The organism is Pseudoalteromonas sp. McH1-7, assembly GCF_013366255.1.
Taxonomy (GTDB): Bacteria; Pseudomonadota; Gammaproteobacteria; order Enterobacterales; family Alteromonadaceae; genus Pseudoalteromonas; species Pseudoalteromonas peptidolytica.
In genome coordinates this window covers 115,343-173,013 of record NZ_JABWPQ010000006.1, presented here as the reverse complement: position 1 = coordinate 173,013, position 57,671 = coordinate 115,343, and the positions used below count along the sequence as shown (strand labels likewise).

Annotated in this window: 44 protein-coding genes (2 of these 44 running past the window's edge); 13 read left to right on the top strand and 31 right to left on the bottom strand. The window is 41.3% G+C overall.

What is annotated here, in order from left to right; all coding sequences use genetic code 11:
• Positions 1-577, top strand: partial view of a hypothetical protein gene (locus HUZ36_RS06410; RefSeq protein ID WP_254879495.1) — the 3' portion only. Its footprint begins 2 nt before the window's first position; 577 of the gene's 579 nt are visible here — the last part of the coding sequence; only part of the start codon is in view: it crosses the left edge, with 1 base visible at position 1; it ends in the stop codon at positions 575-577.
• Positions 578-582: 5 nt separating this feature from the next.
• Here HUZ36_RS06410 and HUZ36_RS06405 read toward each other — a convergent pair whose 3' ends face one another.
• The 5 genes from HUZ36_RS06405 to HUZ36_RS06385 form a co-directional block, all read right to left on the bottom strand.
• Complete coding sequence (locus HUZ36_RS06405; protein WP_444428304.1) at positions 583-3,276, bottom strand: 7TM diverse intracellular signaling domain-containing protein; 2,694 nt, start codon at positions 3,274-3,276, stop codon at positions 583-585.
• An 88-nt stretch (positions 3,277-3,364) separates the two neighbouring features.
• The gene (locus tag HUZ36_RS06400) at positions 3,365-5,602 is read right to left on the bottom strand and encodes a TonB-dependent receptor (protein WP_176032389.1); all 2,238 of its coding nucleotides are present in this window, start codon (positions 5,600-5,602) and stop codon (positions 3,365-3,367) included.
• Positions 5,603-5,893: 291 nt separating this feature from the next.
• A complete protein-coding gene (locus HUZ36_RS06395) occupies positions 5,894-8,134 on the bottom strand; it encodes an NAD(P)-binding protein (protein ID WP_176032388.1) in 2,241 nt (746 codons plus the stop codon).
• Between the two features lie 100 nt (positions 8,135-8,234).
• On the bottom strand, positions 8,235-9,212 hold the full coding sequence (locus HUZ36_RS06390; RefSeq protein ID WP_125252694.1) for an acetoacetate decarboxylase: 978 nt from the start codon (positions 9,210-9,212) through the stop codon (positions 8,235-8,237).
• Between the two features lie 134 nt (positions 9,213-9,346).
• A complete protein-coding gene (locus HUZ36_RS06385) occupies positions 9,347-9,934 on the bottom strand; it encodes a dienelactone hydrolase family protein (protein ID WP_147389901.1) in 588 nt (195 codons plus the stop codon).
• Between the two features lie 510 nt (positions 9,935-10,444).
• Between HUZ36_RS06385 and HUZ36_RS06380 the strand changes: the two genes are divergently transcribed.
• Positions 10,445-11,230 (top strand): transporter substrate-binding domain-containing protein, encoded by a 786-nt coding sequence (locus HUZ36_RS06380; protein WP_147389902.1) that lies wholly within the window; start codon positions 10,445-10,447, stop codon positions 11,228-11,230.
• Between the two features lie 78 nt (positions 11,231-11,308).
• On the opposite strand, the gene HUZ36_RS06375 is transcribed toward HUZ36_RS06380, so the two are convergent.
• From HUZ36_RS06375 to HUZ36_RS06360, 4 genes are all read right to left on the bottom strand, one after another.
• Positions 11,309-11,881: a YceI family protein gene (locus tag HUZ36_RS06375; protein WP_125252691.1), complete on the bottom strand. Its 573-nt coding sequence runs from the start codon at positions 11,879-11,881 to the stop codon at positions 11,309-11,311.
• A gap of 3 nt (positions 11,882-11,884) precedes the next feature.
• Positions 11,885-12,460 carry a cytochrome b gene (locus HUZ36_RS06370; protein ID WP_125252690.1) on the bottom strand — a complete coding sequence of 192 codons (576 nt, stop codon included), beginning with the start codon at positions 12,458-12,460 and terminating at the stop codon, positions 11,885-11,887.
• A 402-nt stretch (positions 12,461-12,862) separates the two neighbouring features.
• Entirely contained in the window at positions 12,863-14,245 is a 1,383-nt protein-coding gene (gene ccoG, locus HUZ36_RS06365) for a cytochrome c oxidase accessory protein CcoG (protein ID WP_176032387.1), read from the bottom strand.
• 141 nt (positions 14,246-14,386) lie between these two features.
• The gene (locus HUZ36_RS06360) at positions 14,387-15,814 is read right to left on the bottom strand and encodes a sigma-54 interaction domain-containing protein (protein ID WP_147389904.1); all 1,428 of its coding nucleotides are present in this window, start codon (positions 15,812-15,814) and stop codon (positions 14,387-14,389) included.
• Positions 15,815-15,964: 150 nt separating this feature from the next.
• Here HUZ36_RS06360 and rsmF point away from each other — a divergent pair, with 150 nt between their 5' ends.
• Positions 15,965-17,404: a 16S rRNA (cytosine(1407)-C(5))-methyltransferase RsmF gene (rsmF, locus tag HUZ36_RS06355; protein WP_176032386.1), complete on the top strand. Its 1,440-nt coding sequence runs from the start codon at positions 15,965-15,967 to the stop codon at positions 17,402-17,404.
• 454 nt (positions 17,405-17,858) lie between these two features.
• Here rsmF and HUZ36_RS06350 read toward each other — a convergent pair whose 3' ends face one another.
• From HUZ36_RS06350 to HUZ36_RS06325, 6 genes are all read right to left on the bottom strand, one after another.
• Complete coding sequence (locus tag HUZ36_RS06350) at positions 17,859-19,193, bottom strand: sensor histidine kinase (RefSeq protein ID WP_176032385.1); 1,335 nt, start codon at positions 19,191-19,193, stop codon at positions 17,859-17,861.
• Positions 19,194-19,322: 129 nt separating this feature from the next.
• On the bottom strand, positions 19,323-20,012 hold the full coding sequence (locus tag HUZ36_RS06345) for a response regulator transcription factor (protein WP_045989012.1): 690 nt from the start codon (positions 20,010-20,012) through the stop codon (positions 19,323-19,325).
• 212 nt (positions 20,013-20,224) lie between these two features.
• On the bottom strand, positions 20,225-20,713 hold the full coding sequence (locus HUZ36_RS06340; protein ID WP_176032384.1) for a hypothetical protein: 489 nt from the start codon (positions 20,711-20,713) through the stop codon (positions 20,225-20,227).
• Between the two features lie 203 nt (positions 20,714-20,916).
• Entirely contained in the window at positions 20,917-21,729 is an 813-nt protein-coding gene (locus tag HUZ36_RS06335) for a hypothetical protein (protein WP_176032383.1), read from the bottom strand.
• Between the two features lie 581 nt (positions 21,730-22,310).
• On the bottom strand, positions 22,311-23,933 hold the full coding sequence (locus HUZ36_RS06330; RefSeq protein WP_176032382.1) for a hypothetical protein: 1,623 nt from the start codon (positions 23,931-23,933) through the stop codon (positions 22,311-22,313).
• 45 nt (positions 23,934-23,978) lie between these two features.
• A complete protein-coding gene (locus HUZ36_RS06325) occupies positions 23,979-25,028 on the bottom strand; it encodes a peptidase inhibitor family I36 protein (protein WP_176032381.1) in 1,050 nt (349 codons plus the stop codon).
• Between the two features lie 275 nt (positions 25,029-25,303).
• Between HUZ36_RS06325 and HUZ36_RS06320 the strand changes: the two genes are divergently transcribed.
• Positions 25,304-27,541 carry a ricin-type beta-trefoil lectin domain protein gene (locus HUZ36_RS06320; protein ID WP_176032380.1) on the top strand — a complete coding sequence of 746 codons (2,238 nt, stop codon included), beginning with the start codon at positions 25,304-25,306 and terminating at the stop codon, positions 27,539-27,541.
• Between the two features lie 188 nt (positions 27,542-27,729).
• On the opposite strand, the gene HUZ36_RS06315 is transcribed toward HUZ36_RS06320, so the two are convergent.
• Entirely contained in the window at positions 27,730-28,026 is a 297-nt protein-coding gene (locus HUZ36_RS06315; protein WP_125252769.1) for a YkgJ family cysteine cluster protein, read from the bottom strand.
• A 405-nt stretch (positions 28,027-28,431) separates the two neighbouring features.
• Between HUZ36_RS06315 and HUZ36_RS06310 the strand changes: the two genes are divergently transcribed.
• Together HUZ36_RS06310 and HUZ36_RS06305 are read left to right on the top strand one after the other, a co-directional pair.
• Positions 28,432-29,607 carry an efflux RND transporter periplasmic adaptor subunit gene (locus HUZ36_RS06310; RefSeq protein WP_176032379.1) on the top strand — a complete coding sequence of 392 codons (1,176 nt, stop codon included), beginning with the start codon at positions 28,432-28,434 and terminating at the stop codon, positions 29,605-29,607.
• A 6-nt stretch (positions 29,608-29,613) separates the two neighbouring features.
• Positions 29,614-32,775 (top strand): efflux RND transporter permease subunit, encoded by a 3,162-nt coding sequence (locus HUZ36_RS06305; protein ID WP_176032378.1) that lies wholly within the window; start codon positions 29,614-29,616, stop codon positions 32,773-32,775.
• 320 nt (positions 32,776-33,095) lie between these two features.
• Here the strand turns inward: HUZ36_RS06305 and HUZ36_RS06300 are convergent, their stop codons facing one another.
• Both HUZ36_RS06300 and HUZ36_RS06295 read right to left on the bottom strand, forming a co-directional pair.
• Positions 33,096-34,310, bottom strand: coding sequence for a pyridoxal phosphate-dependent aminotransferase (locus HUZ36_RS06300; protein ID WP_125252679.1), 1,215 nt, complete (start codon positions 34,308-34,310; stop codon positions 33,096-33,098).
• A gap of 351 nt (positions 34,311-34,661) precedes the next feature.
• Positions 34,662-35,006, bottom strand: a complete 345-nt coding sequence (locus HUZ36_RS06295) for an Hpt domain-containing protein (RefSeq protein ID WP_125252678.1) — start codon at positions 35,004-35,006, stop codon at positions 34,662-34,664.
• Positions 35,007-35,094: 88 nt separating this feature from the next.
• Here HUZ36_RS06295 and HUZ36_RS06290 point away from each other — a divergent pair, with 88 nt between their 5' ends.
• Both HUZ36_RS06290 and HUZ36_RS06285 read left to right on the top strand, forming a co-directional pair.
• On the top strand, positions 35,095-35,715 hold the full coding sequence (locus tag HUZ36_RS06290; RefSeq protein ID WP_247652029.1) for a tRNA-uridine aminocarboxypropyltransferase: 621 nt from the start codon (positions 35,095-35,097) through the stop codon (positions 35,713-35,715).
• A gap of 7 nt (positions 35,716-35,722) precedes the next feature.
• Positions 35,723-36,523 (top strand): CLCA_X family protein, encoded by an 801-nt coding sequence (locus tag HUZ36_RS06285; protein ID WP_176032377.1) that lies wholly within the window; start codon positions 35,723-35,725, stop codon positions 36,521-36,523.
• Here the strand turns inward: HUZ36_RS06285 and HUZ36_RS06280 are convergent.
• From HUZ36_RS06280 to apbC, 3 genes are all read right to left on the bottom strand, one after another.
• A complete protein-coding gene (locus HUZ36_RS06280) occupies positions 36,483-38,948 on the bottom strand; it encodes an EAL domain-containing protein (protein WP_176032376.1) in 2,466 nt (821 codons plus the stop codon). The genes HUZ36_RS06285 and HUZ36_RS06280 overlap by 41 nt on opposite strands.
• A 697-nt stretch (positions 38,949-39,645) precedes the next feature.
• The gene (dcd, locus tag HUZ36_RS06275) at positions 39,646-40,230 is read right to left on the bottom strand and encodes a dCTP deaminase (protein ID WP_147390691.1); all 585 of its coding nucleotides are present in this window, start codon (positions 40,228-40,230) and stop codon (positions 39,646-39,648) included.
• Between the two features lie 2 nt (positions 40,231-40,232).
• A complete protein-coding gene (apbC, locus tag HUZ36_RS06270) occupies positions 40,233-41,336 on the bottom strand; it encodes an iron-sulfur cluster carrier protein ApbC (protein WP_176032375.1) in 1,104 nt (367 codons plus the stop codon).
• A 202-nt stretch (positions 41,337-41,538) separates the two neighbouring features.
• On the opposite strand from apbC, the gene metG reads away from it, so the two are divergent.
• Positions 41,539-43,575, top strand: coding sequence for a methionine--tRNA ligase (gene metG / locus HUZ36_RS06265; protein ID WP_176032374.1), 2,037 nt, complete (start codon positions 41,539-41,541; stop codon positions 43,573-43,575).
• Between the two features lie 68 nt (positions 43,576-43,643).
• Here metG and HUZ36_RS06260 read toward each other — a convergent pair whose 3' ends face one another.
• The 3 genes from HUZ36_RS06260 to HUZ36_RS06250 form a co-directional block, all read right to left on the bottom strand.
• The gene (locus HUZ36_RS06260) at positions 43,644-44,255 is read right to left on the bottom strand and encodes a LysE family translocator (protein ID WP_176032373.1); all 612 of its coding nucleotides are present in this window, start codon (positions 44,253-44,255) and stop codon (positions 43,644-43,646) included.
• 93 nt (positions 44,256-44,348) lie between these two features.
• The gene (locus tag HUZ36_RS21940; protein WP_128732195.1) at positions 44,349-45,149 is read right to left on the bottom strand and encodes a helix-turn-helix transcriptional regulator; all 801 of its coding nucleotides are present in this window, start codon (positions 45,147-45,149) and stop codon (positions 44,349-44,351) included.
• Positions 45,150-45,192: 43 nt separating this feature from the next.
• Complete coding sequence (locus HUZ36_RS06250) at positions 45,193-45,819, bottom strand: LysE family translocator (RefSeq protein ID WP_176032372.1); 627 nt, start codon at positions 45,817-45,819, stop codon at positions 45,193-45,195.
• Between the two features lie 359 nt (positions 45,820-46,178).
• On the opposite strand from HUZ36_RS06250, the gene HUZ36_RS06245 reads away from it, so the two are divergent.
• The 3 genes from HUZ36_RS06245 to HUZ36_RS06235 all read left to right on the top strand — a co-directional run bounded on the left by HUZ36_RS06245 (position 46,179) and on the right by HUZ36_RS06235 (position 49,742).
• Positions 46,179-47,540: a phosphatidylserine decarboxylase family protein gene (locus HUZ36_RS06245; protein ID WP_128732197.1), complete on the top strand. Its 1,362-nt coding sequence runs from the start codon at positions 46,179-46,181 to the stop codon at positions 47,538-47,540.
• 228 nt (positions 47,541-47,768) lie between these two features.
• Complete coding sequence (locus tag HUZ36_RS06240; RefSeq protein WP_176032371.1) at positions 47,769-48,794, top strand: hypothetical protein; 1,026 nt, start codon at positions 47,769-47,771, stop codon at positions 48,792-48,794.
• Between the two features lie 105 nt (positions 48,795-48,899).
• Positions 48,900-49,742, top strand: coding sequence for a glycosyl hydrolase family 18 protein (locus HUZ36_RS06235; protein WP_176032370.1), 843 nt, complete (start codon positions 48,900-48,902; stop codon positions 49,740-49,742).
• Positions 49,743-49,853: 111 nt separating this feature from the next.
• Here the strand turns inward: HUZ36_RS06235 and HUZ36_RS06230 are convergent, their stop codons facing one another.
• Together HUZ36_RS06230 and HUZ36_RS06225 are read right to left on the bottom strand one after the other, a co-directional pair.
• On the bottom strand, positions 49,854-51,119 hold the full coding sequence (locus tag HUZ36_RS06230; RefSeq protein WP_125253907.1) for a Xaa-Pro dipeptidase: 1,266 nt from the start codon (positions 51,117-51,119) through the stop codon (positions 49,854-49,856).
• A 90-nt stretch (positions 51,120-51,209) separates the two neighbouring features.
• Entirely contained in the window at positions 51,210-52,955 is a 1,746-nt protein-coding gene (locus HUZ36_RS06225) for an MFS transporter (RefSeq protein WP_176032401.1), read from the bottom strand.
• Positions 52,956-53,029: 74 nt separating this feature from the next.
• On the opposite strand from HUZ36_RS06225, the gene HUZ36_RS06220 reads away from it, so the two are divergent.
• On the top strand, positions 53,030-55,450 hold the full coding sequence (locus HUZ36_RS06220) for a hypothetical protein (protein ID WP_176032369.1): 2,421 nt from the start codon (positions 53,030-53,032) through the stop codon (positions 55,448-55,450).
• Positions 55,451-55,534: 84 nt separating this feature from the next.
• Here the strand turns inward: HUZ36_RS06220 and HUZ36_RS06215 are convergent, their stop codons facing one another.
• The 5 genes from HUZ36_RS06215 to HUZ36_RS06195 form a co-directional block, all read right to left on the bottom strand.
• Positions 55,535-56,059: a GrpB family protein gene (locus tag HUZ36_RS06215; protein WP_128732203.1), complete on the bottom strand. Its 525-nt coding sequence runs from the start codon at positions 56,057-56,059 to the stop codon at positions 55,535-55,537.
• Between the two features lie 8 nt (positions 56,060-56,067).
• Positions 56,068-56,463, bottom strand: a complete 396-nt coding sequence (locus HUZ36_RS06210) for an ACT domain-containing protein (RefSeq protein WP_176032368.1) — start codon at positions 56,461-56,463, stop codon at positions 56,068-56,070.
• A 221-nt stretch (positions 56,464-56,684) separates the two neighbouring features.
• On the bottom strand, positions 56,685-57,107 hold the full coding sequence (locus tag HUZ36_RS06205; RefSeq protein ID WP_128732205.1) for a GFA family protein: 423 nt from the start codon (positions 57,105-57,107) through the stop codon (positions 56,685-56,687).
• A 2-nt stretch (positions 57,108-57,109) separates the two neighbouring features.
• Positions 57,110-57,568, bottom strand: a complete 459-nt coding sequence (locus HUZ36_RS06200) for a YaiI/YqxD family protein (RefSeq protein ID WP_128732206.1) — start codon at positions 57,566-57,568, stop codon at positions 57,110-57,112.
• Between the two features lie 100 nt (positions 57,569-57,668).
• Positions 57,669-57,671, bottom strand: the final stretch of a protein-coding gene (locus tag HUZ36_RS06195) for a PhzF family phenazine biosynthesis protein (protein ID WP_176032367.1). 795 nt of this gene lie beyond the right edge of the window; only the last 3 of its 798 coding nucleotides appear in the window; its start codon lies beyond the right edge, outside the window — the gene reads right to left on this strand; its stop codon occupies positions 57,669-57,671.

Here is a 57,671-nt window from a genome sequence, read left to right as displayed (position 1 = left end):
GGAGTTACATGTTAAACGTTTCACTTCTAGTGAGGTATTACTTAAAGATTGGACTATTTATCATGAAGTTGCCCACCTCTATCATCCATTACTAGATTATCCTGACTTTTGGCTAGCCGAAGGGTTAGCCACTTACTTACAAAATATCATCATGCTTGACAATGCTGTGTTTGACATCGATGAATTTAACTTACGACTACGCTCGGGATTAAAGCGTGGCAGAGACAATACCAAGGCGGCACCAGGCACTTTATCATCTGTCAGCGAAAACATGTGGTCTTTGAACGCGCAGCAGCGAGTATACTGGAGTGGAGTCGCCTTTTTTATAGAGGCAGATTTGGCTCTATCTACAAAGGGGAAATCAGAGTCTGTCAGAACGTTGATTGCACAATTTCAACGCTGCTGCAAAATGACACACCCTTCAGGACAAAGGCACAGTGCTCAACTATTTATTGCACACCTTGATCGGCTATCTAAAACGACTATTTTTTCTAACCTTTATGCCAGTTACAAACTTAGACGCGATTTTCCAATCATAAGTTCATCTCAGCTAAATGCGCTCCAGCCACTGCGCTAGCATGTTCACGCTTGTTCACTTTTTTGTTTCCCAGATTCAATTGCGCGAGTCATCGCACCTAGCAAATCATGTAACTGGGTATCTATATTTTGTAACTGTTTATTTTTCAACTTTTCATCAAGTTGATGGGCAATTTTATGTATATCAATACAGTCAAACATGGCAGCCGTGCCTTTGATTGCATGTACCGTCTTCGCTAAGGCCTCGTAATCTTGATACTTAGCTTGGTTCTTAATTTGTATGATTTGTTCGTGTAATCCCGATACATATTGTTGTTTCAGCTGATTAAACTCAGCTTCTGGCAGGTCAAGCTCTTCTTCTACTTTAATATCCAGATAGTGCGCTATTTTTTGACTAAAGATAAGTCTATCAATTGGCTTTGCAAGGTGATCGCTAAAACCTAACTTCAAATAACGATCGATTTCATGCTGCATGGTGTTGGCGGTAAGTGCAATCACTGGTGTACTGCACCCTGTCGCTTGAATAAAGCTAAACGCTTGTTCACCATCCATAACCGGCATCTGAATATCAAGCAGAATAAGATCAAATTCATTGTCCAGCACCGCTTGTACTGCAAGTTGACCATTTTCCACAGCAGTAACTGATAATCCCATTCTTTCTAAGATCCGTTTGATTAACTTACTGTTATCGGTATTATCCTCCGCGAGTAACACCTCTCCTTTTAATGCCTGAGTAATTTCTTCTGGCACCTTGATATGCTCTCGTACATCCCCAATTTGTGCTAAGCTTTCTACCCACCTAGTTCTCTCCGTCGTATATAGCCCTAACGACAATGTAAATGCTGTGCCCGAGCCGACCTCACTTTCAACAAAAATATCTCCATCTAACTTATTCGCGAGACTCTTTGAAATGTTTAATCCAAGCCCAGTTCCTCCATACTTTCTTGAAGTAGAAGAATCAGCTTGGTAAAACGCACTAAATAACTCCTTTTGTTCATCTGCGGTCATTCCTATCCCAGTGTCACGCACCGTGATCAGTAACCTTTCATTTTGGCACGCAACATCGATTGAGATTTTCCCAACCGTGGTAAACTTCATGGCGTTAGAGGTTAAATTAAGCAAAATTTGGCGCAACCGCGTGGGGTCTATTACAACAAAATCAGGTAATGGGAAATGATAATTTAGTGCAAATTCCAACCCTTTATCTCTTATCTGCTTACCCAGTAGAGAGTCCACATGTGCAATCGCCTGAAAGAGATTAGATTCAACCAATTCAACTTCGAGTTTATTCGCTTCAATTTTAGACATGTCTAAAATATCATTTATCAAGCCTAAAACATGTCTCGAGTTTTGCAAAATAACTGATATTGCATGATTCCGCTCATGAGGTTTTATATCTCCAAGCATAATGCCATCGGCATAACCTATAATGGAAGTCATAGGAGTTCTAATTTCATGGCTCATATTTGCCAGAAAACGGCTTTTTGCCTCACTCGCATCTCTAAGTTCTGCAGCGACCTGTTCTAACTCATAAGTGCGCTTCAGAACTTTTGCTTCTAGGTTTTTGTTTAGCTCAATATTCTCCTCACTGGTGATCCTAAATTTATCAGCAACGGCAAAAGCCAATAAAAGTGCATCTAGTGCCGAGCCTATCAGCCCATACAAATACAAATTGCTTGATGACTCAGGAAGTAAACTGAGATTAGTAAAATTACCAATCATATTTGGCACAGCCATAGCAACATAAGCAAAAACAAAATAGCGTGCGGGTTGAAACCCTTCAGACCACCGCTTTACCCCAACAAATAAACCAAAACACATTGCAAGACCAGTCACTAAGGTTGCCCAAATAAAGCCAAACCCTGGAAAAAGAATGCAAAATGGTAAACCCAATGCAGCTATCACCCCTAACCAAATTGAAATTGAAACATAATTTGGATGGGCATCTTTAAGCTTTAATAGGTGTATGTAAAACAGTGCGTTAGTAAGCGGTGCAAGTGCAAAGCCCAACCAATGAAGATTAGCTGAATAAAACCCAAACAATTGGTCTGGTACGTGAAAAAAATGACTCCATGCAAACACCCAAACACAAGTAAATAGCGCGTAATAAAGGTGGGTAATATCTTTCGATCCGATATAAATAAGTAGATTATATAACCCCAGCACAATGCCAACCCCAAAGCAGAGTGTCATTATTAAGTTTTCATATACGATTTTGCGTTCAAAGTCCCTGAGCGGCTCAATAGTCAGCTTGACGGGTGTATAGAAGAAATCGCTCTCAAATAGAGTAATAATATAATATTCTTGGTTAGGCTCTAGATGAATTTGGTTTCCATAGTGAAATGCAAACTCGTTTTCGACCACACCGCCGGAAAATACACTGATAACAGATTGGGGCGTGTATATCCGAGACTCAATTTTGCTCAGCACGGTGTTGTAGGGGTATAACACAAACTCACTAAGTGGACTTTGATTCTTCACTTTAGTCACTAAAAAATACCGACCTGAAAATAAAGCTCTTTTCTCAAAGGGTTGTTGGGTGGATTCCCAAGTCTGTATCTCATCCCAATTCTGAGGAAACCGGGTGCTAGATGTTGCCTCATAGATGCGCCCAATATTGTGAAGGTTTTGATAATGCCAAGGTTGTGAAAGCGTCAACGATTTTTGATCAGCAAAACAGGCTCCCGAAAACCAAAAAATACAGAGCAAAATAGATAAAAAGCGCATGCTAACGGGCATCCCTTTTCTATGAGCAGCTTTCTTTTCACCTAATTTGCGCAATTTTATACCTCAAAAATCTAATTACTATTTTTCCACGAATTAAAACTTAAAAGTGGTAGGTAACATCAAGTCCAATTCTTCTTCCTTCCCCTTTAAAATCTTCAAGCATGCCTATAAAGCTACTTAAGTCGAAGATTAAATGACTATATTCTTTATCAAGAAGGTTTTTACCCCACACTCCCACTTGCCACTTATCATATTTGAACTGTAAATTAGCATTCCACAGAATATAACTCGGCTGAGAGGCGTATAGCGACTCATTTTGATCGAAATAGTATTCACTTTGATAATCAAAGCCAACTCTCGCTTTTACTCCGACAGAGTTCCAACTAAATTTATGCTCAGCATGGCCTGCAATATTCCATTTGGATGTGAAAGGGAGCCGATTGTCTGTTAAGGCAACTCCGAGTGGGTCCACAAATTCTTCAAAGTTAGCCTCTGGAATATAACCAACATCTAGTGAAACCTGAGTTTGTTTCGACACGCCCCAAGTGTTTTCTAGCTCAACTCCATAAATAGTCGACTTGCCCACGTTTTTTAATAGTTGATAAGGGGGCGCTCCAGGGATCTCTGAAGCTTGATTCATAAAAACCTGTTGATCTTTATAATCATAATAGAAAGCCGCAAAGTTAGTGCGTAGGTCAATCGGTTCGAACATTAACTTTGCGCCCAGCTCATGCGCAATCAGCTTTTCTGGTCCGTAGCTAGCTCGTAAAGCAGCCGAGCGAGACACCAAGAAACCACCATTGTATCCACCACTTTTAACCCCATTTGCAAGGCTATAATACAAGCTTTTAGTTGATTCGAGCTTATGGATCACGGAGAATTTACCTGATAGATTGGTATCCGATGTTTCACCTTGTATGTCGTATGAAGGAACTAAGATCCCAGCAGTGTTGTCGCCAAAAGGGATGTTCATGTAGGAGAAAGTATCGTAGTCGACTTTTTCATCACTATACCTCAAGCCCAATAATAGCGCGGTTTTCTCACTCAGCCTGTACTCATACTGACCAAAAATTGCATGCGAGGAGATCTCTATATCGTTATCATAGTAGAAAGTTGCTGCACTCGAGCCGTTTTCGGTTCCTCGTAAGTCGCGTAAAAGATCATTGTAGTTATCTTGGTAAATACGCTCTTCAAGTTGAAATAAACCCAGCGTTAAAAACCCACGTGAACTGCCTTGCTCATATCGCAGTTCATTAGTTAACTTTTCAGTTTTTAGCCCTAACTCTCCCTCGCATAGTGAAAAAATACTACCATCGCAATTAAACCCATGTATGCGATCCAACCGATTAAAAGCGCTCAAATATACAAGTTGCGACTGTTCAGCCAGTTGATAAGTTAACTCTCCGGTGACCCCTTTGCTCACGCTGTGATGTTGCTGATAGTTATTCACTCTTACAGCCCAAAAATCGTCGCTGCCGCTATTAAAGCCAAATAGATCGACACAATTACTGCTGCCAAGCTGTGAATAGGCACATCTCGTTCCATCAGCAGGGTTTGCGTAAATACCAATGTTACCAACTGGCTGTACCAAACCATTCCAATGACCATAATCAGCCTTTATGAAAAGGCTAAAATCGTCAAATTCACCAAAATAACTTAACCGAGCATCATTTTGTTCCATACCAGCTTCAGGAAAGCGATCATCAAGATTGTATGTGGTGTAATCGTACTTTTTGTGGCTTCCGGCAAACCTCATCGCACTATCGTTAGTAAGACTCAGATTGATTACTGTCGAGGCACTTGAAAGGGAGTCAGAGCCAATCCCGGCGGTAAGATAAGCATAATCGCCATCCTCAGGACGCTTAGTCCTTAGCAAAATAGCACCACCTGTCGTGTTGCGCCCAAACAGCGTCCCTTGTGGCCCTTTCAATACCTCTATTTGCTCCATATCAAATAGATTAATGATTTGATTATTTGCAGAGCCAACAGAAATTCCATCAAGATATAAACCAATGGGAGAAGTATTCGCGGTGTTATAATCAACCAGTCCCACCCCTCTTATGTTTATCGCAGGTGGTGTACCCTCTGCCGCGTTTTGGCTAATTTTTACATTAGATACGAGGCTTCCAAGCTCAGTTGTATCTTTCACCGCGGCATCTTTGATTAGACTGCCAAAAATAGGTTTGACGGCAATCGCAACATCATTAATGGATTGCTTTCTTTTCTGTGCATAGACTTCGATTATTTCGATATTTTCTGCTTTGGCACTTGCCTCTGAAGAGATAGCAAAAAGTAACGCAAGAGTAACCGTGTTCATCAGCACATTTGAATGTGGCATAGTTTTAATCCCTAGCTATATCATGCAATTGCACTTTCAGTATAGCTGAATTAAAACGACCCCCAAGTAATTACACTTAATTAACCAGAAGTCTCGGTGTGAAACAAGCTAAGTTATTGTTTTTTTTAAATAGCTCCTTCCAGCGCTGTCTCATCTAAAAGTTTTACAGCGACCCCAACATCTTGGTATCAAGTACGGTAGTTTCCGTACCCGATAACCAAAGTTAAAACCTCACACTAATACCGTTATTTGAAATATCGAGTGGTCATGGGTCTCATTTTCCACCGCATATCAGTCAAATGGTGCAAACCCTTGCTCACCACTGATTTGCTCTGGATAACCTGTAATTGCTCTACTCGTTTGCATACCCGCCATTACAGCGGCCTCTACACACCCAGCATTCACTCCTGTTTTTATCCAATCCCCCGTCAGATAAAGATTACTAAATACAGTCTCATTCGTTGCTAGGCGGAACTTACTACTGCCAACCACGCTTAATACATATCGCTCACTAGGATCTACATTAACCCGCCAATATTGTGCGTCAAACCTTGTCGCGCCAGAAGTATTACCTCTATCAAACAACACGTTCCAGTCGAAGTCATCTCCATGGTAAGCTTCTGGCCAAAGTGGCTGCATCTGACTGGTTAACTTCTTTAAACCGTTTTCTTTTACTTCAGCTTTCATACGCTCGGGAAAATAATGATCTGATGGTGGCGGATAATTGGCACAGGTAAATGCACTACAAAAGTAAGCTATATTCCTCGGCTTTTGGTCTTGCCAATCCTCAACTTCAAGTAAATTAGACATCGCAGCCCATGTATCAAAAGGCTTCGAGAAAGCACTCAAAATTGGCCTTTCATCGCTTTGTGAAGGGTCATGAAAACCCAATTCACTGTCTGTTTTAGTCAACCATAGCTGCATCGCTTGCGTGGCTACTGTTTTAACATTTGTTGCTTGTTGCTTTAACTTTTCATCTTGATCCAATAAATTTTCACAAAGTGGCGAAAGTCCAGCCACAGATATTCCAAAAATAACTAAATCAAAATCTACAACACGCTTTAGCGTTTTCCGCGGAAGTGGCTGTCCAAATGTGTGTTGGTATATCGACTCCCAATTGGACCAATAAGATTCCAAGTTCACCTCATGCTGTTGGATCAATTCAACTTGCTGTTGGTCAATTTGCCCCCAAATCGGTTCGCTTGGCCAACATGGCAAGTCTTTCACAGGCATTAATGGAGAATATGACTGCGCTGAATTTAATTTTACCTGTTCAATAATAGTGATTTCATCAACATAATTGCTTTCACCGCAAGTCACGCCTTTGAGCGCTTCAACTTGGTTGAAAAATTCGAATTTTACTCCTCTTGCTTTTAATAATTCGTATATGGGTGCAAAGATAATATCTCCCATACCAGCCTGCATTTTCCACATCACACCGCCGCGGTAACACAGCATAATTCTCAGCATAGCAAGAGAAGCGACTCCAGCTTCAACATTGGGCTTTTCAAAGTCACCATCCTCGTAGCCAAACACGAGGTCATAGAATCCCCTTACCGGAGCGGACTCTACAGACAGTGTTTCATTAGCACCATTACGCCTGAGCCATTGTTTAAAATCATATTTATCAATGTATCCAAAGCCTCTGGAATACACTTTATCGCGCAATAATCCGATAATCATAGCAATACCTAGGTCAAGACATATATATAAACGTCTTATGATCGGATTATCATCAATTAAGTCATTTACCTCTGATTTCAGCCAACGCCTAATTTTACGCACCATGTACCATACTACTAGGTGATCTTTCTTGTTTCCTAAACGATGGTCTGATCCTCTTACTGTTAAAAAAGCATCTAGTTGAGCAATCAATAATTTAGGAGTCGACAGCACTTCCTGAATTTGTTGCTCCGCGTCATCAAACAAACGCTTCGCTTTGTCCTCAATATCATCAAAGAAATTACTGACTTCCTGCCCTAAATGTGCCAATAAACTTTTATCTCTATTTTTTCTTGTTATGAGTTGTGTTGTTTTATGTGTCTTCACGACTTCATCTTCTATATCGTCAACCCATTTATGTAGCCACGCAGCAAGAAGTTTTAAAATCTGCCAAAAATGTAAATCCAATGTACCGTTTGCTGGATTGCCTGGGATAGTTGGAAAGTCAACAGACCAAGTCTGCCACTGCCTATCTATGTATTCTTGAAGTACAACCAAACTATGTGGTTTTAAGGCTTGCTCCCACGTGTGGATGGGCTTGTTACTTGGGCGAGCTAGTTTGTCATACACAGTCTCAATCATTCGAAACGAATTTACATAGGCACCAAACCACACATGTAGACCATGCTCTTCGATGCGCTCACCATGTTTTGGATTGCGTCCACTCGCACCTTTACCTCCTAACCGCCAGCCTTGCTGATATATTGTAATGTCATAGCGTTCTTGCCAGTTTTCTTGCTCTGTCATATATACAGCAGCTGTCATAGCAGAAACGCCGCCCCCAAGGATAGCCACTTTCTGTTTGTTCATAGTTATTCCATTCACGTAACATTAGTTTAATGCACTCAATAATGAGGCTTAGCAATACCGAGAGACCACTTAACAGACGTATATCGCTTTTGAGCTTCGATTATCTGCGTTGAGTTGTTATGCCTGAAGTCGTCGATACAATCTCCTCTACACCCGCTTGATCAAAATCCATTTTTACATAGTACGGAAGTTTTAATTCACTTTTACCGAGTGGGATGCCAAACATCTTGTTTAACGGAAATGAATCTAGGTGTTGAAGATCAAGATGCAGGTCATCCTTTATGAAGCCAATTTTATGAATTTTCTTTACTTCAGACGGTGAGTGTACCACAGCTGAATACACGGCTTTTTCACCATAACCATCAGGAATTTGTTTGAACAGGATTTGATCCATTTGTGGATGTGTGAACCCGGACAGAAACTGCTTCAAAAATTGGCTATCCACATCTAAATCACATACAGAAGCTTTAAAAAGGGTTGCTATTTCGTCACCAACTTCCAACACCTCTTTTAACCAAGATTCACCATCATCTTCTGGATAAATTGATAATAAGTCATGCCAATCCATCTTGGTGCTTGGGTTAAATGTTTTGAAGGTATCTAGAGAAAGAGAAAAGTGCAGTGGCTTGCCAAATTGCTCAGGCATTCGATAACGGCACAAGTATTTGTTGTAACCCCAAATCTCTCTGCCATTGATAAGTGCATTTATGTTATTCACCGCAATAAATGCTGGATACCAATAAAGGTGTTCAGCCTTTCGGGTCTCAAGACTGACCTTGAGTATCGGTAACCAAATAATAATATCCGTTTCCTGCATATATCCATAATCAGAAAACGGTGCCACTTTTGACGCAATATTTTCAATGTCAGTAAACGTTAGCAAACACCAATTAGTTAGTGCCTTGAATGTGAAATCACTACTTGGCACTGTATTTAATGTGCTATCGATATAAGCCTGAATTTTTGCTTTTTCACCTTCAACAAAAAAGCCATACATTTGCGCATTAAGCATTCGACAAGGAGGCTTTGCAATAGGATTACTATAAAAATGTCGATAGTCTGGTAACTCTGGATACATCTTACACTCCTTTAATATAATCAAGAAAAACATATAACTAGTGTCAGGTTTAGTTCCAAATCACCTATGCTTCAAGTCCAGGTAGCATAAAGTTGGCTACTGTGAGGGTGTTAACTCCCCAGTCTTCCAGCTGACTACAAAGTAACAGGTTCAGCCAACACTGGGGTTGAGCTAACCCGTCCTTCCCTTTGGCAAAAATATTGATAATGAGAATATGCGTAAGAATCAAAGTTAGTAGATAGCTTATTCATAAAACCATGTAAATATCTTGTCCTCACGCAACTTACTCCCTTTTTACACCGAAGCGTATCAATAACAGGCTCAACATCAAAATGTGGTTCAACTTGGGCAAAGAATATAGAAACATCACAATTAGGCTTATGCTGTAAGTGATTTCTCAGTTGACTTGGGTAAAAAGCAATCAGATGCTCGACCGAATTGACACTACTGAATTCAGATAAGGCAACCCAAGCAGCTGCGCCGCCTGCACTAAAGCCGATAATTAATTTTGGATTGAGAGCATCAATAGCTGCGACGACTTTTTCGGCAAAACGTTGATGGCCACATTGAGCTAAAAAAAATTGATAGCATTCAGCCTCTGTGACATTCGTTGGCTCCTCAACATAAGGTGAAAGTACCTTTACATCTCTACCAAGGCTATTAGCAAACCGATTAACATGCTCTGTGTGGCCAAATATGTCGGTTACAATCAGAATAGTCATAGATTTTCCTTATAATAATTTATCGTTATTGGTTTGACTGGCTTCCTTACCTTTTTGGTCTCATGATCGTCAAATTAGCTTGCAGTATGCAGAAATGGTTTACTTAAATAGCCCGTGTTGCGCCATAGTAGGCTCGCTACAAAAGCACACTCCCATTAGCTAACTAAAAAACGATTATAAAAACGAGATACTATCTTAGCTTGGTATAATATGCTTTATAAATCAGAACAGTAAAATAGGTCATGTACACAATAGGACATGTTAGCGCTAAACATTTTCAAAAGAGTTCGGCTACTTGCTACAACCATTCTAAAACGTCTATTTTCCCAAAACTAAGACTTTATTTAAAACTAGCACACCCCTCCCTACTGTAAACATTAAATACAAATTAAATATACATTAATTTAATCATCAATAACGCAGGTGATGCTAAGCTTAGTATATGCGCGTTAAGGGCTTTAAAGTTTGATTAAAATCATATTGTTTTTTCTCACAATAACATATGTCAGTATGAGTCATGCTAAGCAAATTACATGGATAGTCATCGACTTTGCGCCTTATTATATCCTTGCCGATCGATTAGAAGGCCAAGGAAGAGATGAATTACTAATTCAACTCATTCAACAATATATGCCTGACTATACCTTCAACTATAAGTTATATCCCGCTTCAAGAGCGATACACGAATTATCAAATGTTAATAACCAGTATTGTGTCATCTCTTTGTATAAAACCGCAGATCGTCAGCAGCACATCGCATTCAGTGACGAGTATTCGACCATCGGATTGTCAACATCAGTTGCGCTGCGCAAAGATGTCGCTCACGCTCTAGGTGTTAAAGATAAGGCCATCAACCTCGCTTCACTGGTGACAAAGCATAAGCTAAATGTAGGCATTGCGGCTAACCGCTCATTTGGTGATGAGCTCGACACATTGCTTACTAATTTACCCAATAAACAAGTGTCAATAAGACCAGGGCGTGATGCTCTGGCGAGCTTAACGGTCATGTTAATTAAAAAGCGCGTTGATGTGATATTGGGTTATCCAAGTGAGCATTACTATCATAAATTACATGTAGACAAACTTGATGAGTTAACTCAGGTTAGGCTTGACCTTACGTCTCAAATAACAACAGGATTTGCTGGGTGCAGTAAAAATGCGAAAGGTCAAGAAGATGCCGCGGCAATTAGTTTGGCTTTAGGGAATGTCCATAAAGACGAGCGCTACAGATTGACAATGTCTCGCTGGCTACCCGAGCAATTTAGACCTCAATTGGCAAGTGTTTTTAATAAGTGAAAACCGCTTAGCGTAGATAGCAAAGCGGTTTATGACATCATTACAAATGAATTAAATAAGACTAGCTCTTAGTTCGTATTATTTGCGGATCCCCTCCAAATGCAGTCCAATAGTCACGTGTGTGGAAGCTGGCCCCAAATCATAGTCAATGCCGTAATCTGCAAGTTTTAGCTGTGTTTCGCCTTCAAAACCAACTCGATAGCCTCCCCATGGATCTTGACCCTCTCCTACTTTTTTAACGTCAAAAGCTATCTCTTTGGTCACCCCATTTAATGTAAAAGTGCCAACAACGTTTGCGTGTGTTTGGTCACTAAACGTGATGGACTCACTTTTAAATATGGCCTTTGGATGTGCTTTCACGTTTAAAAAATCACTGCCTCGTAGGTGTTTATCACGCTCTGCATGATTTGAGTCAATAGAGGCTGTATCAATAACTACATTTATCTTTGAGGTATTTGGGTTTTTGGCATCATAACTAAACTCCCCCTCAAAGTTGTTAAAACGACCATGTAACCAACTATATCCCAAATGCTTAATCTTGAAATTAACAAACGCATGTGCGCCCTTGGTATCAATAGTATAATCAGCAGCACTGGCACTCACGGCCATTGTCAAAGCTGCAATACCAGCAGCTAAATATGGTGTTTTCATGTGTTATTCCTCATGTTTTTTTGGAGTCATAACCTTAATCATGCGCGCTAAGGTCTGATCTTTGTTTATAAAATGATGCTTTAAGGCGCCTAAGATGTGGATTAAAACGACAGCTATTAGCCCCCACGCAACGTATAAGTGAATAGTGCCCGCTATATCGCTTTGACGATCAAATAGCTCACCCGCACTTGCGACGGAAAACCAACCAAACACCTCTATACTTCTGCCATCAGAGGTCGAGATCAGGTATCCAGATAAAAATAAAGTAACTAAGCCTAAGTACAAAACTAGATGAACACATCCCGCCAGAATGTTTTGTAGCCTTTGTAGAGGTGTTGCTGCGCTTAAAGGTTTAACCGCGGGATTTAACAACTTCCAGACCAAGCGCAGTAGTATCAATATGGACAGTAATATGCCAACGCTTTTATGAATGTACAGCGCATCCCGATAAAATGGATCATAATAGCTTAGCTCTACCATATATATGCCAAGGCAAAACATGCCGAATACTACAAAAGCACTGAGCCAATGAAATATGATGGCTATTACCCCATATCTTTGACGTGTATTTTTAAACATAATTTAGCTAATAAAACTCATTCTCAATAACATACATAGTAAACGCTAATAGTACGAAGAGAAATAGCGATATTTAGCGATTGGATGTGCATTTATGCACATATAAAAAAGCGCCCTACTAGAGGGCGCATTACGTCGGGGGAGTGTAATACCAGTTCGGCGTAATACAGCATCAGTATAAGAGAGTAAACCTGACTTAACTGGCACTAAAGGCACTCGCTAAAGAAGGACATAGCAAGACTTTTATGTGGCGGTTATAGGATTACTCACCTCAACTAGATTTCTGATTAGTCAAATTGGTATAGGGAAAATCAACACCTTGAGTGATTGTATTAGCCACACTTCGCAAATCTATCTAGCTTGTGTAGCTCATACAATCAGTACTCAATTCATTAAATCGTGCTAGTTTTTATAAAAATAGCTATCTTTTGTAATACTAATCGTTGCATCTTGTTGCGACTCAATCGTAAATTGAATTGGGAGCCGCTTACCTTTTAAGTCATAACCATCAGCTGTCACTGTTACTGGGATCAATGCCATATCTCCACCAGCAATGTGGGTTGTCATCGGTGCGGTCAATTTGGCATTTGGCAATCCTTTTAAACTTACCGTATACGTCAAGTCATGCTGTGTTTTATTTATCACACTCAAGGTATAAGGGTTCTCGACTAACCCTTCATAATTAACACGGTACAGTGCATTACGGTCACGGATCACTGATGCTTCTATCGGTGTACGATTGAATGCCCAAATTACCATAGTAACCATGATCAATACCGTGATCGCACCATAACCAACAATTTTTAGCCTAAATGGATTTGATTTTTTACCTGCTTGCTGGTGTTCGCTTTGATATTTAATCAGATCTGGTTGATAACCAAATTTATTCATCGTTTCATTACACGCGTCAATACACAACCCACAGTTTATACATTCATATTGCAAGCCATTACGAATATCTATACCAGCGGGGCAAACTTCAACACACAGGTTACAATCAACACAGTCACCTAACCCCTTTTGCTTTGGATCATCCTTACGTTTACGACGACCTCTGTTTTCACCACGCCCGCTATCATAAGTTACAACGAGTGTATCTTTATCAAACATAACGGATTGAAAGCGCGAGTATGGACATGCGACGGTACACATTTTTTCACGCAGAAAGCCCGCATTACCATAAGTACAAAATGCAAATAAAAATACCCAAAAGCAGGTAAGGCCACTCCACTGTAATGTAAACATGTCCAGATATAGCTCTTTTGCAGGAATAAAGTAAGCCATAAAGGAGGTGGCAGTGAATACTGAAATGAACAGCCATATAGCATGCTTAGCCGTTTTTTTAGCGATTTTTTTGCTATCCCAATCTGATTTATCAAGTTTTATTCTTTGGTTGCGAGTCCCCTCAACTCGATGTTCAACCCAAGTAAACATGAGCATCCAAATTGTTTGTGGGCATGTATAGCCGCACCAAACGCGTCCAAGCCATGTTGTGACAAAAAATAGCGCAAACGCACCCACCATGAAAATCCATGCCAAAATCATAAAGTCTTGTGGTAGGAAAGTGGCTCCGAAGATCTTAAACTGCTGAGTACCAAAATCGAGCAATATGGCCTGTTGCCCGTTATATGGGATCCAAGGAATAAGAACGAAAGTTAACATTAAGAACCAACCTAGGTTTCTCCTTATTTTTTGAAAAAACCCTTTTTGCTCTCTGACGTAAATTGGCCCCTCTTGCTTGTAGGGCTTAATGATCATGTCTTCTTCTTTGATATCAAACTTCATGTTATTTGCTACATTGGTAATACACAAAGTTCATATTGCAACTTTCAGACCAATCTGAAAGTTTATAAACAATTGATTATTAACAATTTTTAAAATAGCAAAAATATTAAATCGCGAAATATCACGAACAACCGCGAAATATCACGGATCTTTGCTAATTTTCAGCTTTTTCATTTTAGACCTTAGCGTACTTTCCGGTAAACCCAGCTTCTCTGCTGCGCCATTTGTGCCTGATATTTTCCAATTGCACATATCAAGTACCCTTGTAATATGTTCGGCTTCGGCTTGCGCGAGTGTTAATACACCATGCTCTGCTCTTGTTTGCTCAGATAGGTTGAGTGATTGAGATAAATCAAGCAACCGCCCCTTAGATAAAATAGCCTCTCTCTCTAGTATATTTTGTAACTCGCGAATATTTCCCGGCCAATCATAGCCTTGTAACGCATAGAGTGCTTTTTTAGAAATACCTTTTAGTTGCTTACCGAGCTTTTTATTGAGTTGCATAATGAGATTGTTTGCCAATACAGGGATGTCTTCAATACGCTCACGTAGTGCAGGTACTCGAATAGGAAAAACATTTAAGCGATAATAGAGATCCATTCTAAAACTCCCCTCTTCAACCATCTGCCGCAGATCGCGGTTAGTCGCAGCAACAATACGGATATCAACTCGAATAGACTTACTCCCACCAACTCTTTCAAACTCGCGCTCTTGCAAAACTCTCAATAACTTACTTTGTGCTTCTAATGGTAATTCACCTATTTCATCTAAAAAGATTGTGCCCTTATCTGCCAGTTCAAACCGCCCTTTTCGTTTTTCATTGGCTCCAGTAAATGCCCCTTTTTCATGACCAAACAGCTCTGATTCTATTAATGTGGGAGAAAATGCAGCGCAATTCACTTTGACAAACGGCTGTGATGATCGCTCACTAAGGCGGTGTAAGTTTCTTGCAACTAGCTCCTTACCAGTACCATTTTCACCCAAAATCAATACTGTACTGTCGGTCTTACTCACTAACTCTAGCTGCGCTAACATAGCTTGAAATATATCGCTGTTACCGACTAATCCAGAGTCTTGCCAATTTTCATTTAAGGTTTCTAACAAGTAAGCATTTTCATCTTTGAGCTGCTCGGTAAGTACTTGAACTTTATTTAATGCCTCGCGTAATGCGTTTTCCGTATTGTGCTGCTGTGAAACATCGCGAAATATCGCGACTGCTCCTATAATTTGTTTATCTTTATATATAGGCGTAGACGTATACTCCACAGGAAAACAACTACCATCCTTTCGCCAAAACACCTCATGCTGTACTTGGCGTGTTTTACCATCAAACATCGTTTTATATATTTTACATTCATCTGCGGGATACTCACTGCCATCAGCGTGACTATGATGATGGTATTGATGGATCTTTTTGCCCAGCAATTCGGCACTTTGCCAGCCCGTCATCCGCTCCGCTGCGGGATTAACAAACACTGCGTTTCCAGATAAATCAAAACCATAGATCCCTTCCCCCACTGCATTCAACAGTAGTTTGGGATCAGCCAAAAAATGTTTAATAATAGACATACAAAACCTCGCGATATTTCGCGAACATTCTATCTCTATTTGCAAGTGATGTCAGCCAGTTGTTCAAAAACGCCTACATAGGTAACAAATCTGCATTTTTCCAAGCTAATTGGTATAAAATAGTGAAAAACTTACAACCTGAGTTTACTCGTGGACAAAACAACTTATATTCCTAACGACTTCATAGATGATGTAAAAACTTATCTTCCTGCGCACCTGAGTATTGATGATTTTATTGCTACCTGTCAGTCACCGCTGCGTCGAGCAATCAGAGTGAACACATTGAAAATGTCTATCACTGAATTTTTGCAATATTGTCGCGAGAACGACTGGCATGCTCAGCCTATCCCATGGTGTGAAGAAGGCTTTTGGATAACAAGAAGTGATATAGAAGAAGCGAAATTGGCGATTGGTAATACAGATATTCATTTGAGTGGTTGTATCTATGTTCAAGAAGCCAGCTCGATGTTACCGCCAACAGCGCTCAAAACCACGATTACTGACAATGATATCAATCTCGATATGGCCTCAGCACCAGGTTCAAAAACGTCACAACTTGCAGCATATATGGGCGGACATGGGGTGTTAGTCGCCAATGAACTATCTTCATCACGTTTAAAAGCGCTTGCGGCCAATATGAAACGCATGGGAATACACAATGTTGCCTTATCTCATTTTGATGGCTGTATTTTCGGTGACTATATGTACGAATGTTTCGACAATATTTTACTGGATGCACCATGCTCAGGTGAAGGGACTGTACGAAAAGACCCTAATGCACTAAAAAATTGGTCTATTGAGTCTAATGTTGAAATTGCGGCCGTACAAAAACAACTGATTGATAGTGCGTTTCAGGCATTAAAGCCAGGTGGTAGTCTTGTCTACTCGACATGCACATTAACGCCCTTAGAAAATCAACAAGTTTGTCAATATCTAGTAGACAGTTACCCCGACGCTGTATCAATAGAGAGTCTAGCAACGTTATTCGAAGGCGCTGAAGATGCTGTGACACCCGAGGGGTATCTGCACGTCTGGCCTCAAGTTTATGATAGCGAAGGTTTCTTTATTGCCAAATTTACGAAGATCATGAGTGTTCCTGCAAAGGATCCGAAACAAAAAAAAGGCGTATTTCCTTTTAACCCCGTTGATAAAAAAACCGCTCAAACCTTTTCCAGTGTTTTAAAGAAGCAATTTGGTATCAGCGAGCTTCAAGGTACATTAATGGCAAGAGACAAAGAAGTATGGCTCTTTCCCAATGGTTTTGATGCAATTCAAGCTCGGATAAAATATGCTCGTATCGGTATTTTAGTGGGTACGACTCACAAAAATGGGATAAGGCTAGAACACGAATTTGCCACCGCATTTGGCCATCTTGCAACGCAAAACATACTTGAACTAACAAAAACTCAAGCCAGAGATTATTTCAACGGCAAAGACATCCGTTTAGATACAACAACAACCCTGACCGGAGAAGTCGTACTAATGCTATGTGGCAGTGCCATTGGACTGGGTAAATGGCAAAAAAACAAAGTGAAAAATAGTTTACCGCGTGATTTGATTAAAGACGACCTGTTAATAACTTGGGTATAACCTGAATATACCCTTTTGATATTTTTAATATCGATTAAGAATATCACAGGTAACACTATGTTTTTTATAAATTTAATAAATAGTTCATTTATTTGTAAAAACGCTGAAAGGTTAACTAAACTTAACGTTACTTTCTACTTCTCCCTAAAGTCTTAGAAGGTGTTTTTAGTTAGCGCACGGCTCAACCTTGAGCCTTTCCCTAAGCCCAGAGCTTGCAGGTAAGTCTCTGGGCGTTTTTTCTAAAAATAAGGTTTCGCTTAGCATAAAACCTTTTCATACCGTGCTTCTTCGAGCTGTGATGGTAGATTTAATTACTACCAAAATAAAGACTATGGAAGGTATGATCCAAGTATAGGGCTTGTAAATTTGACGCTGTCTATATCACGGGATCTAAAGATTATCATAGGTACGTTTGTGAAAGTGACGAGCATAAAACAGCCTAAATAGTTTTGCCTTACTTGCCCGAACATTCAAACTCTAAATCAGATATAGTAACGGAGACTACCAGCCCTGAGTCATATCGTTTATTTTCTATATGAACTGTTCCACCTAAACGGTTTGAAACAGTATTTACTATCGCAAGACCCAATCCAAAGCCACCGCTTGATTTACTTCTGCTAGAATCTAGCCTTGAAAATGGCATTAAAATATGAGCAATTGAGTCTTCTGGGATCCCTGGGCCATCATCCTCGACTACAAAGCTAATCAGGCTGTCTACTTGAGCAAGCGTTACTTTTATCTGAGTCCTAGTGTATCTAATTGCATTGGATATTAGATTATCCACTATCAATTCAAAATAAAGCGGTATGCCCTTTAATTTGATTTCATCTGATATTTTACAGTCAAAGTGGATGTGCTGGTTATTTCCTATAAAAAATCTAATCCTCTCTTTAATGATATTAGAGAAATCACAAATTGAGAGCCGCTCATTACTCTGCGAGCTTGACACACGTGCTAGTGTAAGAATGTTGAGCGACAAACCTTCTAGCTCATTAGCGTAACGCTTTAGTTGAAAGAAAGCAGTATCATCTTCTAGAAAAGCATGTTTACGAGTAATCACCTCTATCGCAAGTGCAAGGCCATTGAGAGGATTTCTCAATTCATGAGACATGGCGTAGGACATTACCTGCTGCTCTTCCATCATCTGCTGAATATCCTCAGCCATTTTATTCATCGTCTGTGCAAGTGAGAAAAGCGGCTCTGGTACTTGAGCTTGAATGCGTGTTTGAAGCTTACCTGCACGCCAGTCATGACTGGCAAGCTCTATTGGCTTAAGTATCCGTTTCAACCATAGCAGTAACAACATAAGTATTAGTGCAAGTGCTGAGATCCCAGCAATCAGTACCGTAAGCTGGAATCTTGCGTAAAGCATTTCTTCTTGTTGATGAAATTCCTCTTCCTTTTTCTGAAACTCAGTAAGTAAATGAGGCTCTTGAGCCGTACTAATTTCTCTAATCACGAGCGAACGATTTGAAATTACTCGTGTTTGAATTGCTACAAGTACGTCCAGCTCATCGCTAGTATATACCTCTACCCCTTCTAGCGTTTCTAAATAGGTCAATTTACGCTTGTACTCTTGCAGATTGTCATCATCAAGAAAACAAACATAAAAACCATGACCATCAATGTCATAGTTCCATTTACTTTGAGAGAACGCGACCGGATCATGCTCTTGTAATACCTCAACTGATATCTTTTGTATGTCGATAACAAAAGCCTTTGTGGCATATTTTTCATCTACACTTGTAAAATAGCAGATGGTAATAAGTAAAATGCTGATCAGAGCCAATAAGATCCAAAAAAAGAAATGCCAGAATATATGTATGCGCCTATTCAACCTAATACACCTTCAATAACGCCAATTAAATTTATTACCCCATAAACTTGAAAGAGGCATATCTAACTTATGGTCTTAACGCTATGTCTTTGCGAGCATATAGCCTTTATTTCTCACTGTAACAATGATCGAATCGCCGATTAGCGCTGTGGAGAGTTTTTTTCTGAGACTTGATACCCGCATGTCTATTGAGCGGTCTTGAGCATCACATTCAATACCTCTTGCCAACATAGAACATTGATCACGAGATACTGTGCTACCAGCATTTTCTGCAAGGAGGTGTAATACATCAAACTCTGCGGAAGTTAAATCGAGTACTTGCCCTGAGCTTAAAGTCACTATTCTTTGATCCGGGAAAATATTCAACCCGCTTACTGAAAGGCACCGACCAACCTCTTTGTTCACCTCGTTTAGCCGCCTTAAAATAGAACTGATACGTGCAATTAAAACAAGAGGCTTTAATGGTTTTAGTATGTAGTCGTCTGCACCGGCTTTGAGTAGCGCAACCTCAGAAATATCATTATCCTGGCCCGTTAGCACTATCACTGCGCCTTGATAAAAGCACCGCAACTCTTTACATATCTCAAGACCTGATTTACCCGGTAACATCAAGTCTAATAAAATCACATTAGGAGTATGCACTCTAGCTTGTGCAATAGCCTCCTCACCATCAGTGCAAATTTTACACTGATATCCTTCTGACTCTAATAACATGGCGGTCAATTCAGCCATTTCAAAGTCATCTTCAACAATCAAGATAGAAGTATTCATAATGTTTCCCGTGTTCTAATTTTCTTGAGGGTCTGTGATGGGCAGCGTGAGCCTTTACCAGGTTGCCGCATAATTGAATTGTTGATAGCACGTTTAGAAATGAGTGAAATATTAGCTATGAGCAAATACAAAGCATTGCAACATTCAGCTAGCCCCTTAAAAATAAATCTCACATCATGCTCAAGACTAATAACCGCTCCCCCAAACATCACTCATTTAGTAGCAGACGACCTAAAAACGGTAATGAAAAGATTGGGTTTAAATATCATAGCAAAGCTAATCATTGACTGAAGTACACTTCCTGATATCCAAAAGCTGTCAGCTGCAGTACTCGAAATTGCACTAAAAAACGCAAAGTATATTTCACTTGGTAATGTACTAACACAATCAACTAAGAAATACAGCCCGACAAGCTGGATCAAAAATGCTTCTGCATTTTTATTAAACGGTTTTGCGTCTACATCATCAATATGCTGTGCTATCTTGCCTGAAATCTTAAAAATAAAATAAGCACAGATAAGGCCACTTAAGATAGAGGAAGAAACCACAGCTAAATACGCAAAGCCGTCGTTGCCGGTTACTTCGTCTACTCCACTGGTTAAAAAATAACTAATGATTCCGGGCATGTTCATGCATACCTGGATCAGCATCCATATTGCCACCACCCGCAGTGATAGCGCTGTCAGTTGTTTGGTATTCATATAGTTGTCCACTTTAAAGTGCTAAGTTGAATAGCTTTCTACGAAGGAGTATGACTTTTTATGCTTGAATGTAGGGATAAGATGAGTAACTTAGCGTCAGTGCTCGCGCTTAGCTACTCTTCAATCTCTATCATAGTAAAAGGCTAATCTTTGATTACATGTAAGTACAATCAACTAGCTCTTATCCTATTCAAATCTAAAACTTAGAATGAGTCTTTACTAATGAGTGTACTAATAATGCTGTTCTCGTGGTCTGTTGCCAATAGCAGTGTATAACGGTGATTAAGGATAAATTTATAATCTATCACAACACTATTTGAACCTGACTTTGCAGTTAGCGACACCAGTTCTGAATTATTTTTGCACGAAACAATATGGTGAATATCGGAGTCACCAGGCACTAAGTTTGCACTTTGGCCATCAGCACATTTACCCTCCAAATTCAATGTTGCATTTTCTGATAAATCGAACGCATCTATCACAATAGCGCTTTGTGAGGATGGCTCAAAATTGGTATGAATAAGCGACTGAGATAGCTCGGTTTCACCGTTGTGATACGTGACCAAAAGAGTAGATGTATCATCGATTTGTTCGTTAAAGGCTGTGCTAAAGCCCGACGTGAGTTGCTCTTTATTGTTTGCGTTGTTTGCTGTCACGCTGACTTTATTTTGGCCAGGAAAGCCTAAGGTGAACTTTACTGTTTCATTTACTTTAGGTAAAAACACACCACCTGATGTAACGTATGGCATGATACTATACGTAGTCCGCTTAACTTCAGTATGAGAGCCGCCCACTGACTTCACATAGTGGTAGTTATGGTCTAATTCAATGTTCGTCATATTGATGGCGGTAATACCTAGGATGCTCTCAGTCACGTTCACCGTGTTATCAGTGGTCGTATCAACTCCCGATTTCACATCCACCTCTTCAACTTTTTTATTTTTATCGCTGCCGCCACCGCAGCCTGCAAGAGTAGTAAGTAGTATAAGGCACGACGCAGTAATATGTATTTTCATTAATCCCTCTTTTTGTAATATTTTATCTAATGCAACATTTGCATTAAATCATATTGTAAATAGCACAACTGTTATAAAGTGTTATAAATAGTTTGAATTTAGAGCAAAAAGCTCAATTAAATAATTCAACCAGTTGGTTCTTAATGGAAAGTTAAATTCCCAGCCATGTTAAAAGTGGTAATATTTTATATTTATGATTCAGAGTTCAAAGTAATTCCAGCTATTGAGCACTCAAAGTGTAACTCCCCCAAAAAGTTCACACAGTTCGTGACATACGCTGGATCCATGACGCATACTCTTTACAAGCAATGAGTTATTATGATGTAAAACACCCAAGGAGTAGAGTGTCGGTGCACAACACCCTCAGTCCAAAAGAATGGCAGAGTTAACAGCAGCAGTGTAAGCGAGGTAACGTTAGTCTCCTTAAAGCCATTCGCGGTGTCAAACACTCATCAACTAACGACAACAATGAAAGTATCGTGTAAGCGACCCCAACAGTAAAAGGATAGACCCAGTTATGAGTCTGGGTCTATCACCCCTTTGAAGCCAAAGTGTTTAAGCTTTAGTTGCATATGGCTATGTTACCAGCCGGCATATCCTAGGTTGTCTTCACTGTCACTGGGACTGCCAACAATATTACCAAAGCAATTTACATGGGCACGATAATCATCACTGGCCCACGCTTTTCCGTAACCGAACCCTTGGTCGGCACCACGTACATACACGTCTTGGCGATTATCAATCATGGATTCAATATTACGCCAGACCGTCCCATCTCGTTTACTCACGTTATGCCAACCGGCACCTGGACTTGAAGCTTGAATACGCACCTCTGCATCTGGTGGGAATTGACCGCGCTCAAACTCAACATATTTACCATCACCTATACGGGTATCATTAACCAAAATAATACCGCCAGAACGGACACTGTAACGCAATTGATGGCTTGTACAGAACTTACCGTCAATCCCTCCAGTAGTGGTGTAAGCATCTGTATATGATAAGTAGCCGTCTTTTCCGTCACCTTGGAAGAACACACCAACTCGGCGTTTTAAGCCACCCATGTTGGCTTTAATTGCAGTTTCAACACCTGTACTTGAGGTAAAATCGTCAACACCAAACACGTTTAGTGGATAGCCTCGGGTAACATACCAACGCAGCATGTCATTGATACCTTGATGATGAACCGAAGGCAAAGAAGTATATAAATCATTGTTACGGGAATCCATCCCTTCGCGGTTGGCTTTCTTTGCCATCTCAATCAAGTTGCTCGCCGTACCCTCAAAACTCATTGAGGCCGCAAAAGTGGGCATCGCTGGCGCTGCTAATCCACATACGGCAGCTGCTAATGGCGCTAATGGTCCCGTTGCAAATGCCCCTGCACTACACATACCGGTGATCATGCCGACAGAACCCGGATCTCGCAGTAGGCCACCAATAATATTTGCCGTATCAGGTGTGACAGCAGCGGACATATAGCTCATGGTATCTTGTGGATCTTGTAAATATTCTTGTAACTTACCAAGTCTCTCGTTAAATAGGCCTTCAGGGTTTGTTTCACCTTTAAATTTATATCGAAAGCCATTTGTCCAGAACTTGTCATCATGAGGGTTGTTACTCGTATTACCAGAAATCATCACCATGATATTCTTACCGGTCGACAGTAACTGCGAAACCGTAGGGTTAAAGTTGTTGGCAAGTGAACTTTTGGTCACCATTCTGTCACCCATCACTGACACAACCTTGTCAAAAAACGCTTGTTTTTCAACTTCAGTCATACCATCAACTTTATTACCGTCAGTACCTGGTTTATGAAAACGACTCATTTCTAACAATACAATTTCATCGGGGTTATTACTGGCAAAGTCAGCAATCTGTTGCAGCGATGTAGTTAAATCATTGCTTCCAGCTGCACTGTGAAACCACACATATTTTAGCTTGCCATCAGCTTGAGGCAAGCCGGCAACGCGTAAGTCCAAATACCTAAAACCGGCTTCTAGTTGCGCTTTAAAGTCATCAGTCTGAGTCTTATCCCAGTTAAACACTATTTCTTCAAAACCAAGCTCGTAAGCCTTGGTGAAAATATCCTCTTTTTTCACCAAAGGGTTGCCTTGTTCAATATCATAAGAACCACTATCATGAGTTCCGGGGATCACAATTTGTGAGAGTTTTTTGTCTTTAATATGCTGATATATTTCACTCATCCAGCGTTTTTTATCAATACCAAAAACCCCAGAAACAATTTGGAACTAATCAATTTCATCATTAAAGTGAGACATTTTACTGATAGGATAATCAGTCTCAAAAGTCACGCCTCTAAAGTCATCATAACTAAAGCCCTTTAAGCCAATCCCAGAGCCATGCATCGAAATAGCAGAAGTGCCATTTTTAAAGCGATGCATATTGGACACTTGCTCACCTTCAGCGGCACAAAATGCAGTACCGCGATATTCTGGATGTTCCCACAGACAAATATAATTATTACTCGGGCGGTGTGCTACTTTAAAAGAGTCAACATCATCATCAAACTCACCAAATTCGGCGATATCTTCGTAACTGGTAAAACTTTCGCCACTAAAGTTTGAGTGAGAGTACCCCGTAAACGTCACCTCTCCAGAAAGCCGCAAAGACGAATTAGAATTAATCATGTTAGTCAGGTTACTAACGCTCTCCCCTGCCTCTGCGCATTGTGCAGAGCCACGATAATTTGGATGCTGCCAAATACAGGCGAAGTTATTGCTACTGCGCTTTATTACTTTAAATGAATCTATATCATCGTTAAAGGAACTCATCTCGGCTACAGGTAACATCATAGTCATTGTCGAACTAGAAAAATTAGCTCGTTCATAACCGATAATTTTTACATCGCCATGAATACTCACCGATGAAGTTTCATTCTTAAAGCGATTAAGATTTGATACTGACTGACCCTCCGCGGCACAAAATGCGGTACCGCGTTGATTTGGATGCTGCCAAAGACATGCAAAATGTTGGCTTGGCTTATTAAATACAACAAAAGAATCCATATCATCGTCATACTCCCCAAGCTCTTTAATACTAACAAAACTAGTAAAGTAATCATCCTGCTGATGGGAACGCTCAAAACCAGACATGGCAACATTTTTACCTACTTTTATGGATGACACTTTGTTTTTCTCATTCATATCATTGTAAGCGCCTACACCATAACACCCCATTAAGTTATTAAAACCAGGATCACGGTACAAACAAACTTGATCGTCATTAGCCCAGCTATGTCCAGACATAACGAGTAAATAAAGTGGAACTATTTTTCTCAAGGTTATCCCCTTTAAATTGAAATTCTAAAATCACATGCCCCACTGAAAACTCAAAAAATTAACAAGCAGGCATCTTTTTTTATCATCAAGGCAACGCGAAAAACAGAGCAAAAGACAAAAGCAAACAATTAAAAATATCAGTAGGTTAATGCTTACAATTAACGACAGCAAACGACATAACTTGACAGACGAGCACGGCAAAATTTGGCAACATTAAAACTGAAAATGCTAATAAAAGGTTTATTTTTTGTTATTTAACGAAAGGAGTAGTAAATATGAAAAAACCAATTTTGACATCAGCTATTGCACTTGCATTATCTAATGCAACGCCAGTTATGGCAGATTGGGCAAGTGATGCGCTAAGCCATCAATCACGGTTACAGAAGCAAGTACCGTTAGTTGATGGTATTTATGCTGGTACTCATAATTCGTACAGTTCAAATGCTTATAATTTAAAACTTTATGAAAACCAAGATATCAGTATTACAGCACAGCTTAATGCTGGAGCAAGAATTTTAGAACTCGACATTTATCGCACCCGCGACGTTGAGTACGGTGCATTATATCTATGCCATAGTTCAGGTCGCTGTAGTACAGCAGCCGGTACTCTTAGCGAGTATATCTACTTTGATACCGCACTACGAGAAATCGCAACATGGGCGAAAGCTAATCCAGACCAAGTGCTACTTATTAAGATAGAAAATGGCAATCTAGAAACTGAAGATTGGGTATATTTCCGTGAAGGTATACAGATGCAAATTGGCGATATTGTGTACCGTCCAGAGGGTCGCTATAGCTCAATCCCTTCAGACCTCACACCAAAACATCTATTAGATTTAGGTAAGCAAATATTATTTTTCGGATGGTCAGCGGACAAGAGTGATATCTCAAAAGAATGGATGTTTCAATACAATGGCATAGAAGAAGGTAATGAAGGTCCTTGGAGTAACTGTTCTAAACATGCTGGCGAGGGTAAGTTTTCCTTGTTTTTTGAACAGCGAGACGAAGATAATCCAACACCCGATACTCATATACGCCCAAACGAAGTGAGCGGTAGATCAAAATGTGGTGGCACGTGGTTCGGCTTTGATTGGTTATCGGCGCAAAATGATGCTCGTATGAAGGCAGCAGTTTGGAGTTGGGCGGAAAATCAACCTGATGCTATTGCGGGTACGGGTGGCACTGACAACGTCTCTTGTGCTGTGAGCCATCAAGGTAGATTTTATGATGATAGCTGCGGCTTGAGTTTTAAGTTCGCTTGCGAAAACCCAGAAGGAGAATGGAAAATCACTACTACCACCGGCCCTTGGTCTACAGGTGAATCTCAATGTCAAAGTGAATTTGGTGATGATTTCCGCTTCTCAGTGCCAAAAACGTCTAAGCAAAACGAGTCGTTAAAAATGGCTTCGGCTTTGACCGATCACTGGGTTAACTACTCAAAAGGTCACGGCGAGCACTGGTTAAGTGGAGAAGACCGCATCGCGCTGAGCGACGAGACGCGGCAAGAGTCACTTTTAAAAGCGGCGATTGTCACCGATTATACTTTCAATTATTCAGATGAAGATACGGATGCCGGATTAAACTTAGCCATCTACCGCCCTAAGCTTCCTGGTGCAAATTGGTATATGCTTGGCGATACCCCAGCCTTTGCCGCAGATGGCCCTCACGCCTCTGGATATGCACGCCACCCAGGTCAGTCAATTGTGGTTTATGATGATGGTTCAGGAAAATTGGCAGATCCAATTCGTTATGATTGGAAGTGGAATGATTGGAAAACTGGTGGTAAATACGATATCACCTTTTGGCACCCAGTTGCTCCTAGCGGATATACCTGCCTAGGCGATGTGGCTGTTCGCTCTCACGACAGAAGTCGTCCAAATCTGCCAATCAAATGTGTTCGCGATGATTTATTAGTCGACGGACAAGCACATTTTTATTGGAATGATAACGGTTCAGGTGGTGAATATAATGCCACAGCTTATCTCACCATCGCAAAAGGAGATGCCAATGTTAATCATACTACAGTAGCAAACACCATCAGGTTAAGTGGTGGAACTGCTCATAAAGTGCTTAACTTTGATAAAATTGACATTATAAATGGCCCCAAAGCGATCATTGATAAACAATACACCGAAATAAAGGCACTCGGTAAGTGTATTGAGCCAAGCAATGACGCTTTCTATGACGGCTTGAATGTTCAATTATGGGATTGTAACACCACAGCACGACAAAAATGGGCATATGATGAGGCAACAGGGTTTATCAGAAATCAACATAACCCACTATACTGCCTTGACAGCACAGGTGCCACCGGTGACTTTGATAGTGTTACTATTTATCAATGTACTGACCATATTAACTTGAAGTGGAGTTGGACAGGTGAGCGTATCAAGCCACTAGCCAATTCAGCTTTATCTTTAGATGTACTCGAAGCCAATTCGGCAAATGGTACGGATATTATTCAGTATCAAGATAATAATAGCGCCGCGCAAGTTTTTACTAGAGGCAATTAAAACATAAAATCAAGAGCTACCTTGGGTAGCTCTTACTATCCTGCGCTCGATTACCAAAAGCAAGTAAGACTGACGTAAAACACAGACGACACAATAGCGAGCAAAATACTAACTATACTACAGAAGCCGGTATACTCTCTGGTTACACTAGTACGATTTTAGTTACAGGAGACGAAACCAATTCCTGTCTAGCCTGTTAAACTCTCTAATTCAATAAGGTATGTATACGCATGCTCTTTGTTGTTGAAACAAATGTCTATATCGACATCGAAGTCCAAGCAGACTTTAGGCCTTTCTGGTTTTCCAAATAGCTTACACAAATCATTATTATCTAGCTGAACACATCGAACACCTGAAGGCTTTCCATCGGGCATCCCTGGAATAGGTGTTGTAATGGACGGTGCCACACAGCATGCGCCACACCCTTTTCCCACCTTATCAATACACGGGGAACTATCTGTAGCTATGAATGTACCAACCGGCATACTTGCACCACCTGAGGTTTTTAAAATTGATGTATATTTTAGTACATTCAATTCTTACTCATCAACTCTTTATACGTAACCAACAAACGCCAACCTATAAAATAGTAAATCTGATAATTCAGGTTTCGTCGTAGTAACTCGCTCACCCTTTTATGTTTAAAAATAAAGTATCAAAAAGGAGATGTTATGATTTATCTTACTGATTGATAATCTTAGATTTTCCTTAGAGCCAGAGGCAACGCTGCCTTAGAATGTAACGATTAATTTAGGTACGCAAAGCTTTGTTACATATTCCCGTAGGATTTAAACACCTCGACATAACTATTCGCGTATCCTTAAGCTTATCGATGATCCAGAGCCGTTAATCTGGATTATTAAAAATCATTCAACAGGAAGGATTTTAACGTGGCTAGTAAAAAACAAATCATTCTACCGGTTGCCGTTCTCGCGGTGGGTATTGCAGCGGCTGTTGCCATGTCTGCAATGAAACAGCCTCCAGAAGAAAAACCAGAGGAAATCACTCATCCACTGGTGCAGGTTCAACCAATTGAAGTTGCACCAGTTCGACTCAACGTCTCTTCATACGGTGTCGTCGCACCTAAGTATAGTACCGAGTTAGTCGCTCAAGTAAGCGGCCAAGTTATTGAGCTTGATGAGAAATTTGTAAAAGGCGGTTTTGTCAAAGAAGGTGATATACTGGCGCGTATCGACCCTAATGACTACGAAGCTGCGCTTATTGAGGCCGAGGCTGCACTGGCACAGGCAAGTTCTGCGCTAGAAATAGAACAAGCTCAAGTGCAAGTTGCCAAAGCTGAGTGGCAACGAATAACCGCCAACGCGAACGAAAAAATCCCATCAGAGCTTTATTTGAGAAAGCCACAGCTTGCAGAGAAGCTAGCACGCTTTAAAGCAGCACAAGCTGCGGTAAAACGTGCCAAGCGCAACTTAGAACGTACTTATATCCGCGCCCCTTACGATGCAATTATTGAGTCTCGTACTGTCAGTCTTGGTAGTGTAGTAAACCCAGGTAATGGCTTTGGTAAACTGAATGCAACTTCTGTCGCAGAAGTTAGACTCCCTGTAGCAGACAAAGAGCTACAATACCTACCTCAACAAGGCGTAGGCGCTGAAGTAATGTTAACCGCCGACGTGGCTGGTCAGTCTATGAGCTGGAAAGGACAAATTGTCCGCAGTGAAGGAGTAATAGATAACAAAAGCCGGATGACATACCTTGTGGCTCAAGTTGAGCAACCCTACAGTCATTTGCTAAAACCACTTAGGTTTGGTGCTTACATTAATGCTGAAATTCAAGGTCTATTAATTGAAAATGCAACACTTATCCCTCACCACTTAGTTAAATCTGGGCGCGTAGCGACGCTCGATGACCAAGATAAACTCAGCTATAAAAAACTTAACATCATCCGTGAATATAACGGTATGGTCGTTGTAGATAATGGCGTTAGCGCCGGTCAACAGCTTATCACCTCAGCCCTAGACTACCCTTCAGAGGGAATGCAGCTACGCATAGATGATGCTGTCATGCAAAGTGCCAACACACAGCTGGCACTTAAAGAGGAGTAAGTGATTATGCAAAGCACAGAAAAAGGCCTAATCGCTTGGTTTGCAAGAAACCCTGTCGCTGCCAACCTACTGATGATTTTTATTATCGTAGGAGGACTGCTCACCGCATTCTCAATTCGCAAGCAGATGTTTCCGCAATACGACAGTAATTGGATTAGTGTCCAAGCTATATACCCTGGTGCAGCACCTCAAGAAGTCGAAGAAGGTATCACCATAAAAATCGAGGAATCCATGGAAGGACTCGAAGGAATAAAACGACTAATTACTTACTCAAACCGAGGTTACTCTCAAACATGGATAGAAGTGGATGAACAGTACGACACCAAAGAGGTGCTTGATGAAGTAAAAATGCAAGTTGATGCTGTATCAACATTCCCTTCGGGTATGGAGCGCCCTATTGTTCGCCATGACAAAGCAACACAAGAGGTGATGTGGCTATCATTAAATGGCGATCTCACTCCTCATGATCTCAAAGAACTGGGTAATCGTATTCACGAGGAGATGCTATCACTCCCTGGTGTCAACCTAGTGCGCTTTGATGGCGGGCTGGATTACGAAATATCAATAGAGATAAGCCCCGATAAAATGCGTGAATATGGGCTGAGCTTTAGAGCCGTTGCTGACGCCGTTAAAAACTTTTCAGCAAACATGTCCGCAGGACAAATCCGTTCTGAAAATGGTTACATTTCAATGCGCGTCGAAAATCAAGCATACCGTGGTGATGAATTTAGAAAACTCCCCCTGTTGACTCTACCGGATGGCGCGCAAGTCTATTTAGGTGATGTAGCCATCATTAATGATGGTTTTGAAGAAGGTTTACAGTACTCGAAATACAATGGTAAAAATTCTCTTGTGTTTGAGGTGAGTGCCTCTAAAGATCAGGACATTACCAAAGTCGCCTCTGTGATAAAAAATTATTTGGAGGCTAAAAAAGGCGCTTTACCACAAGGTGTTGAACTAGAACCATTTATTGATTTGACCTACTACCTAAATGGCCGCCTTAACATGATGTTAGAGAATATGGCGCTTGGTGGCGTATTGGTTATGTTAATGCTTGCGCTATTCTTACGTGTTCGTCTAGCATTTTGGGTTATGATGGGGCTGCCAGTGAGTTTTTTGGGGGCATTTTTAATGATGCCTATTGGCTTTTTAGACGTCACAATTAACTTAGCCTCACTGTTTGCATTTATCCTCGTGTTAGGAATAGTAGTCGATGACGCCATTGTTGTTGGTGAATCCGCTCACGCAGAAATCGAAAAGCATGGCCATAGCTTAGATAATGTTGTTCGAGGAGTGAAGCGAGTCGCAATTCCTGCAACGTTTGGAGTACTGACAACAGTTGCTGCATTTTTGCCACAAACCCTAGCAACAGGACCAACAGCTGCATTTTCTAAAGCCATTGGTGGCGTTATTATTCTTTGTTTGTTGTTTTCTTTGGTTGAATCTAAGCTAGTTTTACCTGCCCACTTAGCAGCAATGAAGGACAAACCTAGCAACCCAAAAAACCCGTTTCATCGGTTAAGAGAAAAGATGGATCGTGGCTTACAAAGTCTTATCGAAAACAGCTATCGACCTTTTATTAACCGCTGTATCCATTACCGTTATACCGTCATTGTTGGATTTTTGGCTGTACTTATTGTCAGTGCAGGAATGTTTGCTGGTGGCTTAGTTAAGTTTGTTGCTAACCCTAAAATTCCACACGACTTTCCAAGAATTTCTATTGATATGAACTTATCGTCATCAGAAACAGCAACTTTGAACTCGATCCAAAAGATAGAACAGATGGTGCTTAGTGTTGATAAAGAAATCGAAGCTGAATATGGAAAAAAGATGATCCGTGATTATATGGTCAACATGAATGGCCGTACCAGTGCTAACATCATGGTTATCTTAGTTGAACCAGACGCTCGTCCAATCGACACTTTTGCATTGAGTGCTAAGTGGCGTGATGCAATGCCCACGCTGCCTGGAGTGAAGTCGTTAAACATTCAAGATAGTATTATGAATGGTGGACGTGATGACGGCGATATTAGCTTTAGGTTAGAAGGTAGAGAAAAGGCTGCACTACAAGAAGTCGCAGCTAAATTAAAAGATAAATTAGCCACCATCGAAGGGGTTGGTGACATTAACGACTCGATGCAATCTGCAACCGATGAAGTGCAGTTAGAGCTTAAGCCACTGGCCTACAGTCTTGGGCTCACTTTGGCGGACGTCGCCTCTCAGGTTAACTTCAGTTACTATGGTCTTGAAGCTCAACGTATCTTACGCGATGGTGAAGAGATTAAAGTGATGATCCGTTATCCAAAAGAACATCGTGATACAATTAGTGACATCCAAGATGTTCGCATCTTAACACCACAAGGCGCTGAAGTTCCGCTAGTGGAAGTCGCTGATGTAAAACTCGTCGATGGTGTTAATCGTATCCGTCGCGAGAATGCCAAACGCACTATCAACGTATGGGCTTCAGTAGATACAGAAGTAGCTCAGCCATTTGAAATTGCTAAACAAATTCGTGATGAATACTTACCGAGCTTACTCAAAAATTACCCAAGTGTACAAAGTGCTGTTGCTGGGCGAGTTCAAGAAGAGATGGATAGTGTTGCCGAGCAAATTCGCGATTTTGCGCTCTCGTTGATGATCATCTTTGCCTTACTCGCAATACCACTGCGCTCTTACTCACAACCACTTATTATCATGTCGGTTATCCCATTTGGAGTAGTTGGTGCAGTATTTGGTCATATGGTTTTAGGGATGACCATGAGTAGCCTATCTTTCTTTGGGATCATCGCAGTTGCTGGTGTCGTGGTGAATGATTCCCTCGTTATGGTCGATTTCGTCAATAAAGCACGCGATGCAGGAACTAGCTTGAAAGATGCAGCGGTTGAAGCCGGCTGCAAACGCTTTAGAGCGATTCTCTTAACGTCGCTTACCACGTTTATCGGTTTGGTACCTATCATTATGGAGACTAGTTTACAGGCTAAGATAGTGATCCCGATGGCTGTTTCGCTGGCCTTTGGTGTACTCTTCGCCACAGTGATCACATTGGTGCTTATTCCATGTCAGTATGTTGCGCTGGAGGATGTTAAACGCCTTGGTCGCAAGTGGCTCAAAAAAGACGGGCATGAGCAATCAAAGGTAGCAACTGAGTTGAAATCTAACACCAATTAAACTCTGAGCATTTCGTTTGGATTGGGGTGAACTACCCCTCTTCGAATTTTAGTTCTAAAAATATATTTACATTACTAGCCCACCAAAAAGCTCGGAAACTTTTCCGAGCTTTTTATCGTTTGTAAAATGCGTTCTGCAAAGTATGAGTTAGTTAGCTAATTACCCGAGTCTCAGGTTAAGTAAATAATCTATTTTGAGGCAAAAAAATTGCTTTTTAGTTGTTCTAAATAAGAAATTATTAACACACCTCATGCCAGATTTACTCCTTTAAAATTAAGGAGGTATTAAAAATTAATTGGTATTAACTCACTTCTATGCTTTTACTGACGATAGTGAGCAAAGAAGCGCTTTATTCGCTCCATTGAAGGCACTAAATCGTCTTTATGTGGTAAGAACACCAGTCTAAAATGATCCGCTGTTGGCCAATTAAAAGCTCGCCCATGAACCAGCAAGATTTTTTCTTCTTTTAGTAAATCCAGCACCATACGTTCATCATTTTTAATATTAAAGCGCTGCATGTCTACCTTAGGAAAAGCATACAGTGCGCCTTTGGGCTTCACGCAGCTTATCCCTTCAATGTCATTCAGGCCATTGAACGCAATATCACGCTGTTCATACAATCGCCCCCCGGGTTCTACAAGCTGATCGATAGACTGGATCCCACCTAGCGCCTGCTGAATTGCAAACTGCGCAGGCACATTTGCACAAAGCCGCATGGAGGCCAACATTTCAAGTCCGGTGGTGAGATCTTGCATAACCGAAAGTTTCCCACTTAATACCATCCACCCCATGCGGATCCCCGCAGCTCTATATGTTTTGGCAAGACCATTAAACGTGATCACTGGAATATCGTCACATAAACTAGCTATCGAAAAGTGCTCGGCATTGTCATAAAGAATTTTTTCGTATATTTCATCACTTAGCAGTAAAAGCTTGTGCTCTCTGGCGATATTAATGAGAGATTCAAGAAGCGCCTTATCGTAAACTGCACCTGTGGGATTGTTTGGATTAATAAGGACAAGTGCTTTTGTTTTACTTGTGATTTTACTTTTTATATCTTCAATATCCGGAAACCAATCTTGTTGCTCATCACAAAGGTAGTGAACCGGTTCACCTCCTGATAACTTCACTGCAGCTGTCCAAAGTGGATAGTCTGGTGCAGGAATTAACACTTCATCTGCATCATTAAGTAACGCTTGTGCCGTCATTTGAATTAGCTCACTAACACCGTTACCAATAAAAATATTATCGACGCTTATATTCGGGAAGCTTTTTTGTTGATAGTACTGATAGACAGCCACTCTGGCAGAATATAACCCCTTCGAGTCGCAGTATCCTTGTGCCGAGTAAAGGTTCTTTATAATGTCTCGGTGCATATCCTCTGGCATATCAAAGCCAAACGCAGCAGGGTTACCAATATTTAGCTTGAGCACTTTCATGCCCTCATCTTCCATCTTTTTTGCCTGCTCTAAAACTGGGCCACGAATGTCGTAACTTACCCCATTTAATTTATTACTTTTTGTTATTTGTAGCATTTATTCCCCCCTCAATTTGCTCAAGCATATATCACAATGCTGTATTAATGCTACGCTGGCAATCACTTTTTGTGCGGTAAAAATTACTACAAGATACGGAGTATTAGACAAGTACTGACTGACGACAATGACCAAAGCTGAGCACTATGTTGTTTCAACCTCAGCAAGCAATATTTAGGATGTAATGGTAATAATCTGACTTGGCGTTGAATGATACCATACGTGGCATTAGTGCTCTGTCGATTTTTAAGCGAAAAATATAACTAAACACGTTGTTTAGAACGACGCGGGATGAACATTCTGACCCAAAAAGGAAAAAGAGGTCGTATCACCGACCTATATTCAGTCTAGCTATGTTTTGACACTCAACCATTGCTCTAGCTTAGATTTTGAACCTACAACTTGGGAAGATAACTCTTGGATCGCATTGTCAACAACGCCCTGATCGTTTTGTATTAGTGCATGTTCTAAGGTTTTTGCTAGGTCGCTCAAGCTAGACGCCCCAAATTGAGCTGCGTTAGATTTTAAGCTATGAGCATGACGAATAGCAGCCTCTTGGTCGTGATTCAAACTTAACATTAATTCCGATGCCAAACGCTCAAATTCCGAACAACAAAAATGAACGGTGTCTTCAAACTGCTCCCCTAGCAACATTTGCATGTTTTCTAAGGCGCTTTCATCTATTACGATGCTCATAATTTTCCTTAAATTTTATATGCTATTACTTATGCTAGCCAAATCTAGTTTCTTGTGCAAAGTAAATACGCAATAGATATGGTAAAATATGCCATCTTTTTTAAAACTTTTTGTCTTTATGAAGCGTAATACTTGTCCTGTTTGTGCCTTTCCCCTTCAAACCTGTGTTTGTTCATACATCAGTGAATTAATAGATAACTCAATTGAAGTGGTTGTTATGCAGCATCCGAGCGAGGCAAAAGTAGCAAAAAACACCGCAAAGTTACTCGCTTTGCAATTACGTAACATACAAATAGTGGTTGGAGAAAATGAACGAGACTTCGATAATCTAAAAGCATATTGCGAACAAAAACACGTCGCGCTGCTTTACCCTAATGACCAAGCTCAATCGCTGGTTCAACAACGCGATGAATACGCTAACTTACATGCTGTTATTGTCCTTGATGGAACCTGGAAAAAAGCGACCAAACTTTATCAATTAAATCCATGGCTACACCATTTGCCAAGTCTCAAATTTGATACGGTTGATGCCAGCGAATACACCATCAGAAAATCAAAGCATAAGTACAGTTTATCAACTTTGGAGGCTACAGCGCATTTTCTTAACCTCATTGACTCCTGTAATGTGGATGCACTTTATACATTACAAAAAGGCATGGTCGAAGAGCAGATGAAATTAATGCCTGTCGACGTAAAAGCGAGATATTGAATTACCGATGAACCAGATCACAAAACGCTCAAGATTGCACCAAGGATATGGTCGTAATGGTCCAGATTATCGCTTTGGCGATCAGGTCGACTTTAGCGAAATAAAGCTGACTTTCGGATTCAAAACCATGACTATTGGCAGCTGGGTAACGCCTGAGGAGTCACGCTTATCTGCAAACTTGATTTATGATTCCCTTGCCGATCTAGCACAAATTCTTGGGGTTCCACCTACAGTAATAGGGCTAAGAGGAACCTTGAACTTTGCCTTTGGAACAGGCGGAAGACCAGGAGTACAAGCACATTACGCCCCAACAGCCAGAACACTTGCACTCGCAAAAAACGCCGGTGGTGGTGCACTTGCCCATGAGTGGTGGCACGCTTTTGACCACTATATTTGTCAACATTTGATCAAACAGCCAACACAGGCTTTTGCATCTTCAGCATGGCTTTTATCCACAAATACAATCGCTCACCCTCTCAATAATATCTTATCTGATTTTTATGCTGCCGTGCTACTGACTGAGAACAAAGCGCAGCCAAATGAGTATTTTCATGTCGCTAAGCTTGCTGATAAAGCAAATAAACAAGTCTACTACGCGCAGCCAGAAGAACTCACTGCACGAATGTTTGAAGCGGTGATTGCCTATCATGACGACATTGAAAACTCATTTCTCGCAGGAGGCATAAAAGGCTCTGAGCAAGAGAAATTGGGGATCTACCCACTCCAAAGACACAGAACGCACTGTGCAAAGATAATTCATCGCTACTTTAGCGAATTAGGAACGATTTTATATCAGAAGCAGAGTTAACTTTTTCCAGCCAACTTAAAAACTCATTAAACGGTAACGGCCGAGAAATAAAATAACCTTGAGCGTAGTCACAGCCATAAGCCTGCAAGCGAATATAGCTATTGATATCTTCGACACCTTCAGCCACCACTTTTGACCCCAAACTATGTGCCATATCACACGTTGCTTTACAGATAGTTTGATTGCTTTTTGAGGTTTCTATATCCATTACAAAGCTTTTATCGATTTTTAATTCATCAAAACCCAATTTACTCAAGTAAGCAAGCGATGAGTATCCTGTGCCAAAATCATCTATCGCAACTTTGACTCCTATCGAACGATAATCATCAAGCATACCTTTAAGCTCAGTTTCATTACCAATCGTCACAGACTCTGTAATTTCAATCATTATTTGAGACGGTGCCAGTGATAACTCATTGATAAGCGTGATGAGCTGCACTGATAATTCTCGGCGGCTAAGATCTCGTCCCGAGACATTTATAGAAATTACATGCTCAGGAATTTGCTTCGTGATCTGAGCTTGGTATTTTAACGCCTGCTCCACCACCCATTCGGTGATCTCGTAGATTTGGCCGGATGACTCAGCAATCGGTATAAACTCATCGGGTGGTATATAGCCAAGATCAGGTTGCAACCACCTAATTAACACTTCAGAGCCAAACACTCTTCCTGTTTTAAGGTCAACTTGAGGCTGGAAAAATAAGCTAAACTGTTCTTGTTCTATTGCACTTTTTAAAAAAGAGGTCAATTTTAATTGACGCTCACTAGACATTGAACTTTCAACGTCAAACAAGTGCCATCGTTGGCCATTGTGCGTTTTGGTATTTAGCGCCTGCAAGGCGCGTTGTACCAGCTTTTCAGTTGTTTTGGCGTGCATTGGATAATTTGCTACACCCACATCCAAGCTATCGACAATTTTGGTATCTTTATACCACACCCCTTCCTCAAAAACGGATGATAAAATACAAACATACTGTTCAACTTGACTGACTTCAATTTTACCATCAAGCACTATCGCGAAGACTTGGTCTTCCAGTCGGTAAATATGTGTATCTCCTTTATTTGCAACAGCTGCACTACCATACGTATTAATTTGCTCATGCACTTCTTTAAAGAGTTTACTAATATGTTGATTCGCAAACGTCAGACCAAAATTCAGTCGAATAGATGGTAATATTAACGGTTTAAAAAGCAATAACGTATGGGGCTTATTCTGCTCTTCAAGTTTTGCAAGAGCACCGAAAAGAGCGAACTTATTAGGAAGTGCTGTTTCTTTATCAAACTGTGCATAATGGATATAAATGCGTCTTTTTTCAGCATCATGCCAAATTACAAACAAAAGCAGCAATATCAAGTGTAAAGCAATTAGAATGTCATTCACTATCGACACATGCTCTGTGGTATTGTTGATAGTCTGGCTTGCCGCAAACCCTATTAATACAGCCACTATAGGAGACCAAATCGCCACACAGAAATACACTTCTTTTGCACTGCTTTTATCTTGACTAGCTAAAATAATGGCGCTCAAAACGATCGCCACAATAACCATTGTTGACTGCATCGCAAACGGTAAATCAACGTTGGCAACGGCAGCAGTAATCCCAATCAAAACATATACTCCAGCTATCAACTTGATTCCTGATTTGAACTTTCTTGCTAGCCGATTTTGCGTCAGAAAATAATGAAAGAACAGGAGACAAAATCCAAGTGAGAAGCACATGAAACTATCACTAAAGTGCATAAAATTAGCACTATTTTGATAGCTTATCACAACGTCAGTGAGTCCTTTATGAGCAACATATAATAGTGCCAAAGATAACAGGTACCCACCGACGGCGAGCAAACTGGTGCGCTTTGAAATTATTCCTGTACTCAACATAAAAATACTGATCAGGCACATTACTCCAAAAAACACTCCCATGAAAAACAGCCGTACATTGGTCGTTTTCACGTAGTTGCTGTAAGGTATAATCTCGACCTCTGAGGTAGAAACATAAGGTGAACTTATTTTGGCGAATACAACACGGCTTGACGTGTTCGGCTCAAAGATAAAATGAGGGGAAAGATTGGGTAGCGAGGGCGAATTATTAAGCTCACTCACAGGATATAAACTATCATCTGTCGCCATCAAGTAAAACTCTACACCACCAAGCGAAGGTCGCTCAATAGACACCACTACTTTGCTGTTTAGCATCGACTCGGGAACTTGAACACGAAGCCAAACGTCAACCCCCTTGGGTATTGACACAGTACCCTTTGATGCTGTGAACGTAGCGTCTGAGAAAGCGCCGTAACCCGCTGATATTTCAGGGTTTCCATCTATTGCTTTTAGCGTGTACTGGTTAAGCGTTACAGATGCAGCTGTAAACACACAATATATAGTAGCGAGCATCAGTGCGGCATATCTAGCTACGCTAAGCCACATACTTTTTCTCCTTGCTTCACTTTTATACCGAGTTACGTATTTAACCGGAGGTTTGGATAAGGAATGCGTCAACTCGAATGCGTCAACTCATTGTTTTTGAGACCACATTAAACTACGCTCTTATCTAGCCAGACAGTTTTAGGGACAACAAGGCGAATTTACGCACCAATAGCTGGCTATTGGGAGTCAATTCAACGCAGTTAGCGCTAAAACCGGCAGCTAGAACGACATTAATTAATTATCCGAAGCTCAGGTTGTTTTCTAATCGTTTTGCTGTTCACCATGACGGTGACTACTAACATAAGTATGGTGAGGTTCAGAGTAAATGCAAAAATATTATTGAATTTAAATCGTTATGGAGAGGTTTGAGAGACAGTCTAAGATTAATGTAACTACACAGCTTATCAGCCGGGTATAATTTTATCGCCCTTTCCTAGCACCTTATTTGAGGGCCGTGTTGAGCCTATCATAAGAGCGGGCTGTCGTGTAGCCTTCGCTTAAAATACCCTCGTTGTCTGAAATGTCAGTGTGGTGAAAAACATTTAATACCAACTGTGCAGATAGAGTGATGGCATTGATAGACTATCAAAGAATAGTTGCGCATAGTTAATGGCAGTCATTGATAGCCAGAAAATTTGATAATAACCGAGCTCACGTGAGCTGCGAGTAAGTATTAATTACCAGCAGCTCAAGTTAGTTATTTATCATCACTGATGCGAGACGCAACGGCGCTATTTTGATCTTTATACTTTGCGTCTTTACGTTCATTGTATGGAAACTCAGCGGCGCAGGTCATAGTTTCAAAACTCATCGCACCGATTTTCATGTTTGGTCTAAGTGCCAAAGGCAACTTGCCTGAATTGTAGAACTCTAGAACAATATTGCCTGACCAACCGGGGTCAATACGATGCGCGGTAACGTGAACCATTAAACCAAGCCGTGCCAAAGACGAACGGCCATCAAGCCAGCCAACGAGATCAGCAGGTAGCGTTACTTTTTCAAACGTCATCGCCAGCGCAAGCTCCCCAGGGTGCAAGAAAAAAGCTTGACCATCTTCTAACACAATTTCATCACTCATGATTGACTCCATCGCGGCATTGATCTGATCTTTTGGGCCACTGAGATCTACATAAGGTGCGGCATGATCTTGGAATACTCTAAACTTGTTACCAAGTCTCAAATCTACCGTTACCCCTGAAATCATATCTGGTTCAGGCGTAGGCTCTATAACTATACGCTTTTGTTCTATCGCTTCTCGAATGTGGGTATCCGATAATCTCATTCTTAATCTTCCGTCATCACAATCTCAACACCCGACGTTGAGTTTGATTGATAATATAACATACTGGCAACCAGTTGGGCACAATCAACATAATGATCGGCTATATCATGATTATCCGTTTCGTTTTGCTGGTTTGGCTGAGGAGTCAAAGCAACAATATCTTTACCTTGTTCTGTCGCTACTCTGATTTGGTCATTAAGCGGCACTTCCGCGAGTAAAGGTACACCATATCGACTTGCCAATGCAGTACCACCAGAGTGACCAAAAATTTGGTTGCGGCTGCCACACTGCTCACAATTGAAGTAACTCATATTTTCAACCAGTCCTAAAATAGGCAACTGCACCTTTTCAAACATCGCGATACCCTTTTGCGCATCCGCCAGCGCCAGCGTCTGAGGGGTAGTGACGATCACAGCGCCACTGGCTGGCACTTTTTGCGTCATTGTAAGCTGAATATCCCCGGTGCCAGGCGGCATGTCTACAATCAGATAATCCAGCTCGCCCCACTCTGTTTCATTTAGCAATTGGGTAAGTGCTTGAGAAGCCATTGGACCTCGCCAAACTGTGGCATTTTCTGCTGGAACCAAAAAGCCGATAGACATGGCTTTAATTCCCGCCTTTTCAATTGGTAGTAAGGTTTTATCATCTTTTGCCTGAGGTTTTTCGTCCTCAAGAGCCAGCAAACTTGGTAATGAGGGCCCGTAAATATCGGCATCTAAAACACCCACTTTTGCGCCTTGAGCACGCAGCGCGTAGGCTAGATTAATCGCCGTCGTTGACTTACCCACCCCGCCCTTGCCTGAGGCAACAAGAATAATATGTTTAATGGCTTTAAATTTTGGTCGACCGACAACAATAACGTCAGATATCACCTCAACAGGCTTATTTAGATGTTGCTTCAAGTAGCTAGATATTTCTTGATCACATTGAATAGCAAACGGGAAGTTAATATGTACTTGAATTTGCTTGTTTGACTCTTGTACTTTAATCACCCAATTCGCATCAATTCCCACTGGTAATGCAGCACTGCGATAGCCACTTAAAAGCTCAATTATTGCTTGTTTGGTATTTTTTCCTCTGGCAAACCATTTTTCCAGTCCAAACATACAAATTAAACTCCTCTGGGTGATGAAAATAGCCTCGGAATTATGTAACATTCAACACATTAAAACCAGTCAATTCGCGGTTCATGGTCTGAACAAAGGTAAGTCACCTCACGCACTTGTGCATTCGAGCGCCAATAAGGTGAAAAATAAGCCAATTCAACACCATCAATTAAAAAGATCGCGCTAAATTCATGGAATCGTTATGACGAAGAGAAAAATTCTCATTACCAGTGCATTACCATATGCAAATGGCCCAACACACTTAGGCCACTTGCTTGAATATATTCAAACCGATATTTGGTCTCGCTTCCAAAAGCTACAAGGCCATGAAGCTTATTATGTCTGTGCAGATGATGCGCACGGCACGCCAATCATGCTTAATGCACAGAAGCAAGGTATTACGCCAGAAGAAATGGTTCAGCAGGTAAGCATTGAACGTCAACGTGACTTTGCCGATTTTAATATCGAGTTTGATAACTACCACAGCACACACAGCGACGAGAACCGTGAACTAAGCGAGCTTATTTACACTCGTCTAGACGAAAAAGGTTATATTAAAAAGCGTACAATCTCGCAGCTCTTCGACCCTGAAAAAAGTATATTTCTACCAGATCGCTTTGTTACTGGTACTTGCCCTACCTGTAAGTCTGAAGATCAAAATGGCGACAGCTGTGATGCCTGTGGTGCAACCTATAGCCCGACAGAATTAATTGAGCCTAAATCTGTAATGTCTGGTGCGACGCCAATTTTGAAAGATTCAGAGCATTACTTCTTTGACTTGCCAGCGTTTGAAGACATGTTAAAAACATGGCTGCGTTCAGGTAGTTTACAATCGGAAATGGCAAACAAGCTAGACGAATGGTTTGCAGATGGCCTACAGCAGTGGGACATCAGCCGTGATGCACCGTATTTTGGTTTTGAAATACCTGGTGCCCCTGGCAAGTATTTCTATGTGTGGTTGGATGCGCCAATCGGTTACATGGCAAGCTTTAAAAACCTATGTCAAAAACAGGGCTTGAACTTTGATGAGTTTTGGGGTGAAGGCTCTGATGCTGAGCTATATCACTTTATCGGTAAAGACATCATCTACTTCCACAGCCTATTTTGGCCAGCAATGCTAGATGGTGCTAATTTCCGCAAACCAAATAATGTTTTTGCTCACGGCTTTGTCACCGTAAATGGCGCTAAAATGTCTAAGTCTAAGGGGACTTTTGTAAAAGCTCGCACCTACCTTGAGCACTTAGATCCTGAATATTTACGTTATTATTACGCTGCTAAACTAAACAGTGGTATTACTGATTTAGACCTAAACCTAGAAGATTTCGCGGCACGCGTGAACTCAGACTTAGTGGGCAAAGTGGTAAACATAGCAAGTCGCTGTGCAGGCTTTATCACCAAAAAGTTTGGTGGCAAACTAAGCGATACTGTCATGGACGAAGCGCTACTAAATAGCTTTGTTGCTGCAAAGGATTCAATTGCGACACACTTTGAAAACCGCGAATACAGCCGCGCTATACGTGAGATCATGACTCTTGCTGACAAAGCAAACCAGTTTATTGACGCCGAAGCGCCTTGGGTACTTGCAAAGAATGAAGACACTCTTGAGCGTGCACATCATGTTTGCTCCATGGGTCTTAACCTATTCCGCGTACTGCTTACCTACTTAAAACCTATCCTTCCAGGTATGGCGAAAAATGTAGAAGCTTTCTTAAACACTGAGCTTACTTGGGAGAGCATTGACAGCGCCCTTGTTAATCATGAAATCAATAAGTTTAAAGCGCTAATGCAACGCGTTGAACTTGATAAAGTCAATGCCATGATTGAGTCTTCTAAAGAAAGCCTGGAAAAGAAAGTGGGTGGTCAGTCTGTTGAAGCCGATCCAAATAGTCCGCTTGCCAAAGAGCCAATCGCAGCAGAAATCGAATTTGATGATTTTGCTAAAGTTGACCTGCGTGTCGCGAAAATTGCAAACGCAGAACATGTTGAAGGTGCAGATAAGCTACTTAGGTTAACCCTTGATTTAGGTGGCGAAACACGTCAAGTGTTTGCAGGTATTAAGTCAGCGTATTCACCTGAAGATCTTATCGGCAAGTTAACCGTAATGGTTGCCAACCTCAAGCCTCGTAAGATGCGTTTTGGTATGTCAGAAGGCATGGTGCTAGCGGCAGGTCCTGGTGGTAAAGAGATTTATATCTTGAATCCAGACGAAGGCTCACAGCCTGGTATGCGGGTGATGTAATCACCATATTACTTATATACAAGTAAAGGCTTCTATTTAGAAGCCTTTATTTTTGCTGATACCAGACCTCAGTGCCAAATTTTATTATCGAAAATTAGCCAAACCGCGACAAGATACAAACACCCACCGTAAAATCGTTCCAAGTATTTATTATAAACAGGGTTGTTCGATACTCGCGCCAACAAGTCACCTGCTTTAATCCAGACCAAATGTACTGAAATATTGAGTACCGCGAGCCATAACACCAGAATTAAATTTCCCGCAGCGCCGAAGGCATCATTCGCTTGCTCGCTAAAAAGCGTAAACATAATCAAAACTAATACCCACCCTTTGCTGTTCAATACTTGCAGTAATACTCCATCCATAAAACCTAGTGTTTTGTTATCACTTGCTGAAATGTTCGTAGATGCGCCAAAAAATTTCGTCGCCATATAGATAAGGTAAATAGACCCCATCAGTTGCAGAAAATTCAAAGCCATCGGGTGAGACTCAATCACTTTACCAAGGCCATACCCTACCAAGAGCGACTTGAGGGCGTACACTATGTCAACGCCAGCTAAGAGTCCTAATGAACGTCTCACTCCGACATTGGCACCTGATGCAGCAAATACAATATTTGCAGGACCTGGACTAAAAATTAACGGGAACATGGCACTAAACCAAATGATAAACAAACTCATTGTCAAAACTTCTCCTTTGTGAAAGCACACAAAGTACAAAAATCGAAATGTTTGGTCTTGTACAAAATTGAAAATACGCCTGAAGTGTAGATATCAGCACTTGTAATTAGATGGTGATACCCCGTATGCCCGCTTAAAATTGCGATTAAAATGGCTTTGATCATAAAATCCACAGAATAGCGCGGTATCAACACAAGTCATGCCTTTGGCAAGCAAACTCTTGGCTTTTTGTATTTTGATCTGTAAGAGGAATTGATGCGGGGTCAGGCCAAATGTTGAGTTAAAACTTTTGATTAACTGGAATCGAGTACTGTTCGTTAGCCCCTCTAACTCATCGAGTGAAATATTTTCCTGCCAGTTGTCAAAAAGATAGTCTCTTGCACGAAACACATTATGCGTATCAATAAAAGTGGTGCGTTCAGGGTTGTTTACTTCACCGTACTGGGTAAACACCTGTTCTAAGGTTATCAACAACAGTGATTCCTTCGTCAACGTGAAGCTCGTTTGCTCCATCGCTTGATGAAGCTGTAACAAGCCTAAAAACAGACGTTTATCATCAATAATGGTGCGATTAACAACAGGCTCTAAGTGCACGCTCATTTTGTCAAAAACTTGCTGTAAAAATGCGAGATCAAAATAAAACATCCGATAACGCCACCCACTTGGCACACCGGGGAATCCGGTATGCACCTCAGCGGGGTTGATTGCCACAATGTGATGTTTAGGCACTATCAACTTTTGCCCGCCATAGAGAATACCTTCAGCGCCGTCTTCTATCACACCGATGGCCAATTCATCATGCCAATGTTTGGCAAACTCAAACTTGGTATACTGCGCTGATAAGAGCTCAACCCCTACAACAGACTTGTCTTTCCAAATTTTAGACTTTTCCACGTCCCCCCACCTGGTTTATCTTGTTCAGTAACCCAGCACTGATCTACTTCTCGCTAACGATAACTTTCCCAGCTAACCCTAGTAGCAACATGCCCGAAACGCCTTCAAGAGCACGAGAATAGCGTGTTGCATTAGGTCGATTAAACAACCAGCTGCCAGCAACTGCATACGCTAAGTTACAAACCGTAGCCAAAAAACTAAATAGTATCCCTAGTATTAAAATTTGTAGCGACGTTGATGGTGCTGCAAGATCCACAAATTGCGGTAAAAAAGACAAAAAGAACAAGGCTACCTTAGGATTCAGTACACTGACTAAAATACCTTGTATAAAAACATTACCAGTTTGAGTTTCTGGTTTTTTCGGCTGTAGCAGGCTGTCGCCACGCCACATTGACCGTATTGATTGAACGCCTAAATAAACTAAATAGGCCGCGCCAAGCCATTTCACCACGCTAAATGCAAAAGCCGAACTCAAAATAATTGCCGACAATCCTAAACAAGCAGCGATGGTATGAACAAAATAGCCTGTACCTAAACCAAGTGCAGCCTGCATTCCTGCCGATATTTTGCCTTTCATGGTGTTAGATACAATATAAATAACATCAGGCCCGGGGATCAGGTTAATTGCTAAGCAAGCAATAGCGAATAACGTGAGAGAGTGTAGCTCCATAGAAATTTCCTTTTACATAGTGGTTTTTTTAAAATTTAAGTGCCCGAGTCATATTTTTATCAATTTTATGTTTCGGTTGCTAGTGCTAAGCTATCTGCACCAGCGTTCGCAGTCTCCGATTTCGTTCTTACGTATGCTTTCTATTGAGTTTAAAGGAATATATTTTTGCACGCCCAACACCTCCGAGGCAATTCCTCTAGTCGGTATATTTTCAAATATTTGTCAGTAAAACTTGCGTATAGGTAAACCTCTTTATAATCACCTAAGTTGTAATTCTCTGTAATAGTCAATCGCAGAAAACTAGACTACATTCTCCTTAGCTCGCGCTATCACCCACTCTTATTAAGGAGAGCACTCAAATGAAAGAAATCATGAATATTTTACGTGTTGTTAGTGAAAGTCGTCAGGCAGAAATTAGCCCTGAGGATAACCATAAGGTTGAGCAAATTGTAAAGTGGCAAAAAGAAACTTTGACTCAAGCTGAACTGGCTTTTTCTGGTAGCTATGAACCCGCAGTTCAGGCACTTTCGGATTACCTTTCATGCACACCGAGTAGCGACAGCACCGCTAGGCGTTTCGCCACCCAGATGTTAACTGAAGTACCCGAGCCATATCGAGCTTTTGAGACTCTGTCGCAATGGCTCGTTGCTATTAACTACGTTATTCAACGTGCCCCTGAGTTCGAAAAAGAAACTTTCCCTATGTCCAAACTGTTTGTTTTCTACATGTTTGTTCCATCAGGGAATAAGCTATTCGTTATGAATGAGTTTAATGCTAGGCTTACACAAGTACTTCAAGCGTGGCAGACTTACTTAGACTCAGAAGAGTCTAAAGTTGTGCTCAATCCTGAAGGCACAATCCCCGCACCGACGGGCTGGCTATCTCAAAGTGCCCAAGAGCAACTTTGTCTATCTCAGGCAAAAAACTATGCAGATAGAGCGCAAACTTACTGGGGCTTTACCTCATATAATGATTTTTTCCATCGAGAGTTAGATCTTGACACTTATCGACCACTTCCTGCCAATGACTCCAATAAAATAGTCGTATCTGCAAATGATGGTACTGTTTATCGCATAGCAAGAGACGTGCAATACTGTAACCAGTTCTGGTTGAAGGGCCAGCCCTACTCATTGTTTGATATGCTCGGCGGTAACGCGATTAGCAAAGAACACGATGTTCCCACCCCTTCTTATCTCATCGAGCCTTTTGTTGGTGGAGATGTGATGCAATCCTTCCTCTCTGGCGCGGATTACCACCGTTGGCATGCACCAATTTCAGGTAAAGTCGTGCGCAAACAAACTATTGAAGGATTTACCTTCAGTGAATTGCGTAGTGAGGGCTTTGATGCCAGTGCTGGCACTGAATCTCAAGGTTATCAAGCTATGGTAAACACGCGTGGTATTGTTTTTATCGAAGATGAATTCGGTAGAGGGCTGGTTGCTGTGATCCCAATTGGGATCACCGAGATTTCATCGGTAGAAATCACAGTTGATGAAGGCCAATACGTCAAAAAAGGTCAAGAGCTGGGTTATTTCAGCTATGGTGGCTCAACCTTAGCATTGGTATTTCAGCGCGGTATGGTAGCGTCATTTATGGCAGAGCCAGCCAGCGATGATGCGCAGTTCCCAGCTTGTAAAAGTGCAGAGAATTGCCCTGCAGAAAAAGGGTGCCTGCGAGTACGCTCTGCGATTGCAAAATTACATGACCCGCAAAAATGTTAAGCTTTATCACTGTGCTACAAAGCGCTATTTAGCTCCTCTGTGGAGGAGCTAACGTGAGCTTGCTGTATTCTATGGTGATACGCCAGATTAAAGAGGCGCATTAGCACCTCTTTAATCGCTCAATTACCTCTTTTGGATACTCAATCACTTCATTGTATTGAATGCCATGTCATCTTGATCGCACGTTAAATAAAAACTGGCACACCTAACACCAACTAAGGAAGAGTCATGGCGCTCATAATTGACAAGACTGAAATATCACAACCGCAACAATTTTCAGATAAGATACAGACATTGCTTCAGCTTATTCACCAGGGTATGCCCTGCACCGAAGCACTCATAAAACAAAAACAAATCGTAAAGTGCAACTCAGAAGAACAATTTATTGAAATGTTATGCCTAAAATTAATGGGATCTACTTTACTTTATTTACACCAACTTCATTTATCGGTGGGCACTGGAAAACTGTTTGAGTTGCATAACCAAGACCTCAGGACACTAGCTGTTTTAAATAGCCACAATTCAGAGAAAGAGCGCATTATTCTCTCGGAGATATTGACTAAATACCACCTAGTTGATAGCAACGCTTTAAATAAAATAGCGCGTTTTTATCATCGTTATAACTTAGACTATCCAGCAATAAATTCGGGCGCATCATTTGATGAAAAGCTGACCTTATATAATGTTATTTGTTATTGTGAACAGGCATTTACATTGTCTGAAGAAACAGTGACTACAGCTTATCATTGGGCGACGCAAAAAGCACAAAACCTGGGTGATTTTGCCCGCTATTTTTGTCTTTATTTAGTATGGGAAAACAGCCAATCAAAAACACTCACCTCACCGGATCATCTCATTGAGACACTGGCACCTATCGTAAATAGTAACTTAAACCACCCAATTGCCAATTACGAACTAGACGTGATTACCCTGCAACAAATGATAAAAAGCTGGTATCAAGATGGAAATAACCTTGGGTTTAGTGGCTTCACGTCAGGACTACTTAGTATTGTCCTGAATATAGATCTTAACTCTGAGGACGTGGTAAAAGATGCTAGTGCTTACCTTGACGCACTGCAAACTACATTACGTAGTACCAGCTGCAACGCCTGCTATATGTCTCAGTCTGGGTTATCCCGTCATTATTCATTCAATTCACAACGTGGTGAAGTCATTCTCAAACTAGACAGGCAGGGTTACCTGAGCCTATTTAGCCACTGGCCAAGCACTTCTATATTTAATCTACACTTATGAACTATTTAGCAAACCGGCTATTTATTGTAATCCCCTGTAATTTCATATATCGGAAAACTTAGCTAATTTGTAATAGTCGATTGTCTTTTCATAAAAGGAACTAGCATGTCAAAAACGATTACATACTACAATTCAGGCGCTATCCCGCTTATTAATGCCAGCGAGCTGCCCTATGACGTGGTTAACCTCGCATTTTTGTCTGCAACAAGTGACAGTCCGTTTACTTTAATACTGAATGGTGCGGTCGCAGCCACTCACTCCAGCTTCACCAACGCAACCGTTGAGGCAATCAAGGCTATGCAGCAAAAAGGGCAGAAAGTGCTTATCTCTTTTGGTGGTGGAGACATGGATTATAATACTTATCGTCTACAATCCACAGATACAGCACAGTTAGCAGAAGCGCTCGCAAAATTTGTAAAAGACAACCATCTCGATGGTGTTGACATTGATTACGAAGACAGTGCGGCATTCATCGGCAAGGCTGGATACGACGGCGCACAGTTTTTGATTGCCTTAACTCAGGAACTCAGAAGGCAACTACCAAGCCCAGACTTTCTTATAACCCATGCACCTCAGCCTCCTTATCTGGAGCAAGGAGGTGCTATGGCAGGATATATTGAGGTAGCAGAACAGGTAGGGCAAGATATAGATTGGTTAAATGTGCAGTTTTATAACAACCCACCTTGGAGCGCCAACCCAGACCAAATAGTTAACTCATATCTTAACTATATTAAGTTGCCGAATATGTCACCTGAAAAGATAGTGTTAGGATTCCCCGTTACCATGCGCGACGCAGGCTCCGGATACATGCCAGCAAGAACCATAGTTAACGAGGTGATTATGCCTATTCAAAACATTGCTAAACTGGGTGGCGTTATGAATTGGCAATTCTCCAGCGACCAAAACGGTGATTGGATCAACACCATTTCAGAAGCACTGAATAGATAAATGTACGCCAGTGAAACAGATAGCAGGCTACCTTTTGTAGCCTGTTTAGAAGAGACATTAATGTCGGTAAAAGGTGTTTGACGAATGCGACACCGGCCTTGGGCTGCTTTATTACCGCTTCTCTACTTTGCCGTCTTTCATAACAAAAGTGACATTTTCCATCACACCAATGTCTTTAAGCGGATTGCCTTTAACCGCAATAATATCAGCAAGTTTCCCCGCCTCAAGCGAGCCTAATTGTGTGTTTTGCTTGAGTAACGTCGCGGAGTTAATGGTAGCGGCCTGCAAAGCCTGTAGTTCAGTCATGCCAAATTTCACCATACGGCTAAACTGCTTGCCATTGTCGCCGTGAGGATAAACCCCAGCATCAGAGCCAAACACCATATTCACGCCCGCTTTTACCGCTTTTGTGAAACTGGCACGCTGAGTAGCCCCAACTTTACGTTCTTTATCTAAGCTCTCTGCTAAAATTCCCGCTTTTTCGCCCTCGCCTAGAATATATTCAGTATTGTAAATGTCCATAGAGAAGTACGTGCCTTTATCTTTGGCCAGCTGAATGGCTTCATCATCAACAAAACTGACATGTTCAACCGAGTTCACACCCGCTTTAATTGCGGACTTGATACCGTCAGTACCATGCGCGTGGGCTGCAACCGTTAAGCCGCGTAGGTGCGCTTCGGTTACTATCGCCGTCATTTCCTCTTGAGAATATTGCTGAGCTCCCACTTTAGTGCCTTTAGACAATACCCCACCCGTTGCACAGAACTTGATTAAGTTAGCACCATATTTAATATTTTCACGTACTTTTTGCCTTACCGCCCAAGGACCATCTGCAACCCCTTCTGAAAAGACTTTATGCTCATGGGTTAAAAGGTTGTTGTCACAATGACCGCCGGTGATCCCAAGAGAAGGGCCTGCTGCATTTACACGCGGGCCTGGTACGTCACCATCAATAATGGCATCTCGCAGCGCGATGTCAGCATAGCCAGCAGCACCGAGGTTACGAACAGAAGTAAAGCCCGCATCCAGTGTGCGCTTGGCGTTTCTAACACCGGTGATCGCTGCTCGAGGTGCGGTACGTTGCAACCTTTTGTAGCCATGAACATGAGCATCTGAAGTTAAGTGGACATGCATATCAAATAGACCGGGTAATAATGTGTGACCGCTTAGGTCTATCACCTCTGCGCCCTTTGGATAGGCTTTACGATTTGACTTTCCGACTGAGGTAATTTTATTGTCTTCAACGACCACAGTGGCAGGTGAGATAAGCTTGCCTGACACCACATCAATCGCAGAGTCAGCGTGTAAAACATACGTTTGCGCATACACACTGCTGGAAACAAAAAGCACTGTGCTCATCCATATTTTTTTATTCATCTTACTTCCTCATTTTTTGCTTGAGTGTAGAAAGAATATGGCTTGCAAACAAACCGATCGCGACCAATAACTGTTCCCATTTCAATAGTGCTATGTTTTTCTGTCTATTATCACTTTGTTGAACCAGAATAATGCAATGGCAGTGATAAACGCGATAGCGGCAAATAGTCCCCACATTAACTCAGGTGCCGCCATTTCTTGTACTAACACTTTATAGCTCCAACCAGATAAAAATCCAGCAAATAAGAAACCCAGCGCCATAGAAACAAAGTAGTATCCCATATACAACGCAGCTTGAGATTGAGGCGCGATACTCGCGACATACTCTTGGCTTTTAGGAGAGGCAAGCATTTCACCCAGCGCGATAAGTAATATGACAGTGACAATGAGCTGACCGCTTAACCAGTCGCTATCGCTAAGTAATGCGATAAACGCAACCGCCATCACCAGTAAACCTGTGACTAGCACATAAAATGGTCTAAATCGCTGACAGACAAAACTCACCAAAATTTGTGCGACCACGATCGCTGCAAAGTCTAAGTTGATGAGATACTCAGGATTGATTTGACGATATTGTACGAGTTGCTTAGCAAGGGCTTGCGCTTGGTGCTGTGAAAGTGTCTGTCCATTATCGTGAAGCGCGTTTAGCGTTTGTAGTATCAACTGTATTTGCTCATGGGGGACATTCACTTTGAGGTGAACCCATTCCAGCCTAATGGTTTCAATGGATACCGTGCCACTTTCCTTAAGCTCATTGAACAGCGTAAAAATAGCAGCAGTTAACTTATCAATATCAACATGCGCTAAAAACGCGACGCCAGAATCGCCAAACCACGCCAATATATCTCGGGTATCTGCATAATCACGGATATACACAGGTAAAGTATAAAACAGCTGATTATAAACAGTCCAAAAGCCTGCAAGGATCAGCAAATATAACGCAAACGGCAGGTTGCTCACCTTCATCGGTTGTTGCCACCATGCTTTAGTCGACGCTCGATTTATAAGCATTCTGTCCCACACCCAGTTAGCTACTAACCAGATTGCAATCCAAGTAAACGCCTGACTGTAGTCAGAAAACCCAACGCCTGCCGACATCAATAGCGCCAGTGCGACAAACAGCGCAAGTGCTAAACGGGTATTACCCAGCACCGACTGTGCCGTTTTTAATACTTGAGTAGGAGATTGCTTGGTTTTAGGTAATGTTTGCGGGTCTTTGTAAAATAACATCAAGGGGATAAAGTTTATGGCAATCCAAATCGCCGACATCATAAATACCGCATCCCAGCTAATAGCGCGCATATACCCAGCAACCAAAGGACCTAAAAACCCACCAATATTCACCATGGTATAAAAAATCCCAAAGCCCAGACCACGATTACCATCGTTTGTACTGTGGCTGACGGTGCCAACAACCACAGGCTTAAAGCAAGCAGCCCCCAGCGCAACAAAACTCAGCGCTGCAAAAAATGGCCAAAAACTCTGTGCCTGTCCCAGTAAATAATAACTTGGTGTCATTACCAAAAATGCAAAAAAGAACATCTTTTTATACCCGACGCGATCTCCCAGCGCACCAGTTACAACAGGCAAAAGATATAAAAAGAAGGGAATAATCCCCTGCACTGCGCCACGCTCTATATCAGTAAAGCCAATACCACCTTGTGATTTTGGGGTTGTCATATAAATTGATGACACAGCGAAAAAGCCATACCAAGCTAGCCGTTCAAATATTTCCATGATATTCGCAATGTAAAACGTGCGGCCAAACCCAGAAGACGAAGTTGACCGATTTGTCTCATTGAGATCTGGCTCACACCACTGCTGCTGATTTTGCATAATGACAATACCTGTTATCTTTGCTATTTTATATTGCATACAATATACATGAATAATAACGAGAGCAAAGTATCATGTCTTTATTTTATTTATTCCCAACCATTTCCTTTTATAGACGAATACTCTTCCTGCAAAAGCAACAACTTGTATTTGCTCCTTTAATTGCATTACTTGCTTTACTCAGCGGATGCCAAACTACGCGAAGCAATATCGTCGCTATTCCAAGCCCTGCTGATATGCGCTCTGAAGTGAGCGTTAATGGCCGAGTTAGTACACTGAAGCACATCGATATCCAACACGTTGGTAAACAAATTCCGCTCACTTATAGCGAAGGAAAAATAGCTAACTCGCGGGGATATGACTGGTGGGTGAGTAAACATTTTGCACTCAAAAGTGACCTGCCTGAAGACAAAGTAAAACTTTATTTAGAATTACTTGAAATGTCTTATCCTCATTATGTTGAATTGTTTGGGATGGCACCCGCCGCGATTGATAAGAAGAGAATCGCTGTCGTTTATGGCAGTTCACGCCAACGTACAAAAGAAGCCATGCTGGACGATGGCTTTTTGCGCGGCGTACATAAAACAGCTGGCGGCGAAACGATGTTTTATAACCGTGCAGGGTACAACTTTCCGAGTCATCGCCAGCATCACCAACGCTACATCGTGATCCATGAAACTATGCATGCGTTTCATATGGCACTGAACGGTCACTCAACTTGGGCACCGAATTGGATCACTGAGGGGATGGCTGATGCCATTGCAAGCCACGTATATGATCCAAATAAAAAGCAGTTAACTGTGATGGTTTTTGACCGTGCTCCAATGAATTATCTGCACTTGGGTTTACAGCAGTATTATCAAAATGGCCAGCCATCTTTTGAAGCCATCAATGACGACCCATCGCTCAAACGCGGGCTCAACTTCTTTATCGTACATTTTTTATTGAGCGATCCTGAGCGATATCAATATTTTAAACGCTTTATCGGCAAATTAATGGACGCAAATCCTCACTCTGAAAACACCTTGCCAACTGCCAATGCACTCTTAAAACAGACCTTCCCCGATTGGCCTCAGCTTGAACAGCAGTTTGCAGCGTTTGTGCGCTCTGCCACGCCAAGTTTTTATATTGTCGATGGGCCTTGGGAGCAAAACGGTGCCACATATTGGCTCAGAAATACCGAAAGCAAAACACTTAATCGTCTCGATATTCATCCAAACTTTTCCTCTACACATGCCGTGATGGATTTTCCCGCCCCCGATAAAACACCTTTAATCAACTCACTTGATGAGCATAGTGTTGCAGCACTAATCGACTTAGAACCAGAGCAGAGTAAACGAGGGGAAATTGGCTTTGCGTTAATCGCTGATTTAACAATCGAGAGCTTAGATGCGCGTCTCGGACGCGTTAAACCAAAAGAAATTGATTTTAATAAAGACACTCTACTGCAATTTACCCTTCAAGAAGGGATGAAGTTAACAGTTTCTAGCAATCAAGAGTTATTTCCCGCAAAATCCGTCGCACTGCTGCCGCAATTACGCAACGATATTAAGCTATATCATCAAGTGGCGCTCACGCTTTCAAAGCGGGACGATGCACTGATTATTAAAATGAAAACACAACACCATGAGCAACTGGCTAGGCTACCGTTGATCCAAATTGGTGTTTCAGACCTTAGCTTGCAAAAAATAAGCCTTATTGGCCGAAATAACAATCATAGAATAACGCCGTACTTTGCTGCGCATGACTACTTGATCACGAATGAACAAACCACTAACCCTTGGCACTTTAACGATGCAGCGCTACTTCGCAGAGCCTTTAACACTTGTGTGAAATATAGCGCTCAGTTAAGTGGTTGTATGACCCCACTTCGCGAAATCTTTAACAAACAGAAATCAAGAATAGTCACGGAAACTGAGCATAAAACCCTCAATCGCTTACTGCAGCAATGGCAATCAACACTTGGCGACAATGCGCTCTTTACCCTAAGTGGTATCAACATCCAAAGCTATTTTTCTGACGAAAAGCACTATCTGTACGTCAACAACCCTAGTAATCATCATATGACACTAAGTATGGCTAACTACTCTGAAACTCTGGATTTTGGTGAGCACCGTATTGAATTGCCAACACCAAGCGTTAAAAGCTTAGTGATTCATTGGAACGGATTAACACAACAAAAGCCACTTCTAACGCCAAAGATACCTTTTGATGGTGTTCAAATGAAAGTTAGTGTTCGTGATAATATCACTATCACACTTAACGGCCCCTATTCAGGTGCGTCAAGTGGTGTATTGCGTGTTAATTTTATTCCATTTTACTCATTCAAAAATGATGAGCCACTTTGGCAGCTGCCCGTTACCTTTGCACCTTATGAAAGTAAAACTTTTAGCGTAGATAAGTTACGGGGATTAAAAGATGGCGTACTTAAAATAACCGGTGAGTTTGACGTTGATGGTGAACCACTTCAGTTGACTAAAACCATTAACCTGTAATGCTAACCCCTTGTAGCGAGCAGCGTATGTAAAAACGCTACTCGCTCCGATGAGACGCCATTATATTGAAATCTGAAGCCGAAGTTATAGCGCCGATAATGTACGCTTTACAAACGGAGCTTTGGCTTTGCCATAGTCATCTTGTTGAGCAATACCTTGTGTTATGATTTGCCGCTTTTGTTCCTCATATTCTGAGCGAGCTTTGACATTATCAAGCATGTACGCTTTAAATTGCACCTGCTTGCGATGTTCTTCACTGTCCTGTTCGATAATATGAGCATGAATTTGGAACAGTTCACCTTGAAACCGTACCGCAATATCCTTACGTGGCCTAGTAGGAGGAAATGGTTTGTCACTATGCTGATTTTCAAAGCCAAGCTTGGTTAGATAGGCAACTGCTTTTGTTAATTGACCGGGCTGATACAGCACAGATATATCAATGATCCCTTTACCTGCAACTTTAAACGAGCTTGAGCCAAAGTGTAAAAAACGAAGCTCTGGATGTGCAATTTCCTTTATCACTTCATCAGCGACTTCAATAAATATTTCGCGCCATGGATTAAAGCTTGCTGGCATTAACTTGTATGGTACAAATTCAATGACTGACATACACACTCCTACGTTGCCAAGTTTTGAATCGCAGATATCGCTTTACTCGCATCATCTGCTGGTACAAAGATGTGATCATGATAAAAACCCGCGAAAACATTTGCGCTAACATTGACCTCTTTTAACGCATTTGAGAATGCTGCGGTCAGTCCCACCGCTTCAAGGCTAGAGTGGACTTGTAAAGTGATTTTATTCATCACACATGAATAAGCCAGTTCATGAGCATCTGCGACCGATTGTTTAACAACTAATGTTAGCCCTTCGTGTTCAACAAAAGTGGCGATAGGGTCTAGTGTTAGACACTCGAGCAAAGGTTTGTCTACGGTGCAAAAAACATAAGGTGTGCTATCTAACTGTGGTGCGATCTCTTTCAATAACCGCGAAAGTTCATTAATTCCTGCCACTGTTGTCTCCTGATGTTAAAGTTATACCAATTTTCTTAATTAAGTGGTCTATTTTGAGGCGAGAAAATCTTGTCGATAACTCCGCTACCACGCCCTGCTATCGCCAAGGTACCTACCCCCATGTAGTCAAGGCAAAAACTTTGCTATTTAGTTGTTCTAAATAAGAAATTTTTAACGCTGTTAGCGTCAGGTTTACTCCTTCAAATTGAACAAGTATTAAGTCAAGTTGGTATTAAATCTCGATTCGGTTCAAACGCATCATATCGCGGTAAGCAGTCGTCTAAATCATCCCAATTGGCTTTGGAAGAGACAAAATTATGCGACATTGGGCGTTCATTAATATCTGAATCTACAATGCCAAGGCGGAGCCTAATACGGTTAGGGTCTGCATCGTTTGAACTATAGATTGGGCTTGCGCAGTGTACGCAAAAATGGCGCTTTCGTCCCGGTTTGACTGTATATGCCTTGAGCGAATCTTTACCACTTTGCACTATAAATTCGTCTGCTTTAACAAAGCCGTTGGTTGCATAAGCGGTTCCTGTTGACTTTCGACACAACGAACAGTGACAATGGATGATGTCAGAGATAGCACCACGGATTTCAATTTTTACAGTTTGACACAAGCAGCTCGCTTTGTAGCCCATATTTAATCCTTTTTATTTCTGGTGATCCAAGTATCTAATTGATTTGCGAAATTTTGTTTATCAGATTGAGATAATGGCGGAGGACCTTGTGTTTGTACTCCGCTGGCACGCATAGTATCCATAAAATCACGAATGTTTAAACGTGATTTTATATTTTCTTTGGTTAACAACTCACCGCGAGTGTTTAGCGCAGTGCATTTTTTTTCAATAACCTCATCAGCGAGCGGAATATCACCCGTGATCACAAGATCCCCCTCATTGACACGCTTCACTATTTCATTATCAGCAATATCAAAACCCTTTGGGACTTGTAGTTTCTGAATAAAAGGAGATGGCGGGGTCTTTAGGTACTGATTCGCAACCAAAGTGACAGTGGTAGAAGTACGCACTGCCGCTCGAAATAACATTTCTTTGATAACCACGGGGCAAGCATCAGCGTCAACCCATATTTGTTTTGTCATAGTGACTCTTTTTCAATTTAATGCTGAATACCTTTGACACTCAGCTAACCTATTAATTTGAGCAATGGTTCAAGCCCTTACTTGCACTAAAACCTGATATCTA

Coding starts and splice junctions, on each gene's coding strand:
- HUZ36_RS06235 (WP_176032370.1), top strand. CDS start 48,900: ATGTCAAAAACGATTACATACTACAATTCAGGCGCTATCCCGCTTATT.
- HUZ36_RS06280 (WP_176032376.1), bottom strand. CDS start 38,948: ATGTGGCTTAGCGTAGCTAGATATGCCGCACTGATGCTCGCTACTATA.
- HUZ36_RS06335 (WP_176032383.1), bottom strand. CDS start 21,729: ATGAAAATACATATTACTGCGTCGTGCCTTATACTACTTACTACTCTT.
- HUZ36_RS06245 (WP_128732197.1), top strand. CDS start 46,179: ATGAAAGAAATCATGAATATTTTACGTGTTGTTAGTGAAAGTCGTCAG.
- HUZ36_RS06370 (WP_125252690.1), bottom strand. CDS start 12,460: ATGTTTAAAAATACACGTCAAAGATATGGGGTAATAGCCATCATATTT.
- metG (WP_176032374.1), top strand. CDS start 41,539: ATGACGAAGAGAAAAATTCTCATTACCAGTGCATTACCATATGCAAAT.
- ccoG (WP_176032387.1), bottom strand. CDS start 14,245: ATGAAGTTTGATATCAAAGAAGAAGACATGATCATTAAGCCCTACAAG.
- HUZ36_RS06300 (WP_125252679.1), bottom strand. CDS start 34,310: ATGCTACAAATAACAAAAAGTAATAAATTAAATGGGGTAAGTTACGAC.
- HUZ36_RS06315 (WP_125252769.1), bottom strand. CDS start 28,026: ATGCCGGTTGGTACATTCATAGCTACAGATAGTTCCCCGTGTATTGAT.
- HUZ36_RS06225 (WP_176032401.1), bottom strand. CDS start 52,955: ATGCAAAATCAGCAGCAGTGGTGTGAGCCAGATCTCAATGAGACAAAT.
- HUZ36_RS06295 (WP_125252678.1), bottom strand. CDS start 35,006: ATGAGCATCGTAATAGATGAAAGCGCCTTAGAAAACATGCAAATGTTG.
- HUZ36_RS06215 (WP_128732203.1), bottom strand. CDS start 56,059: ATGTCAGTCATTGAATTTGTACCATACAAGTTAATGCCAGCAAGCTTT.
- HUZ36_RS06200 (WP_128732206.1), bottom strand. CDS start 57,568: ATGACAAAACAAATATGGGTTGACGCTGATGCTTGCCCCGTGGTTATC.
- HUZ36_RS06390 (WP_125252694.1), bottom strand. CDS start 9,212: ATGTATCCAGAGTTACCAGACTATCGACATTTTTATAGTAATCCTATT.
- HUZ36_RS06395 (WP_176032388.1), bottom strand. CDS start 8,134: ATGAACAAACAGAAAGTGGCTATCCTTGGGGGCGGCGTTTCTGCTATG.
- HUZ36_RS06330 (WP_176032382.1), bottom strand. CDS start 23,933: ATGAGTGAAATATATCAGCATATTAAAGACAAAAAACTCTCACAAATT.
- HUZ36_RS06360 (WP_147389904.1), bottom strand. CDS start 15,814: ATGTCTATTATTAAACATTTTTTGGCTGATCCCAAACTACTGTTGAAT.
- HUZ36_RS06305 (WP_176032378.1), top strand. CDS start 29,614: ATGCAAAGCACAGAAAAAGGCCTAATCGCTTGGTTTGCAAGAAACCCT.
- HUZ36_RS06400 (WP_176032389.1), bottom strand. CDS start 5,602: ATGCCACATTCAAATGTGCTGATGAACACGGTTACTCTTGCGTTACTT.
- HUZ36_RS06260 (WP_176032373.1), bottom strand. CDS start 44,255: ATGAGTTTGTTTATCATTTGGTTTAGTGCCATGTTCCCGTTAATTTTT.
- HUZ36_RS06230 (WP_125253907.1), bottom strand. CDS start 51,119: ATGAATAAAAAAATATGGATGAGCACAGTGCTTTTTGTTTCCAGCAGT.
- HUZ36_RS06380 (WP_147389902.1), top strand. CDS start 10,445: ATGAGTCATGCTAAGCAAATTACATGGATAGTCATCGACTTTGCGCCT.
- HUZ36_RS06205 (WP_128732205.1), bottom strand. CDS start 57,107: ATGGGCTACAAAGCGAGCTGCTTGTGTCAAACTGTAAAAATTGAAATC.
- HUZ36_RS06285 (WP_176032377.1), top strand. CDS start 35,723: ATGAACCAGATCACAAAACGCTCAAGATTGCACCAAGGATATGGTCGT.
- HUZ36_RS06345 (WP_045989012.1), bottom strand. CDS start 20,012: ATGAATACTTCTATCTTGATTGTTGAAGATGACTTTGAAATGGCTGAA.
- HUZ36_RS06340 (WP_176032384.1), bottom strand. CDS start 20,713: ATGAATACCAAACAACTGACAGCGCTATCACTGCGGGTGGTGGCAATA.
- HUZ36_RS06375 (WP_125252691.1), bottom strand. CDS start 11,881: ATGAAAACACCATATTTAGCTGCTGGTATTGCAGCTTTGACAATGGCC.
- HUZ36_RS06250 (WP_176032372.1), bottom strand. CDS start 45,819: ATGGAGCTACACTCTCTCACGTTATTCGCTATTGCTTGCTTAGCAATT.
- HUZ36_RS06320 (WP_176032380.1), top strand. CDS start 25,304: ATGAAAAAACCAATTTTGACATCAGCTATTGCACTTGCATTATCTAAT.
- HUZ36_RS06290 (WP_247652029.1), top strand. CDS start 35,095: ATGCCATCTTTTTTAAAACTTTTTGTCTTTATGAAGCGTAATACTTGT.
- dcd (WP_147390691.1), bottom strand. CDS start 40,230: ATGAGATTATCGGATACCCACATTCGAGAAGCGATAGAACAAAAGCGT.
- HUZ36_RS06405 (WP_444428304.1), bottom strand. CDS start 3,276: ATGCCCGTTAGCATGCGCTTTTTATCTATTTTGCTCTGTATTTTTTGG.
- HUZ36_RS06385 (WP_147389901.1), bottom strand. CDS start 9,934: ATGACTATTCTGATTGTAACCGACATATTTGGCCACACAGAGCATGTT.
- HUZ36_RS06240 (WP_176032371.1), top strand. CDS start 47,769: ATGGCGCTCATAATTGACAAGACTGAAATATCACAACCGCAACAATTT.
- HUZ36_RS06220 (WP_176032369.1), top strand. CDS start 53,030: ATGTCTTTATTTTATTTATTCCCAACCATTTCCTTTTATAGACGAATA.
- apbC (WP_176032375.1), bottom strand. CDS start 41,336: ATGTTTGGACTGGAAAAATGGTTTGCCAGAGGAAAAAATACCAAACAA.